45 protein-coding genes, 4 tRNA genes and 1 pseudogene (1 of these 50 running past the window's edge) are annotated in these 56507 nt (G+C 66.5%); 24 read left to right on the top strand and 26 right to left on the bottom strand.

Going from position 1 to position 56507, the window contains the following annotated elements; translation table 11 throughout:
* Positions 1-672: the 5' portion of a bifunctional methylenetetrahydrofolate dehydrogenase/methenyltetrahydrofolate cyclohydrolase FolD gene (gene folD, locus E5198_RS05165; RefSeq protein WP_136488943.1), read on the bottom strand. 183 nt of this gene lie to the left of the window's left edge; only the first 672 of its 855 coding nucleotides appear in the window; its start codon is at positions 670-672; its stop codon lies beyond the left edge, outside the window.
* A gap of 285 nt (positions 673-957) precedes the next feature.
* On the opposite strand from folD, the gene E5198_RS05160 reads away from it, so the two are divergent.
* From E5198_RS05160 to E5198_RS05115, 10 genes are all read left to right on the top strand, one after another.
* A tRNA-Arg gene (locus E5198_RS05160) sits at positions 958-1034 on the top strand.
* 30 nt (positions 1035-1064) lie between these two features.
* A tRNA-His gene (locus E5198_RS05155) sits at positions 1065-1140 on the top strand.
* Positions 1141-1191: 51 nt separating this feature from the next.
* A tRNA-Leu gene (locus E5198_RS05150) sits at positions 1192-1276 on the top strand.
* A 208-nt stretch (positions 1277-1484) separates the two neighbouring features.
* A complete protein-coding gene (tig, locus tag E5198_RS05145; RefSeq protein WP_168772477.1) occupies positions 1485-2795 on the top strand; it encodes a trigger factor in 1311 nt (436 codons plus the stop codon).
* Positions 2796-2883: 88 nt separating this feature from the next.
* Positions 2884-3522, top strand: a complete 639-nt coding sequence (clpP, locus tag E5198_RS05140; RefSeq protein ID WP_136488941.1) for an ATP-dependent Clp endopeptidase proteolytic subunit ClpP — start codon at positions 2884-2886, stop codon at positions 3520-3522.
* 108 nt (positions 3523-3630) lie between these two features.
* The gene (clpX, locus tag E5198_RS05135) at positions 3631-4911 is read left to right on the top strand and encodes an ATP-dependent Clp protease ATP-binding subunit ClpX (protein ID WP_136488940.1); all 1281 of its coding nucleotides are present in this window, start codon (positions 3631-3633) and stop codon (positions 4909-4911) included.
* Positions 4912-5051: 140 nt separating this feature from the next.
* Entirely contained in the window at positions 5052-7448 is a 2397-nt protein-coding gene (gene lon, locus E5198_RS05130; protein WP_136488939.1) for an endopeptidase La, read from the top strand.
* A 144-nt stretch (positions 7449-7592) separates the two neighbouring features.
* Positions 7593-7865, top strand: a complete 273-nt coding sequence (gene hupB, locus E5198_RS05125; RefSeq protein WP_090215941.1) for a nucleoid-associated protein HU-beta — start codon at positions 7593-7595, stop codon at positions 7863-7865.
* Positions 7866-7915: 50 nt separating this feature from the next.
* Positions 7916-7992 (top strand) — tRNA-Asp (locus E5198_RS05120).
* 105 nt (positions 7993-8097) lie between these two features.
* Positions 8098-9972: a SurA N-terminal domain-containing protein gene (locus tag E5198_RS05115; protein ID WP_136488938.1), complete on the top strand. Its 1875-nt coding sequence runs from the start codon at positions 8098-8100 to the stop codon at positions 9970-9972.
* Positions 9973-10193: 221 nt separating this feature from the next.
* Here E5198_RS05115 and fabI read toward each other — a convergent pair whose 3' ends face one another.
* From fabI to gloB, 8 genes are all read right to left on the bottom strand, one after another.
* A complete protein-coding gene (gene fabI, locus E5198_RS05110) occupies positions 10194-10988 on the bottom strand; it encodes an enoyl-ACP reductase FabI (RefSeq protein WP_136488937.1) in 795 nt (264 codons plus the stop codon).
* 20 nt (positions 10989-11008) lie between these two features.
* The gene (locus E5198_RS05105; protein ID WP_136488936.1) at positions 11009-12613 is read right to left on the bottom strand and encodes an ABC transporter ATP-binding protein; all 1605 of its coding nucleotides are present in this window, start codon (positions 12611-12613) and stop codon (positions 11009-11011) included.
* 4 nt (positions 12614-12617) lie between these two features.
* The gene (locus E5198_RS05100; RefSeq protein ID WP_136488935.1) at positions 12618-13637 is read right to left on the bottom strand and encodes an ABC transporter permease; all 1020 of its coding nucleotides are present in this window, start codon (positions 13635-13637) and stop codon (positions 12618-12620) included.
* 3 nt (positions 13638-13640) lie between these two features.
* On the bottom strand, positions 13641-14726 hold the full coding sequence (locus tag E5198_RS05095) for a microcin C ABC transporter permease YejB (RefSeq protein ID WP_136488934.1): 1086 nt from the start codon (positions 14724-14726) through the stop codon (positions 13641-13643).
* A 6-nt stretch (positions 14727-14732) separates the two neighbouring features.
* The gene (locus E5198_RS05090; protein WP_136488933.1) at positions 14733-16565 is read right to left on the bottom strand and encodes an extracellular solute-binding protein; all 1833 of its coding nucleotides are present in this window, start codon (positions 16563-16565) and stop codon (positions 14733-14735) included.
* Positions 16562-18391 (bottom strand): extracellular solute-binding protein, encoded by a 1830-nt coding sequence (locus E5198_RS05085; protein WP_136488932.1) that lies wholly within the window; start codon positions 18389-18391, stop codon positions 16562-16564. The genes E5198_RS05090 and E5198_RS05085 overlap by 4 nt, the downstream gene beginning before the upstream one ends.
* Before the next feature lie 105 nt (positions 18392-18496).
* Entirely contained in the window at positions 18497-20083 is a 1587-nt protein-coding gene (locus E5198_RS05080; protein WP_136488931.1) for a LysM peptidoglycan-binding domain-containing protein, read from the bottom strand.
* 85 nt (positions 20084-20168) lie between these two features.
* Positions 20169-20951 carry a hydroxyacylglutathione hydrolase gene (gene gloB, locus E5198_RS05075; RefSeq protein ID WP_136488930.1) on the bottom strand — a complete coding sequence of 261 codons (783 nt, stop codon included), beginning with the start codon at positions 20949-20951 and terminating at the stop codon, positions 20169-20171.
* 77 nt (positions 20952-21028) lie between these two features.
* Here gloB and E5198_RS05070 point away from each other — a divergent pair, with 77 nt between their 5' ends.
* The 6 genes from E5198_RS05070 to nudC all read left to right on the top strand — a co-directional run bounded on the left by E5198_RS05070 (position 21029) and on the right by nudC (position 28183).
* The gene (locus tag E5198_RS05070; protein WP_136488929.1) at positions 21029-21799 is read left to right on the top strand and encodes a class I SAM-dependent methyltransferase; all 771 of its coding nucleotides are present in this window, start codon (positions 21029-21031) and stop codon (positions 21797-21799) included.
* Positions 21792-22247 carry a ribonuclease HI gene (rnhA, locus tag E5198_RS05065; RefSeq protein ID WP_136488928.1) on the top strand — a complete coding sequence of 152 codons (456 nt, stop codon included), beginning with the start codon at positions 21792-21794 and terminating at the stop codon, positions 22245-22247. The genes E5198_RS05070 and rnhA overlap by 8 nt, the downstream gene beginning before the upstream one ends.
* 42 nt (positions 22248-22289) lie before the next feature.
* Positions 22290-23048: a DNA polymerase III subunit epsilon gene (dnaQ, locus tag E5198_RS05060; RefSeq protein ID WP_136488927.1), complete on the top strand. Its 759-nt coding sequence runs from the start codon at positions 22290-22292 to the stop codon at positions 23046-23048.
* 80 nt (positions 23049-23128) lie between these two features.
* Positions 23129-25387, top strand: a complete 2259-nt coding sequence (locus tag E5198_RS05055; protein WP_136488926.1) for an Orn/Lys/Arg decarboxylase N-terminal domain-containing protein — start codon at positions 23129-23131, stop codon at positions 25385-25387.
* 268 nt (positions 25388-25655) lie between these two features.
* Entirely contained in the window at positions 25656-27344 is a 1689-nt protein-coding gene (locus E5198_RS05050; protein ID WP_136488925.1) for a ferrous iron transporter B, read from the top strand.
* Positions 27344-28183, top strand: a complete 840-nt coding sequence (gene nudC, locus E5198_RS05045) for an NAD(+) diphosphatase (protein WP_136488924.1) — start codon at positions 27344-27346, stop codon at positions 28181-28183. Before E5198_RS05050 ends, nudC begins: the two co-directional genes overlap by 1 nt.
* Here nudC and E5198_RS05040 read toward each other — a convergent pair.
* On the bottom strand, positions 28151-28927 hold the full coding sequence (locus E5198_RS05040) for a TSUP family transporter (RefSeq protein WP_136488923.1): 777 nt from the start codon (positions 28925-28927) through the stop codon (positions 28151-28153). The genes nudC and E5198_RS05040 overlap by 33 nt on opposite strands.
* Positions 28928-29029: 102 nt before the next feature.
* Between E5198_RS05040 and E5198_RS05035 the strand changes: the two genes are divergently transcribed.
* Positions 29030-29680 (top strand): hypothetical protein, encoded by a 651-nt coding sequence (locus E5198_RS05035; RefSeq protein WP_136488922.1) that lies wholly within the window; start codon positions 29030-29032, stop codon positions 29678-29680.
* A gap of 86 nt (positions 29681-29766) precedes the next feature.
* Here the strand turns inward: E5198_RS05035 and E5198_RS05030 are convergent, their stop codons facing one another.
* The 12 genes and pseudogenes from E5198_RS05030 to cspD form a co-directional block, all read right to left on the bottom strand.
* Positions 29767-31359, bottom strand: coding sequence for an isocitrate lyase (locus tag E5198_RS05030; protein WP_136488921.1), 1593 nt, complete (start codon positions 31357-31359; stop codon positions 29767-29769).
* A 427-nt stretch (positions 31360-31786) separates the two neighbouring features.
* Entirely contained in the window at positions 31787-32599 is an 813-nt protein-coding gene (locus E5198_RS05025; RefSeq protein ID WP_136488920.1) for a secretin N-terminal domain-containing protein, read from the bottom strand.
* A complete protein-coding gene (locus tag E5198_RS05020; RefSeq protein WP_136488919.1) occupies positions 32596-33228 on the bottom strand; it encodes a histone acetyltransferase HPA2 in 633 nt (210 codons plus the stop codon). The genes E5198_RS05025 and E5198_RS05020 overlap by 4 nt, the downstream gene beginning before the upstream one ends.
* A gap of 11 nt (positions 33229-33239) precedes the next feature.
* Complete coding sequence (locus E5198_RS05015; RefSeq protein ID WP_136488918.1) at positions 33240-33665, bottom strand: GNAT family N-acetyltransferase; 426 nt, start codon at positions 33663-33665, stop codon at positions 33240-33242.
* Complete coding sequence (locus tag E5198_RS05010) at positions 33658-34827, bottom strand: cupin domain-containing protein (RefSeq protein ID WP_136488917.1); 1170 nt, start codon at positions 34825-34827, stop codon at positions 33658-33660. The genes E5198_RS05015 and E5198_RS05010 overlap by 8 nt, the downstream gene beginning before the upstream one ends.
* Positions 34828-34918: 91 nt before the next feature.
* The gene (purB, locus tag E5198_RS05005; protein WP_136488916.1) at positions 34919-36289 is read right to left on the bottom strand and encodes an adenylosuccinate lyase; all 1371 of its coding nucleotides are present in this window, start codon (positions 36287-36289) and stop codon (positions 34919-34921) included.
* 72 nt (positions 36290-36361) lie between these two features.
* Positions 36362-37240: a DMT family transporter gene (locus E5198_RS05000; RefSeq protein ID WP_236574700.1), complete on the bottom strand. Its 879-nt coding sequence runs from the start codon at positions 37238-37240 to the stop codon at positions 36362-36364.
* 3 nt (positions 37241-37243) lie between these two features.
* A complete protein-coding gene (gene hflD / locus E5198_RS04995; RefSeq protein ID WP_136488915.1) occupies positions 37244-37864 on the bottom strand; it encodes a high frequency lysogenization protein HflD in 621 nt (206 codons plus the stop codon).
* Positions 37861-38982 carry a tRNA 2-thiouridine(34) synthase MnmA gene (gene mnmA, locus E5198_RS04990; RefSeq protein WP_136488955.1) on the bottom strand — a complete coding sequence of 374 codons (1122 nt, stop codon included), beginning with the start codon at positions 38980-38982 and terminating at the stop codon, positions 37861-37863. Before mnmA ends, hflD begins: the two co-directional genes overlap by 4 nt.
* An 81-nt stretch (positions 38983-39063) precedes the next feature.
* Positions 39064-39531, bottom strand: coding sequence for an NUDIX hydrolase (locus E5198_RS04985; RefSeq protein ID WP_136488914.1), 468 nt, complete (start codon positions 39529-39531; stop codon positions 39064-39066).
* Positions 39532-39647: 116 nt separating this feature from the next.
* Positions 39648-41873, bottom strand: a complete 2226-nt coding sequence (locus tag E5198_RS04980; RefSeq protein ID WP_136488913.1) for an NADP-dependent isocitrate dehydrogenase — start codon at positions 41871-41873, stop codon at positions 39648-39650.
* A gap of 240 nt (positions 41874-42113) precedes the next feature.
* Positions 42114-42492 (bottom strand): annotated as a pseudogene (gene cspD, locus E5198_RS22315) (cold shock domain-containing protein CspD).
* A gap of 226 nt (positions 42493-42718) precedes the next feature.
* On the opposite strand from cspD, the gene clpS reads away from it, so the two are divergent.
* Both clpS and clpA read left to right on the top strand, forming a co-directional pair.
* A complete protein-coding gene (clpS, locus tag E5198_RS04970) occupies positions 42719-43081 on the top strand; it encodes an ATP-dependent Clp protease adapter ClpS (RefSeq protein ID WP_136488911.1) in 363 nt (120 codons plus the stop codon).
* 42 nt (positions 43082-43123) lie between these two features.
* On the top strand, positions 43124-45394 hold the full coding sequence (gene clpA, locus E5198_RS04965) for an ATP-dependent Clp protease ATP-binding subunit ClpA (RefSeq protein WP_136488910.1): 2271 nt from the start codon (positions 43124-43126) through the stop codon (positions 45392-45394).
* Positions 45395-45467: 73 nt separating this feature from the next.
* On the opposite strand, the gene infA is transcribed toward clpA, so the two are convergent.
* The 4 genes from infA to trxB form a co-directional block, all read right to left on the bottom strand.
* Positions 45468-45686: a translation initiation factor IF-1 gene (infA, locus tag E5198_RS04960; RefSeq protein ID WP_016492441.1), complete on the bottom strand. Its 219-nt coding sequence runs from the start codon at positions 45684-45686 to the stop codon at positions 45468-45470.
* Between the two features lie 100 nt (positions 45687-45786).
* A complete protein-coding gene (locus E5198_RS04955) occupies positions 45787-46539 on the bottom strand; it encodes an arginyltransferase (RefSeq protein WP_256658991.1) in 753 nt (250 codons plus the stop codon).
* A 7-nt stretch (positions 46540-46546) separates the two neighbouring features.
* Positions 46547-47239 carry a leucyl/phenylalanyl-tRNA--protein transferase gene (gene aat, locus E5198_RS04950; protein WP_136488908.1) on the bottom strand — a complete coding sequence of 231 codons (693 nt, stop codon included), beginning with the start codon at positions 47237-47239 and terminating at the stop codon, positions 46547-46549.
* A gap of 31 nt (positions 47240-47270) precedes the next feature.
* A complete protein-coding gene (gene trxB, locus E5198_RS04945) occupies positions 47271-48218 on the bottom strand; it encodes a thioredoxin-disulfide reductase (protein ID WP_136488907.1) in 948 nt (315 codons plus the stop codon).
* Between the two features lie 257 nt (positions 48219-48475).
* Between trxB and E5198_RS04940 the strand changes: the two genes are divergently transcribed.
* The 5 genes from E5198_RS04940 (at position 48476) to cysG (ending at position 56159) form a co-directional block, all read left to right on the top strand.
* Positions 48476-51091: a DNA translocase FtsK gene (locus E5198_RS04940; RefSeq protein ID WP_136488906.1), complete on the top strand. Its 2616-nt coding sequence runs from the start codon at positions 48476-48478 to the stop codon at positions 51089-51091.
* 10 nt (positions 51092-51101) lie between these two features.
* A complete protein-coding gene (gene lolA, locus E5198_RS04935; protein ID WP_136488905.1) occupies positions 51102-51734 on the top strand; it encodes an outer membrane lipoprotein chaperone LolA in 633 nt (210 codons plus the stop codon).
* Between the two features lie 9 nt (positions 51735-51743).
* Entirely contained in the window at positions 51744-53069 is a 1326-nt protein-coding gene (locus tag E5198_RS04930) for a replication-associated recombination protein A (protein WP_136488904.1), read from the top strand.
* 293 nt (positions 53070-53362) lie between these two features.
* The gene (gene serS / locus E5198_RS04925) at positions 53363-54643 is read left to right on the top strand and encodes a serine--tRNA ligase (protein ID WP_136488903.1); all 1281 of its coding nucleotides are present in this window, start codon (positions 53363-53365) and stop codon (positions 54641-54643) included.
* Positions 54644-54767: 124 nt separating this feature from the next.
* A complete protein-coding gene (cysG, locus tag E5198_RS04920; RefSeq protein WP_136488902.1) occupies positions 54768-56159 on the top strand; it encodes a siroheme synthase CysG in 1392 nt (463 codons plus the stop codon).
* Positions 56160-56507: the final 348 nt, after the last annotated feature.

Here is a 56507-nt window from a genome sequence, read left to right as displayed (position 1 = left end):
TCCTTCCTTGATCCATTCGCCCTTGACCAGGCCCGGCTTGCCGACAGCGACCACCACGATGTCCGCCTGGCGCACGTGGCTGGCGAGGTCGCGAGTGAAGCGGTGGGTCACGGTAGTGGTGCAGCCGGCCAGCAGCAGCTCGAGAGCCATCGGGCGGCCGACGATGTTGGAGGCGCCGACGACCACTGCGTGCTGGCCGTGCAGGTCGACGCCGGTGCTCTTCAGCAGGGTCATGATGCCTTTCGGCGTGCACGGCTGCAGCACGGGCATGCGCTGGGCCAGGCGGCCGATGTTGAACGGATGGAAGCCGTCGACGTCCTTGTCCGGGTGGATGCGTTCGAGCAGCTGGGACGCATCGAGATGGCGCGGCAGCGGCAGCTGGACCAGGATGCCATCGACCGCCGGGTCTGCGTTCAGCGTGTCGATCAGCTGCAGCAGATCCTCCTGCGAGGTGCTGGCATCCAGATCATAGGCGCGGGAGATGAAGCCTACTTCCTCGCAGTCCTTGCGCTTGTGGGCGACGTACACCTGGGAGGCCGGGTCGCTGCCGACCAGGATGACGGCCAGTCCCGGGATGCGCAGGTCTTGCTGGCGGCGCTCGGCTACGCGCTGGGCGATCTGTTGGCGGAGGCGGGCGGCGATGGCTTTGCCGTCGATCAGTTGTGCGGTCATGACGCTGGGAGAACCGTGAGAGTCAGTGAAGAAGGTGGAGTATTCTCGCACGCGGCGGCGGTCGGGCAAAGGCAGCTGGTGTGCCAAACCCGTCGGGTGGAGCTATGTGTTTGAAAATTTTCAAAAAAACCGTTGACGACAGGTGGCGGTCTCTATAACATGTGCCTCGCTTAACAAGCACAGCCCCTCAGCAAAACAAAGCTGGTGGCTGGTCCGGTGGTCAGACACCTCGAGGAGAATCGCAGGATTTTCTTCGGATCCGGCTAGAGGGTTGCCGCCACAAACGCGCCCGTAGCTCAGCTGGATAGAGCATCCGCCTTCTAAGCGGATGGTCGCAGGTTCGAGTCCTGCCGGGCGCGCCAGTCGGTGCTTGATGTAAGTGATGCAATATGGTGGGCGTAGCTCAGTTGGTAGAGCACAGGATTGTGGCTCCTGGTGTCGTGGGTTCGATTCCCATCGTCCACCCCATATTCCGAATCGCCAGGCCTAGCCTGGCGTTTTCGTTTCTGCTCCCGTCGCGCGGACGTGGTGAAATTGGTAGACACGCTGGATTTAGGTTCCAGTGCCGCAAGGTGTGCGAGTTCGAGTCTCGCCGTCCGCACCATCTCTCGTCAGGATGTCTGCTCTTTCGATGGTTCCGTTCCGTGGCTGGCAGTCCTTCTGCAGCGCGGTCGGCATTCCTCCACCTGACGCTTTTGCCCTGTGCCTTTTCTGTCGGCCACCGGGTGACTTCTGCGAAATCACCTAATAGAATGCATGCCCTATTTATGGGGCCGGTAGGGCCGGCTTTGTCTGTGCAACGAGGATTATCCATGCAAGTTTCTGTTGAAGCCACCTCCGCTCTCGAGCGTCGCATGACCGTTGGTGTGCCTGCCGAGCGCATCGAGACCGAAGTCAACAAGCGTCTGCAGCAGACCGCCCGTCGCGCCAAGATTCCTGGCTTCCGTCCCGGCAAGGTGCCGATGAGCATCATCCGCCAGCGCTACGAGGACTCCGCCCGCCAGGAAGCGCTGGGCGACCTGATCCAGGCCACCTTCTATGAGGCCGTGGTGCAGGAGAAGCTGAATCCGGCAGGTGCGCCGTCCGTCGAGCCCAAGGTCTTCGAAAAAGGCCAGGCGCTGGAGTACGTCGCCACCTTCGAAGTGTTCCCCGAGTTCCAGGCCGCCGGCTTCGAGTCCATCGCCGTCGAGCGTCTGCAGGCGGAAGTGGGCGATGCCGATGTCGACAACATGCTCGAGATCCTGCGCAAGCAGAACACCCGCTTCGAGGCGGTCGAGCGCGAAGCGCAGAATGGCGACCAGCTGAACATCGATTTCGTCGGCAAGGTCGACGGCGAAGTGTTCGCCGGCGGCAGCGCCAAGGGCACCCTGCTGGTGCTGGGCTCCGGTCGCATGATTCCGGGCTTCGAGGATGGCCTGGTCGGCGCCAAGGCCGGTGAAGAGCGCGTGCTGAACGTGACCTTCCCCGAGGACTACCAGAACCTCGACCTGGCCGGCAAGGCCGCCGAGTTCTCCGTGACCGTCAACGCGGTCGCCGAGCCGAAGCTGCCTGAGCTGAACGAGGAGTTCTTCGCCCTGTTCGGCGTCAAGGAAGGTGGCGTCGACGGCTTCCGTGCCGAGGTGCGCAAGAACATGGAGCGCGAACTGCGTCAGGCCATCAAGTCCAAGGTCAAGAACCAGGTGATGGAGGGGCTGCTGGCCGTCAATCCGGTCGAGGTGCCGAAGGCGCTGATCGGCAACGAAGTGAACCGTCTGCGTGTGCAGGCCGTCCAGCAGTTCGGTGGCAGCATCGATCCGCAGCAGCTGCCGGCAGAGCTCTTCGAGGAGCAGGCCAAGCGTCGTGTCGCTCTGGGGCTGATCGTCGCCGAGGTGGTCAAGCAGTTCGAGATCAAGCCGGACGAGGCTCGTGTCCGTGAGCTGATCGAGGAAATGGCGTCCGCCTATCAGGAGCCGGAGCAGGTGGTGGCCTGGTACTACAAGAACGCCCAGCAGCTGGACGAGGTCCGCTCGGTTGTTCTGGAAGAACAAGTCGTGGATACTGTCCTGCAAAAGGCCAATGTCACTGACAAGCAGGTCTCCTACGAGGAAGCGGTCAAGCCGGCGGAAGCTCCGAAGGCCGAATAAAGACCTCTGCAATTGTTAGAGTCCTACATAAGCCAGCCTCGCGCTGGCTTATGTGTCTATGGACATATCTGATAGGGAGTGACCGGGAATGTTCCGCAATTCATTTGATACGCAGCTCGACGTGCAGGCCGCTGGCGGCCTGGTGCCCATGGTGATCGAGCAGTCGGCCCGTGGCGAGCGCGCCTACGACATCTACTCGCGCCTCCTGAAGGAGCGAGTGATCTTCCTGGTCGGTCCGGTCGAGGACTACATGGCCAACCTGGTGGTGGCCCAACTGCTGTTCCTCGAGGCGGAGAACCCGGACAAGGACATCCACCTGTACATCAACTCGCCGGGCGGCTCGGTGACCGCCGGCATGTCGATCTACGACACCATGCAGTTCATCAAGCCGGACGTGTCGACCATCTGCATCGGTCAGGCCTGCAGCATGGGCGCACTGCTGCTGGCCGGCGGTGCCGCCGGCAAGCGCTACTGCCTGCCGCATTCGCGGATGATGATCCACCAGCCGCTGGGCGGCTTCCAGGGCCAGGCCTCGGACATCGAGATCCATGCCCGCGAGATTCTCACCATCCGCGAGCGTCTCAACCGCATCCTGGCGGCGCATACCGGCCAGCCGATCGACGTGATCGCCCGCGATACCGATCGCGACAACTTCATGAGCGGCGAGGAAGCGGTCAACTACCGCCTGATCGACCAGGTGCTGAGCAAGCGCCAGCTGCCCGTCTGATTCCCGCCACCTGTCTCCGGCCGGGGTGTTACCGGCCATGTCGCGGGCTTGAAAAAGCCCGCGATTGTCTTCATCTTGTGTTCATGCCTACCGGATTGGATTGATCGAATGACTGACACCCGCAACGGCGAGGACACCGGCAAACTGCTTTACTGTTCCTTCTGCGGCAAGAGCCAGCACGAAGTACGCAAGCTCATTGCCGGTCCCTCGGTCTTCATCTGCGACGAGTGCGTCGACCTGTGCAACGACATCATCCGCGAGGAGGTGCAGGAAGCCCAGGCCGAGAGCAACGCCAACAAGTTGCCGGCGCCCAAGGAAATCAGCACCATCCTCGACCAGTACGTGATCGGTCAGGAGCGCGCCAAGAAGGTGCTGGCGGTTGCGGTGTACAACCACTACAAGCGTCTCAGCCAGCGCGAGAAGAAGGACGACGTCGAGCTGGGCAAGAGCAACATCCTGCTGATCGGTCCCACCGGCTCGGGCAAGACCCTGCTCGCCGAGACCCTGGCCCGGCTGCTCAACGTGCCCTTCACCATCGCCGATGCCACCACCCTGACCGAGGCTGGCTACGTCGGCGAGGACGTGGAAAATATCATCCAGAAGCTGCTGCAGAAGTGCGACTACGATGTGGAGAAGGCCCAGATGGGCATCGTCTACATCGACGAGATCGACAAGATCTCGCGCAAGTCGGACAACCCGTCGATCACCCGCGACGTGTCGGGCGAGGGCGTGCAGCAGGCGCTGCTCAAGCTGATCGAGGGCACCGTGGCCTCGGTGCCGCCGCAGGGCGGCCGCAAGCACCCGCAGCAGGAGTTCCTGCAGGTCGACACCCGCAACATCCTGTTCATCTGCGGTGGCGCCTTCGCCGGCCTGGAGAAGGTCATCCAGAATCGCTCGACCAAGGGCGGCATCGGCTTCAATGCCGAGGTGCGCAGCAAGGAGGCCGGCAAGAAGGTCGGCGAGTCCCTGCGCGAGGTGGAGCCTGACGATCTGGTCAAGTTCGGCCTGATCCCCGAGTTCGTCGGTCGCCTGCCGGTGATCGCCACCCTCGAGGAACTCGACGAGGCGGCGCTGATGCAGATCCTCACCGAGCCGAAGAATGCGCTGACCAAGCAGTACGCGCGGCTGTTCGAGATGGAAGGCGTCGAACTGGAGTTCCGCAGCGACGCCCTGCATGCGGTGGCGCGCAAGGCACTGGAGCGCAAGACCGGCGCCCGTGGCCTGCGTTCGATCCTCGAGGGTATCCTGCTCGACACCATGTACGAGATTCCCTCGGCCAAGGACGTCAGCAAGGTGGTCATCGATGAGAGCGTCATCGAGGGCAGCTCCAAGCCGTTGCTGATCTATCAGAGCAGCGAGCAACCCGCCAAGGCTGCGCCCGAGGCGTAAGCTACTCCAGAGGGGCCTGCGGGCCCCTTTGTTGTTTCTGTGCGCCGCCAAAGCTTGTTTTTTCCCGCCTGCCCCCCCATCTTGAAGCCATGTCCAACGCCCGTGAGTCTCTGCAGTCGGGCCTAGCAAGAGTTGAAAGCATGAACACGATCATCGAGTTGCCCCTTTTGCCGTTGCGCGATGTGGTGGTCTATCCGCACATGGTCATCCCGCTTTTCGTCGGTCGCGAAAAGTCCATCGAGGCGCTCGAGGCGGCCATGAGCGCCGACAAGCAGATCCTGCTGCTGGCGCAGAAGAATCCGGCGGACGACGATCCGGCCCCGGAAGCCCTGTATCGCATGGGCACCCTGGCCAGCGTGCTGCAACTGCTCAAGTTGCCCGACGGTACGGTCAAGGTGCTGGTCGAAGGTGGCCAGCGCGGAGCGGTCGAGCGCTTCATCGATGCCGGCAGCCACGCCCGCGCCGAGGTGAGCCTGGTCGAGGAGGGCAGCGTGCCGGCACGCGAGGCGGAAGTGTTCTGCCGCAGTCTGCTGAGCCAGTTCGAGCAGTACGTGCAGCTGGGCAAGAAGGTGCCGGCCGAAGTGCTCGGCTCGCTGACCGGCATCGACGATCCGGCGCGTCTGGTCGACACCATGGCCGCGCACATGGCGCTGCGCATCGAGCAGAAGCAGGAGATCCTCGAGCTCACCGACCTGACGGCCCGCATCGAGCACGTGCTCGGTCTGCTGGATGCCGAGATCGACCTGCTGCAGGTGGAGAAGCGCATCCGCGGCCGGGTCAAGAAGCAGATGGAACGCAGCCAGCGCGAGTACTACCTCAACGAGCAGATGAAGGCGATCCAGAAGGAGCTCGGCGAGGGCGAGGAGGGCCACAGCGAGGTCGACGAGCTGAAGAAGCGCATCGACAACGCCGGCATGACCAAGGAAGCGCTGCAGAAGGCCAATGCCGAGCTGAACAAGCTCAAGCAGATGTCGCCGATGTCGGCCGAGGCCACCGTGGTGCGCTCCTACATCGAGTGGCTGACCAACGTGCCGTGGCAGGCCGAGAGCAAGGTGCGCCTCGATCTCAAGCGCGCCGAGGAGATCCTCGATGCCGACCACTACGGCCTGGAGGAGGTCAAGGAGCGCATCCTCGAGTTCCTCGCCGTGCAGAAGCGGGTGAAGAAACTGAAGGGGCCGGTGCTCTGCCTGGTCGGCCCGCCGGGGGTGGGCAAGACTTCGCTGGCCGAGTCGATCGCCCGCGCGACCAACCGCAAGTACGTGCGCATGGCCCTCGGCGGCGTGCGTGACGAGGCCGAGATCCGCGGCCACCGCCGCACCTACATCGGCTCGATGCCGGGCCGGCTGATCCAGAAGATGACCAAGGTCGGCGTGCGCAATCCGCTGTTCCTGCTCGACGAGATCGACAAGCTGGGCAGCGACATGCGCGGCGATCCGGCCTCGGCGCTGCTCGAGGTGCTCGATCCTGAGCAGAACCACAACTTCAACGACCATTACCTGGAGGTCGACTACGACCTTTCCAACGTGATGTTCCTGTGCACCGCCAACTCGATGAACATCCCGGCGCCGCTGCTCGACCGCATGGAGGTGATCCGCCTGCCGGGCTACACCGAGGCGGAGAAGATCAACATCGCCACCAAGTACCTGGTACCCAAGCAGGCCGCCGCCAACGGCCTGAAGAAGAGCGAGCTGAGCGTCGAGGAGGACGCCCTGCGCGACATCATCCGCTTCTATACCCGCGAGGCCGGGGTGCGCAACCTGGAGCGCGAGATCGCCAAGGTCTGCCGCAAGGTGGTCAAGGAGCATGCCCGCGAGAAGAGCGTCCGCGTCACCGTGACTCCCGATGACCTGGAGCACTACCTGGGTGTCAAGAAGTTCCGTTTCGGCAAGGCCGAGCTGCAGGATCAGGTCGGCCAGGTGACCGGTCTGGCCTGGACCCAGGTGGGCGGCGAACTGCTGACCATCGAGGCGGCCGTGGTCCCCGGCAAGGGTCAGCTGATCAAGACCGGCTCGCTGGGCGACGTGATGGGCGAGTCGATCACTGCCGCGCTGACCGTGGTGCGCAGCCGCGCCAAGAGCCTGGGTATCGCCCCGGACTTCCACGAGAAGCGCGACATCCACATCCACGTGCCGGAAGGCGCCACGCCCAAGGACGGTCCGAGTGCCGGCATCGGCATGTGTACTGCGCTGGTGTCCGCCGTGACCGGCATCCCGGTGCGCGCCGACGTGGCCATGACCGGGGAGATCACCCTGCGCGGCCAGGTGCTGGCCATCGGCGGTCTCAAGGAGAAACTGCTGGCGGCTCATCGCGGTGGCATTACTACCGTGATCATTCCTGAAGAGAACGTGCGCGATCTGAAGGAGATTCCGGAGAACATCAAGGCTGACCTGCAGATCAAGCCGGTCAAATGGATTGACGAAGTCCTGCAGATTGCGCTGCAATACAAGCCTGAGCCCTTGTCTGACGCGGCTCCCGAGCGGGTAGGGGCGGATGACAAGCGTGAAGCTGAAGCCAAGGAGCGAATCAGCACCCACTAGTCATTGGGCTTCCTTGACACTCTTTTCGGGCGCTTGATATAAAGCGCCTCCTCGCATGTCGGCAAGCTTAACGGCACACCTGATAATTGCTGCAACCAGTCAAGATACGAACTACGAACTCAACAGGAATCAAGGGGACTTAGAGTGAACAAGTCGGAACTGATCGATGCCATTGCCGCATCTGCTGATATCCCGAAAGCTGTTGCCGGTCGCGCGCTGGATGCCGTGATCGACTCCATCACCGGTGCCCTGAAGGAAGGTGACTCCGTCGTGCTGGTAGGCTTCGGCACCTTCGCCGTCAAGGAGCGCGCCGCGCGTACCGGCCGCAACCCGCAGACCGGCAAGCCGATCGAGATCGAAGCGGCCAAGATCCCCGGCTTCAAGGCTGGCAAGGCCCTCAAGGATGCGGTGAACTGAGCGTCTTCCGGGTTTGAGTTTTTCCGGACCGCATTGGCTGGTCCGGCTGCGGAGCGGTAGTTCAGTCGGTTAGAATACCGGCCTGTCACGCCGGGGGTCGCGGGTTCGAGTCCCGTCCGCTCCGCCATCTATCGAGAAGGCGCATCCTCGGATGCGCCTTTCTTTTATTTCTCCGCCATAGACCCACGCCGGAGCCTGCCAGGGCGGGGGCCGGCCGCGTTTGGGGGGCTGCATGCTTCAGAATATCAGGGACAATTCGCAGGGCTGGATCGCCAAGACCATCATCGGCGTGATCATCGTGCTCATGGCGCTGACCGGCTTCGACGCGATCATGAACGCCACCAGCAACAAGCAGGATGCCGCCGAGGTCAACGGCGAGAGCGTCAGCCTCAACGAGCTGAATCGGGCGATGGACATGCAGCGCCGGCAGCTGGCCCAGCAGCTGGGCGAGCAGTTCGATGCCTCCCTGCTCGACGAGAAGCTCCTGCGCGAGGGCGCGCTGAAGGCGCTGATCGACCGCACCCTGCTGCTGCAGGGGGTCCGCGATGCCGGCTTCGGCTTCTCCCAGCAGGCGCTCGATCAGTTGATCCTGCTCACCCCCGAGTTCCAGGTGGACGGCAAGTTCAGTCCCGATCGCTTCGATCAGGTGATTCGCCAGATGGGCTACGACCGCCTGCAGTTCCGTCAGCTGCTGGAGGAGGAGATGCTCATCGGCCAGCTGCGCGCCGGCCTCGCCGGCAGCGGCTTCGTCACCGACCAGGAGGTGCGCGCCTTCGCCGCCCTCGAGCGGCAGACTCGCGACTTCGCCACGCTGGCGATCAAGGCGCACCCTGAGCAGGTCGAGGTATCCGCCGACGAGGTCAAGGCCTACTACGACGAGCATGCCAGCGAGTTCATGACTCCCGAGCAGGTGCAGGTCGAGTATGTCGAGCTGAAGAAGGACGCCTTCTTCGATCAGGTCGAGGTGGCCGATGCCGATGTCCAGGCTGCCTACGAGAAGGAAATCGCCAATCTCGGCGAGCAGCGCAAGGCCTCGCACATCCTGCTGGAAGCCGGCGGCCAGATGAGCGACGAGCAGGCCAAGGCCAAGCTCGAGGAGCTCAAGGCCCGCATCGACAAGGGCGAGGACTTCGCTGCCCTGGCCAAGGAGTTCTCTCAGGATCCGGGTTCGGCCGGCAACGGCGGCGATCTGGGCTTTGCCGGCAAGGGGGTCTACGACAAGGCCTTCGAGGATGCCCTGTTCTCCCTCCAGAAGGGCCAGGTATCGGTGCCGGTGAAGAGCGAGTTCGGCTGGCACCTGATCCGTCTGGATGACGTGCAGGCCGCCGAGGTGCCGAGCCTGGACAGCCTGCGTCCGCAACTGGTGCGCGAACTCAAGGCGCAGCAGGTCGAGCAGCGTTTCGTCGAGGTCAGCAAGCAGCTGGAGGACGCCGCGTTCGAGGCGGCCGACCTGGCCCAGCCGGCCCAGGAGCTGGGTCTCGAGGTCAAGCAGGCGGCGCCGTTCGGCCGCGAGGGTGGCGAGGGTATCGCTGCCAATCGCCAGGTGGTGCAGGCCGCCTTCAGCCCCGAGGTGCTTACCGAGGGCGCCAACAGCAGTGCTCTCGAGCTGGATCCGGATACCGTGGTGGTCCTGCGCGTCAAGGAGCACCGCAAGTCCGAGCAGCAGCCGCTGGAGCAACTGGCCGACAAGCTGGGTGAGAGGATCCGCAGCGAGCGGGCGGCCGCCGCGGCGCAGACTCGCGGCGAAGCGCTGCTGGCCGAGCTGCGCGCCGGCAAGACGCCGGTGGTGCAGGCCGAGTCCGGCGAGGCCTGGCAGGTGAGCGAGGCGGCCACCCGCAGCCAGGAGGGCGTCGATCCGCAGGTGCTGCAGGCGCTGTTCCGCCTGCCGCGCCCGCAGGCGGCCGACAAGCCGAGCTTCGCCGGTCTGTCGCTGGCCAACGGCGACTATCTGGTGCTGCGCCTCAACGGGGTGAGCGCCGCCGAGGCCGAGCTGTCGGCCGAGGAGCTGGCCATGTATCGCCGCTTCCTCGCCTCGCGCAGTGGCCAGCAGGACTTCCTGGCCTTCCAGCGCCAGCTGCAGACCGAGGCGAAGATCGAGCGTTTCTGATCGGTCACGCGTCCAGGTGATACCCGCAACGCCTCCGCAAGGGGGCGTTGTACATTCCGGGATGGAGAAAGCGCACGTGCCAGGCGCTCGCTGCGCTCGGTGGCATGCTGCTGGGAGCTGGGAGCTGGGAGCTGGGAGCTGGGAGCTGGGAGCTGGGAGCTGGCCGGACGGCCGCACCGCGGGGAAACCGGCCCGCGCGGTGGCGGGCCGGGGCGGGGCGCTTACTCTTCCAGCGCACCCATGGCGGTGGTGTTGAAGCCGCCGTCGACGTACATGATCTCGCCGCTGATGCCCGAGGCCAGGTCGGAGCACAGGAAGGCCGCGGCGTTGCCGACCTCCTCGATGGTCACGTTGCGGCGCAGCGGGGTCTGGCGCTCGTTGGCGGCCAGCATCTTGCGGAAGCTGGCGATGCCGCTGGCGGCCAGGGTGCGGATGGGACCTGCGGAGATGCAGTTGACGCGGGTGCCTTCCGGGCCGAGGCTGCCGGCCAGGTAGCGCACGCCGGCCTCCAGCGAGGCCTTGGCCATGCCCATCACGTTGTAGTTGGGCATGGTGCGCTCGGCGCCCAGGTAGGACAGGGTCAGCAGGCTGCCGTTGCGGCCCTTCATCAGCTCGCGGCCGGCCTTGGCCAGGGCAACGAAGCTGTAGGCGCTGATGTCGTGGGCGATCTTGAAGCCTTCGCGGGTGGTGACTTCGGTGAAGTCGCCGTTGAGCTGGTCGCCCGGGGCGAAGCCGACCGAGTGGACGATGCAGTCCAGGCCGTCCCACTTCTTGCCCAGCTCCTCGAACACGCGGGCGATGTCGTCGTCGTTGGCGACGTCACAGGGGAAGCACATCTCGGCGCTGGAGCCCCAGCCGGCGGCGAATTCCTCGACGCGGCCCTTGAGCTTGTCGTTCTGGTAGGTGAAGGCCAGTTCAGCGCCTTCGCGGTGCATCGCGGCGGCGATGCCGGAGGCGATGGACAGCTTGCTGGCGACGCCGACGATCAGCACGCGCTTGCCGGTCATGAAACCCATTGTGTACTTCCTCTTGCTGGTTAATCGGCAGCGCCCGGCGCCATGAAGGCGGCTTCGAGCAGCTGCTGTGTGTAGGGGTGCTGCGGCGCATGGAAGATCGCGCCGGCTTCACCCTGTTCGACCACCTTGCCGTGCCGCACCACCATCAGCTGGTGGCTGAGGGCCCGGACCACCGCCAGGTCATGGCTGATGAACAGGTAGGTCAGATTGTACTTGTGCTGCAGGCTGCGCAGCAGCTCCACCACCTGGCGCTGCACCGTGCGGTCGAGCGCCGAGGTCGGCTCGTCGAGCAGGATCAGCTGCGGCTTGAGCACCAGCGCCCGGGCGATGGCGATGCGCTGGCGCTGTCCGCCGGAAAACTCGTGAGGGTAGCGGTGCCGGCTGGCCGGATCCAGGCCGACTTCGACGAGTGCGTCGATGATAGCCTGCTCGCGCTCGGCCGGCGTGCCGATGCCGTGGATCTCCAGGCCCTCGCCGATGATCTGGCCCACCGACATGCGCGGGCTCAGGCTGCCGAACGGGTCCTGGAACACCACCTGCATCTGCCGGCGCAGCGGACGCACCTGCTGCTGGTCGAGCCCGTCGAGGTTCTGCCCGGCGAAGCGGATCGCGCCGCGGCTGCCGATCAGGCGCAGGATCGCCAGGCCGAGGGTCGACTTGCCCGAGCCGCTCTCGCCGACGATGCCGAGGGTCTGTCCCTGCGGCAGGCTGAAGTTGACGCCGTCGACCGCCTTGACGTGGTCGACCGTGCGGCGCAGCATGCCCTTCCTGATCGGGAACCACACGCGCAGGTCGTCGACCACCAGCAGCGGCTTGCCGGGCGGGTTGTCCGCCGGGCCGCCGCTGGGATCGGCACTGAGCAGCTCCCGGGTGTAGGGGTGCTGCGGCGCGGCGAACAGCTGCGCGCACTCGGCCTGTTCGACGATGCGCCCGCGCTGCATGACGCAGACGCGCTGGGCGATGCGCCGCACCAGGTTGAGGTCGTGGGTGATCAGCAGCAGGGCCATGCCCAGGCGCGCCTGCAGCTCCTTGAGCAGCTCGAGGATCTTCAGCTGCACGGTGACGTCGAGCGCGGTGGTCGGCTCGTCGGCGATGAGGATTTCCGGCTCGTTGGCCAGCGCCATGGCGATCATCACCCGCTGGCGCTGGCCGCCGGACAGCTCGTGCGGATAGGCCTTGAGGCGCTTGGCCGGCTCGGGGATGCCGACCAGCTCCAGCAGCTCCAGCACCCGTGCGCGCGCTTCCTGTCCGGTCAGCCCCTTGTGCAGGGCGAGCACCTCGGCGATCTGCTTCTCCACGGTGTGCAGCGGATTGAGCGAGGTCATCGGCTCCTGGAACACCATGGCGATGCGGTTGCCGCGGATCGCGCGCAGGCGCCGCTCCGGCAGGGTGAGCAGGTCCTCGCCGCCGTAGTGGATGCTGCCGCCCGGGTGGCTGCTGCTGCGTGGCAGCAGGCGCAGGATGGAGTGGGCGGTCACCGACTTGCCGGAGCCGCTCTCGCCGACCAGCGCCAGGGTCTCGCCGCGGCGGATCTCGAAGCTGACGCCGTGCACCACGGTCTGCGGCGCGCCGCCGTGGCTGAAGGCGACCTGCAGGTCGCGGATCTCGATCAGGGATTCGTTCATCGCCTCACTTCCTCGGGTCGAAGGCATCGCGCGCGGCCTCGCCGATGAACACCAGCAGGGTCAGCATCAGCGCCAGCACGGCGAAGGCGCTGATCCCCAGCCACGGCGCCTGCAGGTTGGACTTGCCCTGGGCGACCAGCTCGCCCAGCGACGGCGCGCCGGGCGGCAGGCCGAAGCCGAGGAAGTCCAGCGCGGTCAGGGTGCCGATGGCGCCGGTGAGGATGAACGGCATGAAGGTCATGGTCGAGACCATGGCGTTGGGCAGGATGTGGCGGTACATGATGGCGCCGTTGCCCATGCCCAGGGCGCGGGCGGCGCGCACGTACTCGAGGTTGCGCCCGCGCAGGAACTCGGCGCGCACCACGTCGACCAGGCTCATCCAGGAGAACAGCAGCATGATGCCCAGCAGCCACCAGAAGTTCGGTTCGACGAAGCTGGCGAGGATGATCAGCAGGTAGAGCACCGGCAGGCCCGACCAGATCTCCAGGAAGCGCTGGCCGATCAGGTCGACCCAGCCGCCGTAGAAGCCCTGCAGCGCGCCGGCGGCGACGCCGATCACCGAACTGGCCAGGGTCAGGATCAGGGCGAACAGCACCGAGATGCGGAAGCCGTAGATCACCCGCGCCAGCACGTCGCGGCCCTGGTCGTCGGTGCCCAGCCAGTTTTCGGTCGAGGGCGGCGCGGGCGCCGGCACCTTGAGCTCGAAGTTGATGCTGTCGTAGCTGTAGGGGATCGGCGGCCAGAGCATCCAGCCGTCCTTCGACTCGATCAGCTCGCGCATGTACGGGCTCTTGTAGTCGGCCTCCAGTGGGAACTCGCCGCCGAAGGCGGTTTCCGGGTAGCGCTTGAGCACCGGCGCGTACCACTGGCCGTCGTAGCTGACCAGCAGCGGCTTGTCGTTGGCGATCAGCTCGGCGCCGAGGCTGAGGATGAACAGACCGAGGAACAGCCACAGGCTGTACCAGCCGCGCCGGTGCGCCTTGAACAGCGCGAAGCGGCGCTGGTTGATGGGCGAGAGGGCCATGGCTCAGCCCTCCCGGCTTTCGAAGTCGATGCGCGGATCGACCAGGGTGTAGGTCAGGTCGCCGATCAGTTTCACGATCAGTCCCAGCAGGGTGAAGATGAACAGGGTGCCGAACACCACCGGATAGTCGCGGTTGATCGCCGACTCGAAGCTCAGCAGGCCGAGGCCGTCGAGGGAGAAGATCACCTCGATCAGCAGGGAGCCGGTGAAGAAGATGCCGATGAACGCCGAGGGGAAGCCGGCGATGATGATCAGCATGGCGTTGCGGAACACGTGGCCGTAGAGCACACGGCGCTCGGAGAGGCCCTTGGCGCGCGCGGTGATCACGTACTGCTTGCCGATCTCGTCGAGGAAGCTGTTCTTGGTCAGCAGGGTCAGAGTGGCGAAGTTGCCGATCACCAGCGCGGTCACTGGCAGCGCCAGGTGCCAGAAGTAGTCGGCGATCTTGCCCCACAGGCTCAGCTCGTCGAAGTTGTTCGAGGTCAGGCCGCGCAGCGGGAACCAGTCGAAGTAGCTGCCGCCGGCGAACAGCACGATCAGGAGGATGGCGAACAGGAAGGCGGGGATGGCATAGCCGACGATGATCGCCGTGCTGGTCCACACGTCGAAGTGGCTGCCGTGGCGCATGGCCTTGGCGATCCCCAGCGGGATCGACACCAGGTACATGATCAGCGTGCTCCACAGCCCCAGCGAGATCGACACCGGCATCTTCTCGGCGATCAGCTCGATCACCGTGGCGTCGCGGAAGAAGCTCTGGCCGAAGTCGAAGTGCAGGTAGTTCTGGATCATGATCCAGAAACGCTCGCTGGCCGGCTTGTCGAAGCCGTACATGCGCTCGATTTCCGCGATCAGTTCGGGGTCCAGGCCCTGGGCGCCGCGGTAGGTATTGCCGGCCGCCGCCACCTCGGCGCCGCCGCCGGCGATGCGCCCGGTGGCGCCGCCGGCGGCGGCGTCGAAGCCTTCCAGCTTGGCGATCATCTGCTCCACCGGGCCGCCGGGGGCGGCCTGGATGATGATGAAGTTGATCAGCAGGATGCCGAACAGGGTCGGCACGATCAGCAGCAGGCGGCGCAGGATATAGGCCAGCATCCGGCGTTACTCCTTCTGGCCGCTGGCGGCGAGCGGCGCCTGGCCGTCGGGTCTGGCCCACCAGGTGTACAGGCCGATGTCGTACAGCGGCGCCACCGCAGGGTGCCCGAGGCGGTTCCAGCGCGCCACCCGCCAGGTCTTGATGTGCCAGTTGGGGATCACGTAGTGGCCCCACAGCAGCACGCGGTCCAGTGCCCGGGTGTGGTCGATCAGCGCCTGGCGGCTGTCGGCCTTGATCAGGCCCTCGACCAGGGCGTCGATGGCCGGATCCTTGAGGCCGATCAGGTTGCGGCTGCCGGGGTTGTCGGCGCTGCTGGAATGCCAGTATTCGCGCTGCTCGTTGCCCGGCGAACTGGACTGGCTGAAGCCGCCGACGATCAGGTCGAAGTCGCGCGAGCGCAGACGGTTGATGTACTGGGAGACGTCGGCGCGGCGGATCTGCAGCTCGATGCCGAGGCTGGCCAGGTTGCGCTTGAACGGCAGCAGCACGCGCTCGAACTCGACCTGGGCGAGGAGGAACTCGATGGTCACCGGCTTGCCCGTGGCATCGAGCATGCGGTCGTTCTCCAGCCGCCAGCCGGCCTGTTGCAGCAGCTCGAAGGCGCGCCGGCGCTGTTCGCGGATCACTCCGCTGCCGTCGCTCTGCGGCGGCTGGTACTCGGCTTCGAACACCTGCGCCGGCAGGCGTTCGCGCCACGGCTCGAGCAGTCTCAGCTCGGCCGGCGAGGGCGTGCCGCGGGAGGCCAGCTCGGAGTTCTCGAAGTAGCTGCGTGTGCGGGTGTAGGCGCCGTAGAACAGCTGGCGGTTGGTCCACTCGAAGTCGAACAGCAGGCCGAGGGCCTCGCGCACGCGCACGTCCTGGAACAGCGGGCGGCGCAGATTGAAGATGAAGCCCTGCATGCCGGCCGGGTTGTGGTTGGCGATCTCCTCCTTGATCAGTCGGCCGTCGTGGATCGCCGGCGAGTCGTAGGCGGTGGCCCAGTTCTTCGCGCTGGTCTCCACCCAGAAGTCGAACTGGCCGGCCTTGAGCGCCTCCAGCGCCACGGTGTTGTCGCGGTAGTAGTCGATCACCAGGCTGTCGAAGTTGTACTGGCCGCGGTTGACCGGCAGGTCCTTGCCCCACCAGTCCCTGACCCGCTCGTAGCGGATGCTGCGCCCGGCCTGCACCTCGGCGACCTTGTAGGGGCCGCTGCCCAGCGGCGGCTCGAGGCTGGTGCGATTGAATTCACGGCCCTCCCAGGCGTGCCTGGGCAGCACCGGCAGCTGGCCGACGATCAGCGGCAGTTCGCGGTTGCCGCCGTGGCGGAAGTCGAAGCGCACCGTGCGTCCATCCTCGGCGACCGCCTTCTCCACGTCGGCGTAGTAGGCCTTGTACTGCGGCGAGCCATCCTTCATCAGGGTGTCGAAGGTGAACACCACGTCTGCGGCGGTCACCGGCGTGCCGTCGTGGAAGCGCGCCTCGCGGCGCAGGGTGAAGCGCACCCAGCGGTTGTCCGGCGCCTTCTCGATGCTCTCGGCGAGCAGGCCGTACTCGGTGAACGGCTCGTCCAGGCTGCGCTTGGTCAGGGTGTCGTAGACCAGGCCGATCTCGTCGGCGGCCACGCCCTTGTTGATGAACGGGTTGAGGCTGTCGAAGCCGCCGAAGCCGGCCTGGCGCAGGGTGCCGCCCTTGGGCGCCTCCGGATTGACGTAGGCGAAGTGGTGGAAGTCGGCCGGGTACTTGGGGGCTTCGTCGTAGAGGGTGGCGGCATGCCGGGCGGCGGCCCCCGCGTGGCCGGCGAGGCCGAGCAGCAGGAGGCCGGCAGCGAGCAGGCGGGTGCAGCGCGGGAGGGCGGTCATCTGCGGTTCTCCGGGGTCTTGAGCCACCAGGCGCGCAGCCCCAGGGTATAGGGGGGCGTGGTGACATGGTCGAAGCGGTTGCGCCAGGCCAGGCGATGATGGTCGCTGTACCAGTTGGGAATGCTGTAGTGCTGCGACAGCAGTACCCGGTCGATGGCGCGGGTGGCGGCCACCTGCTGGTTGCGCGTCTGCGCGGCGAGCAGCTTGTCGAGCAGGGCATCGATCACCGGATGATTGACTCCGGCATAGTTGCGGCCACCGCGCACGCCGACCTGACTGGAATGGAAATACTGCCACTGCTCCAGGCCGGGGCTCAGGGTCTGCGGCAGGGTCATCAGGATCATGTCGTAGTCGTAGCCGTCGATGCGCTGCTTGTACTGGGCACGGTCGACGGTGCGCAGGCTGGCCTGCACGCCGATACGCGCGAGGTTGTCGCGATACGGCTGGAGGATGCGCTCCAGCCCCGGGTTGACCAGCAGGATCTCGAAACGCAGCGGCTGGCCACGGCCATTGACCAGGCCGCCGGCGGAGAGTTTCCAGCCGGCCCGGGCGAGCAGGTCGAGGGCGTGGCGCAGGGTCTCGCGCGGGATGCCGTGGCCGTCGGTCTGCGGCATCCGTGGCGGCGCGGTGAACAGCTCCGCCGGCAGCTGCTTGCGGTACGGGGACAGCAGCAGCCACTCCTCGCCTTGGGGCAGGCCGTCGGCGGCGAACTCGCTGTTGGGGTAGTAGCTGGTGGCGCGGCTGTAGGCGTTGTTGAACAGCGTGCGGTTGCTCCATTCGAAGTCGAACAGCAGGGCCATGGCCTCGCGCACCCGCACGTCGGCGAAATGGGCTCGGCGGCTGTTCATGAACAGCGCCTGGGTCTGGGTCGGGATACGGTGGGGAATCTCCGCCTTGACGATCTCGCCGCGTGTCACCGCCGGTATGTCGTAGCCGTTGGCCCAGTTCTTCGCCTGGTTCTCGATGTAGAAGTCGAATTCGCCGGCCTTGAACGCCTCGAAGGCCACATGGTTGTCGCGGTAGAACTCCACCTCGACTCGGTCGAAGTTGTACTTGCCGCGGTTGACCGGCAGGTCCTTGCCCCACCAGTCCTTGACCCGCTCGAACACCAGGCGCCGCCCCGGCACCACCTGGGCGATGCGGTAGGGGCCGCTGCCCAGCGGCGGCTCGTAGGTGGTGGCCTTGAAGTCGCGATCACGCCAGTAGTGTTCGGGCAGCACCGGCAGCTCGCCCAGGCGCAGGATCAGCAACGGGTTGCCGCTGCGCTTGAGCACGAAGCGGATGCGCTGGTTGCCGAGGATGTCGACCCGCCGCACTTCCTGCAGCGCGGTGCGGTACTGCGGGTGGCCGTCGCGGCTCAGCAGGCGGTAGGAAAACGCCACGTCGGCGGCGGTGATCGGGTGGCCGTCGTGAAAGCGCGCCTCGGGGCGCAGGTTGAACACCACCCAGCTGCGGTCCTTGCTGTATTCGACCGAGACGGCGATCAGCCCGTAGCTGGAGGTCGGCTCGTCGCCCGAGGGGTCGTAGATGCCGGTGCCGACCATCAGCGGCGCGTTCAGCTCGTTGATGCCGTATTGCAGGAAGTTGGCCGTGCCGACCGGGCTGCTGCCCTTGAGGGTATAGGGGTTGAGGGTGTCGAAGGTGCCGGCGGCCATCAGCCGTACGCTGCCACCCTTGGGCGCCTGCGGGTTGACCCAGTCGAAATGGCTGAAGTTGGCCGGGTACTTGAGGGAGCCGAACTGGGCATAGCCGTGCCGTTCGATGACGGCAGCGCCAGCGGGCAGGCAGGCGGCCAGACCGAGCAGCAGGGCGAGGAGACGACTCATCGGGCGAGGGTCCGGTCCGTGGCAATCTTGGAGGTTGGGAAAGCTACAGTAACAGCTTGTATCGGCTGGAAAAAGGGTGGCTCCGGGAGGCCTCGCCGCGGATTTTCAGCGTCGCGGCAGGTAGAGGGTGAGGGTCTGCCCCGGTTTCAGCGTGCGGCCCAGGGAGGGGTTCCACTCCTTGAGATGCCGGGTGTGCACCGAGAAGCGCTCGGCGATGGCGGCGAGGGAGTCGCCGCGGCGTACCTTGTAGTAGGTGACCGAGTGGCGCGTGTTGCCGCTGGAGGTCTGGCCGGTGGTGTCGGTCAGGTGCAGGGTGAGGACCTGGCCGGCCTTGAGGTTGCGGCCCTTGAGCCGGTTCCAGCGCTGCAGGTCGGCGGCGGTCACCTTGTGCTGCCGGGCGATGCTCCACAGGCTATCGCCGCGGCGCACCCGGTAGCTGCGGGGCGCCGCGGTCTTGGTCGGCGCCTCGGCGACCGGCTGCGGGCTGCGCTCGAACAGGGGGGCCGTCGGCGGGCTGTCGGCGGTCTGCGGGATCAGCAGGGTCTGGCCGACGCGCACGCGATTGGCGGACAGGCGGTTGATGTCGCGCAGGGTGGTGACCGTGACGTGGTGGCGGTTGGCGATGTCGTGCAGGCTGTCGCCGCTGCGCACCTGGTAGCGCTGCCATTGCACCAGGCTCTCCGGCCGCAGGCGGGCGAGGCTCTCGCTGAGACCCTCGGCCTTGTCCACCGGCACCAGCAGGTGGCGCGGGCCGTCGAGGGTGATGCCGTGCTTGAATGCCGGATTGAGCTGGTACAGCTCGTCCTTGTCGACATCGGCCATCGCGGCCACCTTCGACAGGTCGAGCTGGTGGCGGATGGCGACTTTCTCGAAGTAGGGCTCGTTGGCGATCGGCGCGAGGCTGACGCCGTAGGCGGCCGGGCTCTGGATGATCTGCGACACGGCCAGCAGCTTGGGCACGTAGTCCTGGGTTTCCCTGGGCAGTGGCAGGTTCCAGTAGTCGGTCGGCAGGCCCTGGCGCTGGTTGCGCTCGATGGCGCGGCTGACCGTGCCCTCGCCGGCGTTGTAGGACGCCAGGGCGAGCAGCCAGTCGCCGTTGAACATGTCGTGCAGGCGCTTGAGGTAGCTGATCGCCGCATTGGTGGAGGCGAGGATGTCGCGGCGGCCGTCGTACCAGTTGGTCTGGCGCAGGTTGAAGTGGCGGCCGGTGGAGGGGATGAACTGCCAGAGGCCGGCGGCGTGGGCCGGCGAGTAGGCCTGCGGATTGTAGGAACTCTCGATCATCGGCAGCAGCGCCAGCTCCAGCGGCATGCCGTTCTCTTCGAGGCGCTCGACGATGTAGTGGATGTAGGGGCCGCTGCGTTCGGCGATCTGCTGGATCGAGCCTGGCCGGCTGGCGAGACCGAAGCGCTGGCGCTCGACGCGCGGGTTGGTGCCGATCTGGTCCTGCAGCTTGTAGCCGGCGCGGATGCGTTCCCAGATGTCCTCGTGACGGGGCTTCTCGGGCTGCTGCAGCGCCTTGCTCCATTCGATCGACTTGCCGACCTGGACGGCACGCTCGGTGTCGCTGCCGGCATCGCTGCCACCACGGCTCTGGCAGCCGGCGATGACCAGCAGCAGGGCGACCAGCAGGAGGCGGATGGCGCGGGGCTGCAGGTAGGCGGCGAGGCCCGGAGGCGTTGGTGGCGGCATCGGCTGGTGACTTTCCCGGGTAAAAAGTCGGGCGATTCTAGGAACCGCCCTTTGCGGTGGTCAAGTTTGCACCAGCGCCCGAATGTTACCGGAAGTTGTCCTTCCAGGCGCGCAATGCCGCAAACGCCGTCTCCGCCGTCGTCGGCGCGCTGCCGGCGTGTTCCGCGCAGCTTTTGCGCACGGCCGGCTCGTTCGCCCGCAGGAAGGGGTTGGTGGCTAGCTCCAGGCTCAGGGTGGACGGCAGGGTCGGCAGGTTCCGCTCGCGCAGGGCGGCGGCCTCGCGCTGGCGCTGCTGCAGGGCCTGGTTGTCCGGCTCGACGGCCAGGGCGAAGCGCAGGTTGGCCAGGGTGTACTCGTGGGTGCAATAGACGCGGGTCGGGCCCGGCAGGCTGGCCAGACGTTGCAGCGAGGCGTGCATCTGCGCGGCGGTACCCTCGAACAGGCGGCCACAGCCGGCGGCGAACAGGGTGTCGCCGCAGAGCAGCACGGGCTGGCCGACGCCCTCGGTGAACAGGGCGACATGGCCGGCGGTATGCCCCGGGACATGCAGCACCTGCCACTCCAGACCGAGGACGTTGATCCTCTGGCCGTCCTCGAGGGCGACATCGCGGCCGGGAATGGCCTCGAGAGCCGGGCCGAGCACCCGCGCGCCGGTGCGGGCCTTGAGCTCGAGGACGCCGCCGGTATGGTCCTGATGGTGGTGGGTGACCAGGATGTCGGTGAGCAGCCAGTCCGGATGGGCGGCCAGCCAGGCCAGCACCGGTGCGCTGTCGCCGGGGTCGACCGCGGCGCAGCGCTGCCGGGCCGGGTCCTGTAACAGCCAGATATAGTTGTCGCTGAAGGCGGGCAGGGCGGTGATCTGTATCATGGGCAGGCGAGCCGTTATGCTGAGTCGATCCGGCATCTTAGGTCGCCAGTCGTCTCTGGCGCCAGACGGGAGGATTCATGAACGAGCAGCTCCCTCGCCCGGGCCACACCGCCTGGCTGGCCCTGCAGCGCGATGCCCATGCCTGGTTCTCCGGTCCGCTGGGCGGCCTGCTGCTGTCCCGCCAGCAGCGGTTGCTGGCCGAGCAGCTCGATGCGCTGTTCGGCAGCTTCCTGCTGCACTACGGCTTCGCCGGCGCCGGTCTGCCGCCGCTGCAGCAGCTCAGCCACAGCGTCCGCCTCGGGGCGCCGTTGCCCGGCGTGGAGATCGCCTGCGAGGAGGATGCCTGGCCGGTGCTCGAGCATGCCGCCGACGTGGTGCTGCTGCAGCATGCCCTGGATTTCGCCGTGTCGCCGCACCAGCTGCTGCGCGAGGCGGCCCGCTGCGTGCGCCCCGGCGGCCACCTGCTGGTGGTCGGCATCCATCCCCGGAGCCTGTGGGGCCTGCGCCATTTTCTGGCCGGCGACGTGCTGGCGCAGGCGCGCTGCATCTCGCCGGCGCGCCTGGCCGACTGGCTGCGCCTGCTCGGCTTCGCGCTGGAGAAACGCCGCTTCGGATGCTATTGTCCGCCGCTTTCCTCGCAGCGCTGGCAGGCGCGTCTGCTCGGCATCGAGCCCTGGGCGCAGGACCTGCAACTGCCCGGTGGCGGCTTCTATCTGCTCACGGCGCGCAAGCTGGTCGCCGGCCTGCGGCCGCTGCCGCAGCCGCGCCGGGCCACGGTCAGCCCGCTGCGACCGGTTCCCGTGGCCAAGGTCGGCCGTCATCCAGGCAGCAAGCACAACCATGAGTGACAGTGTCGAGATCTATACCGATGGCGCCTGCAAGGGCAACCCCGGCCCGGGCGGCTGGGGGGCCCTGCTGGTCTACAAGGGCGTCGAGCGCGAGCTGTGGGGGGGCGAGGCGCAGACCACCAACAACCGCATGGAGCTGACCGCGGCCATCCGCGCCCTGGCCACGCTCAACCGGTCGTGCCGGGTGGAGCTGACCACCGACTCCGAGTACGTGATGAAGGGCATCAGGGAGTGGCTGCCCAACTGGAAGAAGCGCGGCTGGAAGACCGCGGCACGTCAGCCGGTGAAGAACGCCGACCTCTGGCAGGCGCTGGACGAGCAGGTCGGCCGCCATGAGGTGCATTGGCACTGGGTGCGCGGCCACAACGGCCATCCCGGCAACGAGCGGGCCGACCAGTTGGCCAATCGCGGCGTCGCCGAGGTCAACGGCTCGCGCCAGGCCGTGTGACGGCGTCTTGTCCCTCGATTCACCTGCAGGCAGATATTTCCCATGCGCTACGTAGTCCTCGATACCGAAACCACCGGCCTCGAGCCCCGCGAAGGGCACCGCATCATCGAGATCGGCTGCGTCGAGCTGATCGGCCGGCGCCTGACCGGGCGTCATTTCCACGTCTACATCAACCCCGAGCGCGAGGTCGACGAGGGCGCCATCGCGGTGCACGGCATCACCAACGAGTTCCTCGCCGACAAGCCGCGCTTTCGCGAGGTGGTCGACGAGTTCTTCGAGTTCATCAAGGGCGCCGAGCTGATCATCCACAACGCGGCGTTCGACATCGGCTTCATCAATCACGAGTTTGCCCGCCTGAGCGACCGCCCCGGGCTGGGCGAGGTGCTCGACCACTGCACGGTGCTCGACACCCTGCTGATGGCCCGCGAGCGGCATCCGGGGCAGCGCAACAATCTCGATGCCCTGTGCAAGCGCTATGGCGTCGACAACTCCGGGCGCGATCTGCACGGCGCGCTGCTCGATGCCGAGATCCTCGCCGACGTCTACCTGGCGATGACCGGCGGCCAGACCAGCCTGTCGCTGGCCGGGCAGAACAGCGAGGGCGAGGGCGGCAACGGACCGCAGGTGTCGGAGATCCGCCGCCTGCCTGCCGACCGGCCGCGCGTCCGGGTGATCCGCGCCAGCGCCGCGGAACTCGAGCAGCACGCCGCCCGCCTGGCGGCGGTGGCCAAGTCCAGCGGCGGCCCGGCGCTGTGGCAGCAGCTCGAGCCGGCCGAAGGCGAGGCGCCGATCCTGCACTGACGAGGGTTTCGCCGCGGCGCCGGGGCGGCTAACCTCAAGGCATCGGCAGGCGGAGCCTGCGCGTCCGGGGAAGCTGGCGCATGTACAAGGACCTGAAGTTTCCGGTACTCATCGTCCATCGCGACATCAAGGCCGACAGCGTGGCCGGCGAGCGGGTGCGCGGCATCGCCGGCGAGCTGGAGCAGGACGGTTTCAGTGTCCTCGCCACCGCCAGCGCCCGCGAGGGACGCATAGTCGCCTCCTCGCAGCACGGCCTGGCCTGCATCCTGGTCGCCGCCGAGGGGGCGGGCGACAACCCGCGACTGCTGCAGGACGTGGTCGAGCTGGTCCGTGCCGCGCGTCTGCGCGCCCCGCAGTTGCCGATCTTCGCCCTCGGCGAGCAGGTCACCATCGAGAACGCGCCGCCCGAGGCGATGGCCGAGCTCAACCAGCTGCGCGGCATCCTCTACCTGTTCGAGGACACCGTGTCCTTCCACGCCCGCCAGGTGGCGCGGGCGGCGCGCAGCTACCTCGACGGCCTGCTGCCGCCGTTCTTCCGCGCCTTGGTGCAGCACACCGCCGAGTCCCACTATTCCTGGCACACCCCGGGGCACGGCGGTGGCGTGGCCTATCGCAAGAGTCCGGTGGGCCAGGCCTTCCACCAGTTCTTCGGCGAGAACACCCTGCGCTCCGACCTGTCGGTGTCGGTGCCCGAGCTGGGTTCGCTGCTCGACCATACCGGCCCGCTGGCCGAGGCCGAACGCCGCGCGGCGCGCAACTTCGGCGCCGACCACACCTTCTTCGTGATCAACGGCACCTCGACGGCGAACAAGATCGTCTGGCAGGCGATGGTCGGCCGCGACGACCTGGTGCTGGTCGATCGCAACTGCCACAAGTCGGCGGTCCACGCGCTGATCATGACCGGCGCCATCCCCCTGTACCTCAATCCGGCACGCAACGAGCTGGGAATCATCGGGCCGATCCCGCTGGCCGAGTTCAGCCGCGAGGCGATCGCCGCCAAGATCGCCGCCTGTCCGCTGGCCCGGGGCCGCGAGGCGAAGGTCCGCCTCGCCGTGGTGACCAACTCGACCTACGACGGCCTGTGCTACAACGCCGAGCTGATCAAGCGCACGCTGGCCGGCAGCGTCGAGGTGCTGCACTTCGACGAGGCGTGGTACGCCTACGCCGCGTTCCACGAGTTCTATGCCGGGCGCTACGCCATGGGTACCTCGCGCGGGGCTGGTGACGAGCCGCTGCTGTTCGGCACCCACTCCACGCACAAGCTGCTGGCAGCCTTCAGCCAGGCCTCGATGATCCATGTGCAGGACGGCGGCCAGCGCCGTCTGGATGTGGCGCGCTTCAACGAGGCGTTCATGATGCACACCTCGACTTCGCCGCAGTACGGCATCCTCGCCTCGCTGGACGTGGCCTCGGCGATGATGGAGGGGCCTGCCGGGCGCTCGCTGATCCAGGAGACCTTCGACGAGGCGCTGGCCTTCCGCCACGCCATGGCCAACCTGCGCGGCAGCCTGCCGTCCGGCGACTGGTGGTTCGACATCTGGCAGCCGGAGGGGGTGGATGCCGCGGCACAGGTGCAGACCGGCGACTGGCTGCTGGCGCCGCAGGCGTCCTGGCACGGGTTCGGCGACCTGGCCGAGGACTACGTGCTGCTCGATCCGGTCAAGGTCACCCTGGTGATGCCCGGCCTGCGCGCCGACGGCAGCCTGCAGGGGCGGGGCATCCCGGCGGCGGTGGTCGGCAAGTTCCTCTGGGAGCGCGGTGTGGTGGTGGAGAAGACCGGTCTCTACTCGCTGCTGGTGCTGTTCTCGCTGAGCATCACCAAGGGCAAGTGGAGCACGCTGGTCACCGAGCTGCTCGAGTTCAAGCGCCTGTACGACGCCAATGCGCCGCTGGTCGAGGCGCTGCCCTCGATTGCCCGCGTCGATCCGCTGCGCTACCAGGGGCTCGGTCTGCGCGATCTGTGCGAGCAGTTGCATGCCTGCTATCGAGACAACCGCGTGCCGCGGGCGCTCAGCCGCATGTACACGCATCTGCCGGAGCTGGCCCTGAAGCCGGCCGCAGCCTGGGATCATCTGGTACGCGGCGAGGTCGAGGCGGTGCCGCTGGAGGCGCTGGAGGGGCGCATCGCCGCGGTGATGCTGGTGCCCTATCCGCCGGGGATCCCGCTGATCATGCCGGGGGAGCGCTTCACCGCCGCCTGCCGGCCGATCATCGACTACCTGCAGTTCTCCCGCCGCTTCGAGCAGGCCTTTCCGGGCTTCGAGTCCGAGGTCCACGGGCTGCAGCACACGCAGGTCGACGGTCAGCGCCGCAATACCGTGGACTGCATCCGCGTCTGAGCGAGGGCAACCCGAGGCTGCCGTGATCTGGATCACTATGGTCGGATTCGCCTTTGTCGCCAGGCTTGTTATAGTGCCAGCATCTAAAAAGTGGGTGGCCAGGGGGTCGCCCCGACGTCGAGTTTCTGCCCGGAGGCGCGCCCATGTCGCGATGGCTTGAGGCGAAAGCACTCACCAGCAGTCAGGATGATCACCGCTTGCACGTTGCCAGGTCACAGGAAGTGGCCAGGCAGCCCGATTCGTACCGCGTGGGAGGCGGAAGCAGCGCATGGTAACCGGAGCCACGTCCCTTGGTCTGGTGCGCAACGAACTGTTCGCCACCATCGAGCAGGCCGAGCAGAGCCTCGAGCAGTTCATCGCCGATCGACTCAACGTCAGCCTGCTGCAGCAGGCAGTCGAGTACCTGCAGCAGATCCGCGGCATCCTCAAGCTGATCGAGCTGGCCGGCGCCGAGCTGCTGGCCCAGGAGGCCCTGCTGCTGGCCACCGACATCCCGGTCGGTGCCGGCCAGGAGCGCGACGGTCAGTTGGCCGCGCTGGGCAAGGCGCTGTTCGTGCTGCGCCGCTACCTGGAGGGCATCGACAACCACCGCCAGGAAATCCCCGAGCTGCTGCTGCCGATCATCAACGAGGTGCGGCTGTCCACCGGCCAGCCGGCTTTGCCGGAATGCTACTTCTTCAGCGTCCGTCTCGATCAGCCGCGGCCGCCGCGCCGCAACATCGAGATCCAGCCGGGGGTGGCCAACCGCGACGGCGGCCGCCTGCGCCAGATGTATCAGCTGGGCCTGATGAACGTGCTGCGCGAGCAGAACCTGGCCGCCGCGCTCAAACTGATGTCGCGCGCTCTCGGGCGCCTCGACGACCTGCTCGGCGGGCGCGAGCGCTCGCGCCTGTGCTGGATCGGTGCCGCGGCACTGGAAGCCATGGCCGATGGGCGGATGCGCCCGACCCGCTCGCGCAAGCAGCTGCTGTCGCGCCTCGACCGCGACCTGCGCCAGTTGCTGGGCAACCAGCAGTTCGAGGCGCCGCGCAGCCTGCTCAAGGAGCTGCTGTACATGGTGGCGCTGGCCGGTACCCAGGGCGAGCGCGCCAGCGAGATGCGCCGGGTGTTCGGCCTGGCGCCGTTGCCGTTCACCGACCACCTGCTGGAAGAGGAATCAAGGCGCCTGTCCGGGCCCGGTGAAGAGGTCATGCGCTCGCTGTCGCTGGCGATCCGCGAGGAGCTGGCCGGGGTCAAGGACGCACTCGATCTGATCGAGCGCGGTGCCGCGCAGCAGGAAGCCAGGGTCGGTCTGCATGCGCAGGTCGGCAAGCTGGCCAAGACCCTCGGCATGGTCGGTCTGAGTTCGGCGGCCAATGCCCTGCAGGCGCAGGTGGAGATGGTCGGCAGCTGGTGCTCGCGCAGCGACACGCCGCCGGCGGCCGAACTGTTGCGCCTGGCCGATGCCCTGCTGTACATGGAAAGCATGGTAGCCACCCTCGAGCAGAGCGAGCAGCGCAAGCGTCAGGCCAGCACGGTGCAGATCGCCGGTGCGACGCAGGGCGACTCCTACGCTTCGCACCAGCTGGTCGAGGCGCGCATCGTGGTCATCGACGAGGCTCAGGCGGGCCTGGCGCTGGCCAAGCGCGCCATCACCGCCTACCTCGAATCCAGCGGCGACAAGCTCAACCTGGCCAACGTACCGACCAGCCTGCAGGCGGTGCGCGGCGGCCTGTGGTTCCTCGGTCTGGAGCGGGCCGCCGAACTGGTCGGCGCCTGTGCCGACTACATCCAGCGGCACATGATCGAGAACGCCCAGATCCCCTCCGAGCAGATGCTGGAGACCCTGGCCGACGCCCTGACCAGTCTCGAGTTCTTCCTCGAAGGTGGCGCCAACCTGCGGCCGGAAGGCCAGCAGGACGTGCTCGACCTCGCCGCCGACAGCGTGCGCGCGCTGGGCATGCAGGTCGCTGCCTGATGTCCCGGCACTCCTGGCAGCCGGCGGTCATCGACCCCGCGCAGCCGGGAGGCTGGGCGCTGGCGCACTGCCGCCAGCAGTTTCTCTGCGACGCCAGGGGCGTCCTCTTCCCTCGCGATTGGCTGAAGGCGCAAGGCTTCGGCATCCTCGCCGAGCACGGTATCGGCCGCCTCGACGGCGAGGCGGTGTTCGTCCTCGAGCTGGACGATCAGGCGCTTCAGTCGCCCGCCGGCGGTTTCTGGAAGGGGCTGCGCCAGTTCATGCTCGAGGGCGACTTCGCCACCTTCCGCATGCTCGGCTATGCCGCCCAGGTCGGTACCTGGGCCCGCCAGCACCGCTTCTGCGGCAGTTGCGGTGCGCCGCTGCAGGCGCTGGCCGGCGAACGGGCGATGGCCTGTCCGCACTGCCAGCTGCAGCAGTATCCACGCCTGTCACCGAGCATCATCGTGCTGGTCAGTCGCGGCGACGAGCTGCTGCTGGCCCGCTCGCCGCGTTTCGTCAGCGGCGTCTACAGCACCCTGGCGGGCTTCGTCGAGCCGGGCGAGTCGATCGAGGCCTGCGTGCACCGCGAGGTGCGCGAGGAGGTGGCGGTGGAGGTCGGCAACCTGCGCTACATCGCCAGCCAGAACTGGCCGTTTCCCCATTCGCTGATGCTCGGTTTCCATGCCGACTACGCCGGCGGCGAGATCGTGCCGCAGCCGGAGGAGATCGAGGATGCACGCTGGTTCCGCGTCGATGCCCTGCCGCCGCTGCCGGCCCGTGGCTCCATCGCCCGTTATCTGATCGACCTGCACCTGGCGCGCCGCTCAGGCGACGCCGAACCAGTGCTGCCAGGCTAGGCGCGCGGTCAGCGCCAGTACCACCGAGATGAACACCGGACGGATCAGTTTCGAGCCGCCGCGGATGGCCGTGCGCGCGCCGAGGAAGGCGCCCAGCATCAGCGCCAGGCCCATGCCGATGCCCAGAGCCCACGCGACCTGGCCGGCGGCGATGAATACCGCCAGGGCCATGGCGTTGCTGACGAAGTTCATGCTGCGCGCCACGCCGCTGGCGCGCAGCAGGTCGAGCGGGTAGAGCAGCAGACTGCTCACCGTCCAGAAGGCGCCGGTGCCGGGCCCGGCGATGCCATCGTAGAAGCCCAGGGTCAGGCCCTGCGGCCACTGTCGGCGCTGTGGCGGTGGGGCGCTGCTGGTGTCCGGTCGTGGCGTCGGATTGAACAGCAGATACAGGCCGCAGGCGAATACCACGACCGGCAGCATCCGATTCAGCCAGTCGGCCGGCAGCAGATGGGCACCCCAGGCGCCGAGCAGCGCGCCGATGGCGGTGGCGAGCAGGCCCCGCCACCATTGGCGTGGGCTGAACAGCCGGCGGCGGTGGAAAGTCCAGGCGGCCGTGGCCGAGCCGAAGGTGGCGCACAGCTTGTTGGTACCCAGCACCAGGTGAGGGGGCAGGCCGGTGGTGAGCAGGGCCGGAATGGTCAGCAGACCGCCGCCGCCGGCGATGGCATCGATGAAGCCCGCGGTGAAGGCCACGCCGATCAGCAGTAGCAGGGACAGGGGTTCCAGGGCGAGTTCGAAGGCCATGCAAAGCTTGATCTGTTGACGATTGTGCGGAGCTCGCGCTGGCCGCTGGAAAGGTGGCGTACGCATAATGCCGCAATTGTCTGGCGAGAGGGAGTGACGAGCATGCAATACAACGGACTGGCCTGGGCTGTGGCTCTGGCGGCGCTGCTGGTACTGGTGCTGGGGGGGCGCATGCTGCTGCGGCGTGGCTGGTTCCTTGGCTGGCTGCGAGGCACCTGCGGATTGGGGCTGCTGGCGCTGGCTGGCGTGGCCGGGGTGGTGGCCTGGGACCTGCGCAGCTATGCGGCGCTGCCGCCGGCGGGCGAGCCGCTGGCGACGATCAGCATCGAGGCTCGGGGCAGCCAGCGCTACCTGGTGTCCCTGCAGGAGGGAGGCACCCGGCGGGATCTGCTCGTCAATGGCGAGCTCTGGCAGCTGGACGCACGACTGTTCGACTGGAAGGGCCTGGCGACCCTTATCGGGCTGCGCTCGGGGTATCGCCTCGAACTGCTGGCGGCCCGTTATCGGCAGGCCGATCCGCAGGGGGGCGCGGAGCCCAGCCGCATCATGCTGGCGCGGAGTCCGTATGGCGTCGATCTGTGGCGCTGGCTGCGCGAGAGTGGCTGGGATCTGCCGCTGCTCGATGCGCGTGGCGCGCGGGTGACTTTCCTGCCGCTGGCCGATGGCGCGATCTACAGCATTCGCCTGGGCAGTACGGGGATGCTGGCCGAACCGCAGAACCAGGCAGGGCGCGAAGCGCTGACGCACCGATGAGCCGGTGCCTCTCGCGAAATGAAAAACCCCGGTCTTGCGACCGGGGTTTTCGAGGGCTCGACCCGAGGGTCGAATGAGCCGGTTCCTTAGAACTGGTTCATGGTGTTGTCTTTACCACCGGCCTTCAGGGCAGCTTCACCAGCGAAGTATTCCTTGTGGTTGTCACCGATGTCGGAGCCAGCCATGTTCTGGTGCTTGACGCAGGCGATACCCTGACGGATTTCCTGACGCTGCACGCCCTTCACGTAGGCCAGCATGCCTTCTTCGGCGAAGTAGCCCTTGGCCAGGTTGTCGGTGGACAGGGCCGCGGTGTGGTAGGTCGGCAGGGTGATCAGGTGGTGGAAGATGCCGGCCTGAGCGGAACCGTCGCGCTGGAAGGTGCGGATCATCTCGTCGGCGACCTGGGCCAGTTCGGTCTCGTCGTACTCGGCGCTCATCAGCTGGGCGCGGTCGTAGGCGGAGACGTCCTTGCCTGCGGCAACCATGGCGTCGAACGCCTGCTGACGGAAGTTCAGGGTCCAGTTGAACGACGGGCTGTTGTTGTACACCAGCTTGGCGTTCGGGATGACTTCGCGGATGCGGTCAACCATGCCCTTGATCTGGCCAACGTGCGGCTTCTCGGTCTCGATCCACAGCAGGTCGGCACCGTTCTGCAGCGAGGTGATGCAGTCCAGGACGCAGCGATCTTCGCCGGTGCCCTTGCGGAACTGGAACAGGTTGCTCGGCAGGCGCTTCGGACGCAGCAGCTTGCCTTCGCGCTTGATCACGACGTCGCCGTTGCCCAGCTCGGCTTCGGAGATCTCTTCGCAATCCAGGAAGGAGTTGTACAGGTCGCCCAGGTCGCCCGGCTCTTTGGTCACGGCGATCTGCTTGGTCAGGCCGGCACCCAGGGAGTCGGTACGGGCAACGATCACGCCGTCGTCAACGCCCAGCTCGAGGAAGGCGTAGCGAACAGCAGCGATCTTGGCGAGGAAGTCGACGTGCGGAACGGTAACCTTGCCGTCCTGGTGGCCGCACTGCTTCTCGTCGGAAACCTGGTTCTCGATCTGGATGCAGCAGGCACCCGCCTCGATCATCTTCTTGGCCAGCAGGTAGGTGGCTTCCGGGTTGCCGAAGCCGGCATCGATGTCGGCGATGATCGGGACAACGTGGGTTTCGTAGTTGTCGATCTGGTTCTGGATCTCGGCAGCCTTGGCGTTATCGCCGGCTTCGCGGGCAGCGTCCAGGGCGGTGAACAGCAGGTCCAGCTCACGGGAGTCGGCCTGGCGCAGGAAGGTGTACAGCTCTTCGATCAGCGAGGAAACGGCAGTCTTCTCGTGCATCGACTGGTCCGGCAGCGGGCCGAAGTCGGAGCGCAGGGCGGCAACCATCCAGCCGGACAGGTACAGGTAGCGCTTGTTGGTGGTCTTCAGGTGCTTCTTGATGGAGATCAGCTTCTGCTGACCGATGAAGCCGTGCCAGCAACCCAGCGACTGGGTGTAGACGGAAGAGTCGGCGTCGTACTCGGCCATGTCCTTGCGCATGATGGCGGCGGTGTACTTGGCGATATCCAGACCGGTCTTGAAGCGGTTCTGGGCGCGCATGCGAGCGACGGACTCAGGGTCGATGGCGCTCCAGCTGCTGCCGAACTTCTCTTTCAGGGCGGCTACGGCCTTGATGTCGTTTTGATAAGCGGACATGGTCAATCCTTCAAGTTTGTGTGTTTCGTTGAGCACCGACATTCCCATTCAACACCTGAGGTGTTGACGGTAGTGTTGCAAGAGCTCACCGCAGAGCGTCGAGGGAGAGACCGGTTCGGCAGGAGGCCGGAGGAGGGGATGTAGTGACGACCGGTGGGGTGACTACAACAGCCGGATGGGCCGTGTCCGTCATGCCGGTTGAAACCTTGCTTCCCCGTCCCTCAGGACAACTTCGTTCCAGTCGCAACCTTGTCGCACCGCCGGGTGGGGGGTACTGACACGAACCGACTCCAGGGGTGGTCTGGAGTGCGATCCGGGGGCCGTTTCGGACCTCTGGTCAGCGGGAGCGAGGCCATCATGCTAGGAGAGAGACGGGGCGTCAATGGATTTTGTAGTTTTTTTTTGGAGCTACTACAAAAGTTCTAGATCACTCGAGAAGGTCGACCTTGAGCCGTAGCACCCGGTTATCCCGGACGCTGCCGGCCTGCCGGGAGAGCAGGCCGGAGCGCTGCTCGCCGGCGCTTTCGCGGATGCCGCCCAGCTCGATCCACTCGCCCAGGCGGCCGCTGACGCGGGTGGCGGTGGTCTGGGTGTCGAGGGTGCCGTCAGGGCCGGCCAGGCGATCCTGGCGGCTGCGGATGTCGAGCTGGACCCGGTCGCCCTGCACGTGGGCGACCACCTCGAAACCGCGGTTGATGTCGCGATACTCGGTGTATTCGCGCGGGTAGCCATGGGCGTCGCGTCCGTAGCTGGTCAGCGGCACGCTCTCGCCGATCTGGATCAGTGCGGGATAGCCTGCGGTCGCCTGCACCTGCTGCACTGAGCCGCTGCCGCCGGCACTGCTGCGCCGGATGATGCGCACCTCGTCGCGGCCGTGGTGTTCGCCGCGGCCGCCGATGATCTCGACATTGCCGGCGCTGATGCTGCCGTCGACCCGGTAGCCATCCTGGCGGGCGCTGCTGTCCTGCTGGCTGTCGACGGTGATCAGCAGGCGCTGCGGCGGCGTGTCGAGCTGCTGCAGCAGCTCCTGCAGTTCGGCGATCTTGTCCGGCTCGGCATTGACCACCAACTGGTTGCCGTAGGCGCTGACACGGCCTGCACCATCCAGCAGCGACTGCGCGATCGGCAGCAGTTCCTCGGCCGAGCGGTAGTGCAGCGGCAGGATTTCGGTGCGCGGGGTCGCCCCGGCGCTCAGGCTGCAGGCCAGGGCAAGCAGCGTCAGCCAGGAGCGGGGTGTCACAGCAGGAAGCTCCTCAGGTTCGGATCGCCGCCGGCACTCTCCCAGGCCTGGTCGAACTGGCGCTGCAGCTGGCGCACCCGGCCGCGGGCCTGGTAGTGGACCTGTGCGGCGGGCAGCAGCGGTGCACTGCGCAGCAGCAGGCCGCAGTCGTCGACCAGCAGGTAGGCGGGGTCGTCGGCAGGCTGGTCGGGGCCGAGCCTGCGGATCTGGCAGTTGCTCGGCAACTGGCGGGCCAGGCGCAGCAGGGCATGGCCTTGGCGTACCGCCAGGGCGCTGTCGCGCAGCAGGATGCGCAGGCAGTTGCGCGGATGGGCGCGCAGCAGGCGGCTGCAGGCCTCGGCGATGGCGCGCTGGTCATACAGCCAGGGCTCCAGGTCCGGCGTGTACAGGCACAGCGAGCGGCGGGCCTGCTGGATCAGCGCCAGGGCGTGGCTGCGCAGCTGTGCCGGGCTGTCGGTGCGTTCGACAGCCTCATGCTGGCCGAGGGCGAAGGGGGCGGGCTCCAGCCGGCTGGCCGGCGCGCCGCCCTCGGCGGGCGGGTTGTGGATGGCAAAACGCCCCGGAGAGCGGAAATCGAGGGCGGGCAGTGGAGTGCCGTGGTCGTTGTCGCGTTCCGGGGCGTTGCTCATCGGGTGGCCTCTCAGGCGCTGTCGCGCACCATGTCGACGTGGGGGATGCCGGCCTCGAGGAATTCCTCGCTGGCTACCCGGAAGCCTAGCCGTTCGTAGAAGCGCACGGCATGGGCCTGGGCGGTGAGCATCTGGCGGCGCAGGCCGCGGCGCTCGGCCTCGGCGATGGCCGCCTGCATCAGCATCTCGCCGATGTGCAGGCCGCGCCAGTCCTTGATCACCGAGACGCGGCCGATCTGGCCGTCCGGCAGCAGGCGCGCGGTGCCGACGGCGAAGTCGCCCTCGAAGGCGAGGAAATGCACGGCGTCGACGTCCTCGGCGTCCCACTCCAGCTCCGGCGGCACTTCCTGTTCGACCACGAACACCGCCTCGCGGATGCGGCGCAGGTCGGCGTTGTCGGCATGCCAGTCGGCGATCCGTACGGTGAGCTTATTCATCGGCGGCAAACTCCAGACTTCCCTGTTTGACCAGTTCGTAGATCAGCGTCAGCGCCTCGTCGCTCTCCAGCCAGGGCTCGAGATTCTCCAGGTGCAGGGCGTCGGCGCTGCATACCAGCTTGAGCAGTTCGCGCAGCGAGGCGTCGAGGCGGCGGCTGTTGCCGCTGGCGAACAGCACCAGATAGTCGTCGATCTCGCTCCAGGCCAGGCGCGCGCTGGGGTTGCGCACCAGCACGGCGCCGTCGCCGAGGGCGGCGAAGAACTCGTCCTCGGGGAGCTCCTCGCCGGCCACCAGCTCCGGGTAGCGCGGCTCGGTCATGAACTGGCCGAACCAGGTCAGCAGCAGCTTCTCGTCGCTCATGTGGCGGTCGATCAGTCCGCGCAGGCGCTCGAGGGCGTCGCGCTGGATCTGGTTGGGGTCGCCTGCAGGCTGGCAGCCGGCGTCGCTGTAGCGCTCCTCGTCGGGCAGGAACTGGCCGAGGAAGTCGGTGAAGTGGGTCAGCACCTCGCTGGCGCTGGGCGCGCGGAAGCCCACCGAGTAGGTCATGCACTCGTCCTCGGCGATGCCGTAGTGAGCCAGGCGCGGCGGCAGGTAGAGCATGTCGCCGGGCTCCAGTACCCATTCGTCGCTCTGCTCGAAGCCGGCCAGGATGCGCAGGTCCGGATGCTCGAGCAGCGGACTGTCGCTGTCGCACAGCTGGCCGAGCTTCCAGCGGCGGTGGCCGTGGGCCTGCAGGAGGAACACGTCGTAGTTGTCGAAATGCGGGCCGACGCCGCCGCCGGGGGCGGCGTAGCTGATCATCAGGTCGTCGATGCGCCAGCTGGGCAGGAACAGGAACTGCTCCATCAGCTCGCGCATTTCCGGCACGAACTGGTCGACCGCCTGCACCAGCAGGGTCCAGTCACGCTCCGGAAGATTCTGGTAGGTCTCTTCGCTGAACGGGCCGCGACGCAGCTCCCAGGGGCTGGCGCCGTGCTCGAGGACGATGCGCGACTCGACTTCCTCCTCCAGCGACAGGCCGGCCAGTTCGTCGGGGCTGATCGGGCTCTGGTAGCCGGGGATGGCCTGGCGCACCAGCAGCGGCTTCTGCTGCCAGTAGTCGCGGAGGAATTCGCGGGGCGTCAGGCCGCCCAGCAGTTGCAGCGGGGTATCGGGTGCCATATCCAACTCTTCAAATATGAAAACGCCCGACCGCAAGACTGGAGGTGGCTGCCAGTCTGGACGGTCGGGCGAGAGGCCGTTCAGGCTGGGATCAGATGCGTTTGGTCTGGGCCACCGCGTTGCCGATGTAGCTGGCCGGGGTCATGGCGCGCAGCTCGGCCTTGGCCTGCTCGGGGATCGCCAGGGTGTCGATGAACTCGCGCAGCGCCTCGGGGCTGATGCCCTTGCCGCGGGTCAGTTCCTTGAGCTTCTCGTAGGCGTTCTCGACGGCGTAGCGGCGCATCACGGTCTGCACCGGCTCGGCCAGCACTTCCCAGCAGTTGTCCAGGTCTTCGGCCAGGCGGGCGGCGTTCAGTTCCAGCTTGCCGATGCCCTTGAGGCTGGCCTCGTAGGCGATCAGGCTGTGCGCCAGGCCGACGCCGAGGTTGCGCAGCACGGTGGAGTCGGTCAGGTCGCGCTGCCAGCGGGAGATCGGCAGCTTGCTGGCCAGGTGCTGCAGCAGGGCGTTGGCGATGCCGAGGTTGCCCTCGGAGTTCTCGAAGTCGATCGGGTTGACCTTGTGCGGCATGGTCGAGGAGCCGATCTCGCCGGCCACGGTCTTCTGCTTGAAGTAGCCGAGGGAGATGTAGCCCCAGATGTCGCGATCGAAGTCGATCAGGATGGTGTTGAAGCGGGCGATGGCGTCGAACAGCTCGGCGATGTAGTCGTGCGGCTCGATCTGGGTGGTGTAGGGGTTCCAGCTCAGGCCGAGGTCGTCCTCGATGAACTCGCGGGCGTTGGCTTCCCAGTCGACGTCCGGGTAGGCGGACAGGTGGGCGTTGTAGTTGCCCACGGCGCCGTTGATCTTGCCGAGCAGCGGCACGGCGGCGACCTGGGCGATCTGGCGCTCCAGGCGGTAGACCACGTTGGCCAGCTCCTTGCCCATGGTGGTCGGCGAGGCCGGCTGGCCGTGGGTGCGCGACAGCATCGGCACGTCGGCGAACTGCACGGCCAGGGCGCGGATGGCGTCGGCCAGCTGGCGCATCAGCGGCAGCAGCACGCTGTCGCGGCCTTCGCGCAGCATCAGGGCGTGGGACAGGTTGTTGATGTCCTCGCTGGTGCAGGCGAAGTGGATGAACTCGCTCACCGCGGCCAGCTCCGGCAGCCTGGCGGCCTGCTCCTTGAGCAGGTATTCCACGGCCTTGACGTCGTGGTTGGTGGTGCGCTCGATTTCCTTGATGCGCTGGGCGTGCTCGAGCTGGAAGTTTTCCGCCAGCTCGTCGAGCAGGGCGTTGGCTTCGGCGGAGAACGGCGCGACCTCCGGGATGCCGGCGTGGGCGGCCAGGCGCTGCAGCCAGCGCACTTCCACCTGCACGCGGCAGCGGATCAGGCCGAATTCGCTGAAGATCGGACGCAGGGCGGCGGTTTTGCCGGCGTAGCGGCCATCAACGGGGGACACCGCAGTGAGCGAGGAGAGCTGCATGGGGACGTTCTCGACAGTCTGGCAACAGAAAGGGGCAGGATTATACACGGAAAGACGCCGCTCGGCCCGCGCTCAGCGCGAACGGCGCAGCAGCGGGATCAGGCTGGCGGCGAAGATCAGCCCGGCGCCGAGCAGCGAGGCGCCGGCGGGCACCTCGTCCCAGCGCAGCCAGGCGATGATCCCGGCGAAGACGATGGCCAGGTAGGCGACCGGGCCGATCAGGCCGGGCGGGGCGTAGCTGTAGGCCTGCGACATGGTCAGCTGGCCGAAGCTGGCCACCACGCCGGCGGCCAGCAGCAGGAGCAGCTGGTGGCGGTCGAGCGGTTGCCAGGCCCACAGCAGCGGCACGGCGGAAACCAGCGCGCTGAACAGGGCGAAGTAGAAGACGATGCGGAACGCCGGCTCGGTGTTGCTCATCTCGCGGATCGAGACGAAGGCGCAGGCGGCCATCACGCTGGCGAGGATGCCGATCAGCGCGATGCCGGAGACCACAGCGCCGCTGGGCTTGGCCACCAGCAGCACGCCGGCGAAGCCGATCGCGGTGGCCAGCAGCATGCGCCTGGTCAGCGGCTCCTTCAGCCACCACCAGGCGATCAGCGGGGTGAACACCGGCGCGGCGTAGCTGAACAGCATGGCGTCGGTCAGCGGCAGGTGGGCGAGAGCGTAGAAGTAGCAGTACATCGCCGCCAGGCCGCACAGGGTGCGCTTGAGGTGCGCCCACGGCCGTGCGGTGCGCAGCGGGCCGAGGCCGCGGGTCAGCGCCAGCGGCAGGAAGAACAGCACGCCGACGGCGTTGCGGAAGAACACCACCATCGCGTTGTTGACGCCCTCGACGGTGGCCTCGCGGATGAACACGCCCATCAGGGTGAAGAACAGCGCCGACAGCGCCAGCAGGGCGGCACCCCGGGCCGGTCGGTGCAGGCGGGCCGGGGTGGCGGAGGGCTGGCCCACGGTTCAGCCGCGCAGCAGCGGGTAGAGCTCGTTCAGCAGCTTGCGCCGGCTGAACAGCAGCTGCCAGCGGTGGCCGCCGAGCTGGCGCCAGAGCATGGCGCTGCGGATGCCGGCGAGCAGCAGGGCGCGGATCTTCTCGGCGTTGCGGCTGTTCTGCAGGTGCTGCATCTCGCCATGCACCTGGATGCGCTGGCGGAAGGTGCTCAGCGTGTCCTGGTACAGCGCGGCGCAGGCGGCCACCACGTTGTCATGGGCGATGCCGAACAGCTGCGCCTGGCTGTCGATCTGCTGCAGGCGGCTGCCGATCACCTGCAGCATGTCGCTGCGCTTGTCCAGCTGGCGCTGCAGGGCCAGCAGGGCCAGGGCATAGCGCAGGCAGTCGCGCGGCAGGTTCTGCGGGTTGCGCTCGAGGGCGCCGGCCAGGGCGCGCAGGCCCTCGCGCAGGTTGAAGTGGTCGCCACCGTACACCTCGAGGGTGTCCTTGGGGTTGCGCACCAGCAGGCTGCCGAGCATGCAGGTCAGCGGCCCCTCCTGGACCTGGCCGGTCTTGGCCAGGCGCTCGACCAGTGCGGCGGCGGTGAACACCCCGGCGAGGGCGATCAGGCGTTCCTGTTCGCGGGTCATGGGCGCTGGATCTCCGCATCCCAGGGCGTGGCGGTCTCGATCACGCCGCCGCCGAGGCAGACCTCGCCGGCGTAGAACACCACCGACTGGCCGGGAGTGACCGCCCGCTGCGGCTCGTCGAAGGTGGCGACATAGCCGCCTTGCGCGGTGCGCGCCAGGGTGCACGCCTGGTCCTGCTGGCGGTAGCGCACCTTGGCGGTGAGGCGCAGCGGCTGGCTCAGGTCGACCGGGTTGACCCAGTAGATCTGCGAGGCATTGAGGCTGCGTGACATCAGCCACGGGTGGTGGTGACCCTGGCCAACGACCAGCACGTTGCGCGCCAGGTCCTTGGCCAGCACGTACCAGGCGTCGTCGCCGGCATCCTTCATGCCGCCGATGCCCAGGCCCTGGCGCTGGCCGATGGTGTGGTACATCAGGCCGTGATGGCGACCGATCACCTTGCCGTCGACGGTCTGGATGTCGCCCGGCTGGGCCGGCAGGTACTGCTTGAGGAAGTCGCGGAAGCGCCGCTCGCCGATGAAGCAGATGCCGGTGGAGTCCTTCTTCTTGGCGGTGGCCAGGCCGTACTGCTCGGCGATGGCGCGTACCGCCGGCTTCTCCAGTTCGCCCACCGGGAACAGGGTCTTGCCGATCTGCTCGCCGCCGACGGCGTGCAGGAAGTAGCTCTGGTCCTTGTTGGGGTCGAGGCCTTTGAGCAGCTCGCTGCGTCCGTCGATGTCGCGGCGGCGCACGTAGTGGCCGGTGGCGATCAGGTCGGCGCCGAGCATCAGGGCGTAGTCGAGGAACGCCTTGAACTTGATTTCCCGGTTGCACAGGATGTCCGGGTTGGGCGTGCGGCCGGCCTTGTATTCGGCAAGGAAGTGCTCGAACACGTTGTCCCAGTACTCGGCGGCGAAGTTGGCGGTGTGCAGCTTGATGCCGAGCCGGTCGCACACGGCCTGGGCGTCGGCCAGGTCCTCCCTGGCGGTGCAGTACTCGGTGCCGTCGTCCTCCTCCCAGTTCTTCATGAACAGGCCTTCGACCTGATAGCCCTGCTGCTGCAGGAGCAGGGCCGAGACGGAGGAGTCCACGCCGCCGGACATGCCGACGATCACGCGGGTATGGGCTGGGTCACGCATAGTCATCCGGGAAACCGTTGCTGGAGTGCAAAGGGGCGATTCTAGCAGGTCTGTCGGCGCGCGCGGACCGACCGCGCGGAGCTACTTCCCGGCGGTGAGGAAGGCCGGCTCGCGGATCAGTTCCAGCGGGTAGCAGCCGCCGGTCAGATAGTCGTCGATGCAGCGCGGCACCAGGGCGCTGCGCCATTGCTCGCTGCGCTCCTCCAGCTCCTCGCGGGTCAGCCAGCGCGGGCCGATGATGCCGTGATCCAGTGGCAGCTCCGGGCGATGGCGCAGCGGGCGGGCGGCGAAGCACACGCGCTGGTAGGTCACGCCGTTGGCCGGGGCAGTGTACAGGTAGATGCCGGTGACGCCGGTCAGTTCGACCTCCCAGCCGGTTTCCTCGAGGGTCTCGCGCAGCGCGGCCTCGAGCAGGGTTTCGTCGGCTTCCAGGTGGCCGGCGGGCTGGTTGAGCACCACGCGACCCTCGGCGCGCTCCTCGACCAGCAGGAAGCGGCCCTGGTCCTCGACCACGGTGGCCACGGTGACGTGGGGGATGAAGCGTTTCATGCGGGGCTCCGTTCCTCGATGGCGGCCGTACGGGCCGCGGAAACAGGAACCCCGGCGCGCGGCCGGGGTTCCTGTCAGGCTGCGGGCGACCGGAGTCGCCCGTCACGCTGCTGCGCTCAGACCAGCGCGGCGATGGCCGCGTTGAGGGTCGCGCTCGGGCGCATGGCCTGGCTGGTCAGCTGCGGGTCGGCGTGGTAGTAGCCGCCGATGTCGACCGACTTGCCCTGCACCTCGTTCAGTTCGGCAACGATCTTTTCCTCGTTGTCGCTCAGCACCTTGGCCAGGTTGGCAAACTGGGCCTGCAGCTCCAGGTCCTCGCTCTGCGCGGCCAGGGCCTGGGCCCAGTACAGCGCCAGGTAGAAGTGGCTGCCGCGGTTGTCGAGCTGGCCGACCTTGCGCGACGGCGACTTGTTGCTGTCGAGGAACTGGCCGTTGGCCTGGTCCAGGGTCTTGGCCAGCACGGCGGCCTTGGCGTTGCCGTAGGCGTTGCCCAGGTGCTCCAGCGAGGCGGCCAGGGCGAGGAACTCGCCCAGCGAGTCCCAGCGCAGGTGGTTCTCTTCCATGAACTGCTGGACGTGCTTGGGTGCCGAACCGCCGGCGCCGGTCTCGAACAGGCCGCCACCGGCCATCAGCGGAACGATGGACAGCATCTTGGCGGAGGTGCCCAGTTCCATGATCGGGAACAGGTCGGTCAGGTAGTCGCGCAGCACGTTGCCGGTGACGGAGATGGTGTCCTTGCCGGCACGGATGCGCTCCAGCGACAGCTTCATCGCCTCGACCGGGGCCATGATGTGGATTTCCAGGCCGCTGGTGTCGTGGTCCTTCAGGTACTTCTGCACCTTCTCGATGACCAGGGCGTCGTGGGCGCGGTTGGCGTCGAGCCAGAACACCGCCGGGGTGTTGCTCAGGCGGGCGCGGTTGACGGCCAGCTTGACCCAGTCCTGGATCGGGGCGTCCTTGACCTGGCACATGCGCCAGATGTCGCCGGCCTCGACGGCCTGCTCCATCAGCACGTTGCCGGCCTCGTCGGTCACGCGCACCACGCCGTCGGCGGTGATTTCGAAGGTCTTGTCGTGGGAGCCGTATTCCTCGGCCTGCTGGGCCATCAGGCCGACGTTCGGCACGCTGCCCATGGTGACCGGATCGAAGGCGCCGTTCTTCTTGCAGTCCTCGATGACCACCTGGTACATGGTGGCGTAGCAGCGGTCCGGGATCAGCGCCTTGGTGTCGTGCAGCTGGCCATCCGGGCCCCACATCTTGCCGGAGTCGCGGATCATCGCCGGCATGGAGGCGTCGACGATGATGTCGCTCGGCACGTGCAGGTTGGTGATGCCCTTGTCGGAGTTGACCATGGCCATGGCCGGGCGCTGGGCGTACTCGGCCTCGATGTCGGCCTTGATTTCCGCCTGCTTGGCTTCCGGCAGCGACTGGATGCGTGCATACAGGTCGCCGATGCCGTTGTTCGGGTTGAAGCCGGCTTCGGCCAGCACGTCGGCGTGCTTGGTCAGGGTGTTCTTGTAGAACTCGGCGACGATGTGGCCGAACATGATCGGGTCGGAGACCTTCATCATGGTGGCCTTCAGGTGGGCGGAGAACAGCACGCCCTGGGCCTTGGCGTCCTCGATCTGCTCGGCGATGAAGGCGCGCAGGGCCTTCTTGCTCATCACGGAGCTGTCGATGATCTCGCCGGCCAGCACCTTGGTGGAGGCCTTCAGCACGCTGACGCTGCCGTCGGCGGCGACATGCTCGATCTTCACCGAGCCGGCATTGTCGATCAGGGCGCCCTTCTCGCTGCCGTAGAAGTCACCTTGGCCCATGAAGGCCACGTGCGACTTGGAGTCGGCGCTCCAGGCACCCATCTTGTGCGGGTGCTTGCGGGCGTAGTTCTTGACCGATAGCGGGGCGCGGCGGTCGGAGTTGCCTTCGCGCAGGACCGGGTTCACGGCGCTGCCCTTGATCTTGTCGTAGCGGACCTTGACGTCCTTCTCGGTGTCGTTGGCCGGCTCGTCCGGGTATTCCGGCAGCTTGAAGCCCTGCTGCTGCAGTTCCTTGATGGCGGCCTTCAGCTGCGGGATGGAGGCGCTGATGTTCGGCAGCTTGATGATGTTGGCTTCGGGGGTCTTGGCCAGCTCGCCCAGTTCGGCGAGGTGGTCACCGATACGCTGCTCGTCGCTCAGGTATTCGGGGAAGGTGGCGAGGATGCGACCTGCGAGGGAGATGTCCCGCGTTTCGACCGCGATGCCGGCGGATGCGGTGTAGGCCTGGATGATCGGAAGCAGGGAGTAGGTAGCCAGCGCCGGTGCTTCGTCGGTAAAGGTGTAGATGATCTTCGGAGTGGACATCTTTTTAATCTAACCCTCAGTTTTGCTGTGGTTGCATAAAGTCTTGATGCGCTCAAGAAGATGTTTCTTGAGGCAATTTTGAGCGCATCGGCTTTTGGCCTTGGGCGGCTGTTCTTGACTATTATTATGCGATGAGGATCGACGCAAGCTGGACTAAAGGCAAAGAGCCCGCTCCAGCCCGGCGCGGTTCCCTGTGCCATCGCAGTCGCGCGCGCAGCATAGCACGATATGCCTACCTCTTCATGGTCTTGATGCGCTCCACCCCAGGGGCTCCGGGGGCGGGCTGCCCTGCAGCGGCGTCGCCGGAGATGCCGGAGCGGGAAAGGTCGAGCCCGGCGGGTCGGCCTTTCCAGGGGCAGTCTCGGGATGTGCGGGCGACGTGTCAGTCGCTGCCGCGTGAGGGGCGAGGCGGGGTGCCGAGGGGTTGGATGTTGACGGCATGCAGCCCCTTGGGGCCCTGCAGTATCTCGAAGCTGACCGGCTGGCCGGCCTTGAGGGTCTTGTATCCATCACCCTGGATGGCGGAGTAGTGCGCAAACAGGTCCTCGTCCCGCCCGTCGGCCAGGATGAAGCCGTAGCCCTTGGCGTTGTTGAACCACTTGACCTTGCCGCTCAGCATGCTGACTTCCCTCTGCAAAGGACTCCATTGCTGGAGTATCATCCATTGAGGCCCGCGCTGCGGAACTCCGGTTCCTGATCGCGATGCCCATGTACCCGTCATGGGTATGCCTTTGTGTTTGTAACACCGATTTACCGATAGTCAAGGCAGGGCACCTTTCGGTTGCAAAGCGCTTCATGCTTGCCCCTGCGATCCCATCCATACCATCAGCGTTGTCCATCCGAGCATGCATGCAAGCCGCCAGATTCGACTAACATTCAATCATGACTCGCCCGGGCCGTCGGCGGACGATGAGGCGGGGATCGCGGTCCAGGAGGCCAAGCCGGCGCTCAAGCCGCCGGCAATGTACAAGGTGATCCTGCTCAACGACGATTACACGCCGATGGACTTCGTGGTCGAGGTGCTGGAGAGTTTCTTCGGCATGGATCGCGAGAAGGCGACCCGGATCATGCTGGCGGTGCACACCGAAGGCCGGGCGGTGTGCGGGATCTACACCCGAGACATCGCCGAAACCAAGGCGATGCAGGTCAACCAGTACGCGCGGGAGGCTCAGCACCCGCTGCTCTGCGAGATCGAGAAAGACGACTGATTGATTGTAGGCCCTTGGGCACGAGGTGAAGTGAGGTGAAGTATGTTGAACCGCGAACTTGAAGTCACCCTCAATCTCGCCTTCAAGGATGCTCGGGCCAAGCGTCATGAGTTCATGACAGTCGAGCACCTCTTGCTGGCCCTACTCGACAATGGTGCCGCGGCCACCGTCCTGCGTGCCTGCGGTGCCAACCTGGACCGGCTGCGCCACGATCTGCGCGAATTCATCGATTCGACCACGCCGCTGATCCCTGCCCACGAGGAGGAGCGCGAAACCCAGCCCACCCTCGGCTTCCAGCGCGTCCTGCAGCGGGCGGTGTTCCATGTGCAGAGCTCCGGCAAGCGCGAGGTGACCGGGGCCAACGTGCTGGTGGCGATCTTCAGCGAGCAGGAGAGTCAGGCGGTATTCCTGCTCAAGCAGCAGAATGTCGCCCGCATCGACGTGGTCAACTACATCGCCCACGGCATCTCCAAGGTGCCGGGCGAGAGCGAAAGCCACGAACAGGAGCAGGAGTCGCAGGAGGAGGAGGGCGGGGAGAGTCCGGTGTCCGGCAACCCGCTGGATGCCTACGCCAGCAACCTCAACGAGCTGGCGCGCCAGGGGCGCATCGATCCGCTGGTCGGACGCGAGCTCGAGGTGGAGCGGGTGGCCCAGATCCTCGCCCGGCGGCGCAAGAACAATCCGTTGCTGGTCGGCGAGGCCGGCGTGGGCAAGACGGCGATCGCCGAGGGCCTGGCCAAGCGCATCGTCGACGGCCTGGTGCCCGACCTGCTGGCCAACAGCGTGGTCTACTCGCTGGACCTCGGTGCCCTGCTGGCCGGCACCAAGTACCGCGGCGACTTCGAGAAGCGCTTCAAGGCCCTGCTCAACGAGCTGCGGCGGCGCCCGCATGCCATCCTGTTCATCGACGAGATCCATACCATCATCGGCGCCGGTGCGGCCTCCGGCGGCGTGATGGATGCCTCCAACCTGCTCAAGCCGCTGCTGTCGTCGGGCGAGATGCGCTGCATCGGCTCCACCACCTTCCAGGAGTTCCGCGGCATCTTCGAGAAGGATCGCGCGCTGGCGCGGCGCTTCCAGAAGGTGGATGTGCTCGAGCCTTCGGTGGAGGATACCGTCGGCATCCTCAAGGGGTTGAAGAGCCGTTTCGAGCAGCACCACAAGATCAGCTATACCGACGAGGCGCTGCGTGCCGCCGCCGAGCTCGCGGCGCGCTACATCAACGACCGGCACATGCCGGACAAGGCCATCGACGTGATCGACGAGGCAGGGGCCTACCAGCGCCTGCAGCCGGAAGCGCGGCGTGCCGCCTGCATCGATGTGGCGCAGGTCGAGGACGTGGTGGCGAAGATCGCGCGGATTCCGCCCAAGCACGTCACTACCTCGGACAAGGAGCTGCTGCGCAACCTCGAGCGCGACCTAAAGCTGACGGTGTTCGGCCAGGACGCGGCGATCGAGGCGCTGTCCACTGCCATCAAGCTGTCGCGGGCGGGTCTCAAGGCGCCGGACAAGCCGGTCGGCTCCTTCCTTTTCGCCGGTCCGACCGGTGTGGGCAAGACCGAGGTGGCGCGTCAGCTGGCCAAGGCGATGGGGGTCGAGCTGGTGCGTTTCGACATGTCCGAGTACATGGAGCGGCACACCGTGTCGCGCCTGATCGGTGCGCCGCCCGGCTATGTCGGCTTTGATCAGGGCGGTCTGCTCACCGAGGCGATCACCAAGACGCCGCACTGCGTTCTGCTGCTCGACGAGATCGAGAAGGCGCATCCGGAGGTGTTCAACCTGCTGTTGCAGGTGATGGATCACGGTACCCTGACCGACAACAACGGGCGCAAGGCCGACTTCCGCAACGTGATCCTGATCATGACCACCAACGCCGGGGCGGAAACCGCGGCGCGGGCATCGATCGGCTTCACCCAGCAGGACCACTCCAGCGATGCGCTGGAGGTGATCAGGAAGAGCTTCACGCCGGAGTTCCGCAACCGCCTGGACGCCATCATCCAGTTCGGTCGGCTGGATCATTCGATCATCAAGAGCGTGGTCGACAAGTTCCTCACCGAGCTGCAGGCGCAGCTGGAGGACAAGCGCGTGCTGCTGGACGTCAGCGAGGCCGCGCGCGGTTGGCTGGCCGAACGTGGCTACGATGCGCAGATGGGTGCGCGGCCGATGGCGCGTCTGATCCAGGAAAAGGTCAAGCGTCCGCTGGCGGAGCAGATCCTGTTCGGTGAGCTGGCCGATCACGGGGGCACCGTGCACATCGATGTGCGTGACGGCGAGCTGGTATTCGAGTACGAGAACCTGGCGTTACCGGCCTGACGGAGGCCAGTGCCTGCCCGAAAACGACAACGCCCGGCTATGCCGGGCGTTGTCGTTCGCGAGCCTGTGTCGATCAGCGGGCGCGGTAGGTGATGCGGCCCTTGCTCAGGTCGTAGGGCGTCAGTTCGACGCGCACCTTGTCGCCGGTCAGGATACGGATGTAGTTCTTGCGCATCTTGCCGGAGATGTGCGCGGTGACGACGTGCCCGTTTTCCAACTCCACGCGGAACATGGTGTTGGGCAGGGTGTCGATGACAGTGCCTTCCATTTCGAAGCTGTCTTCTTTCGACATGCAGTAAAGCCCTCAAGTACTTTAGGATGGCCCGGTTGACGTGGTCGGGCAAAAACGGCGGGCATTGTGCCCGAAAACCCCCTCTTGCGCCAAGGGGCACTCAGGTGAGCACCACCCAGCGCTGGTTTACGTACAGCTCCAGGGGGCGGTATTCGCTCTTGTAGCTCATCTTGCGGCAGTTGCGGATCCAGTAGCCCAGATAGACGGCCGGAAGGCCGCGCCTGCCGGCTTCGGCGATCTGCCAGAGGATCGCCAGGCGTCCCAGGCTGCGTCTTTCCTCATCGGGGTCGAAGAAGGTATAGACCGCCGACAGTCCGTTGGGTAGCACGTCGGTGACTGCGACCGCCAGAAGGCGCTCGCCCTGGCGGAACTCGAAGAACACGCAGAATGGCAGATCGCGCGCCAGGAAGCTGGTGAATTGCTCGCGGCTGGGTGGATACATGTCGCCGTCGGCGTGGCGCTGCTCGATGTAGCGAGCATACAGGGCATAGTGCTCCTCGCTGAGCCGTGGGCGCACGGCGCGGACCTGCAGGTCGAGGTTGCGCCTGAGGATGCGCTTCTGCTGGCGGTTGGGGCGGAAGTCGGCGGTCGGGATGCGCGCCGGAATGCAGGCCTGGCAGTGCTGGCAGTGGGGGCGATACAGGTGTTCACCGCTGCGCCGGAATCCCATCTCGGACAGTTGGGCGTACATCTGGGCATCGACGGCCTGGCGCGGATCGAGAAACAGGGTGGTCGCTTTCTGGTCCGGCAGGTAGCTGCAGTCATGCGCCTGGGTGGCGTAGAACTTCAGCTCGGCAAATTCGGTCATGGCACGATCCTCGCTGGGGCGAGCGGTGCGAGAAGTCCATAGCAAGTGTATGTCAAGCCGAGCGCTCCGCCCAGGGTGTCGGCCCTGCCTGGTCCAGGTGGCGCTTCAGGCAGGTGGCGAACTCGTGGCGCGGAATGGGGCGGGCACCGAAGCTGGCCAGGTGGCGGGTGTACATCTGGCAGTCGATCAGGGCGAAGCCGCAGTCTCGCAGGCGTTCGACCAGGGTGACGAAGCCGATCTTCGAGGCGTCGGTCGTCCGGCTGAACATGGACTCGCCGAAGAACAGTCGGCCGATGCTCAGGCCGTAGAGACCGCCGACCAGTCGGTCGTCCTGCCAGACTTCCACCGAGTGGGCGAGGCCGCGACGATGCAGCTCCAGGTAGGCGGCCTGCATGGCCGGGGTGATCCAGGTGCCGTCGGCATAGGTGCGCGGTTCGGCGCAGGCGCGGATCACGGCGGGGAAGTCGCGGTCGAAGCTGACGGCAAAGCGCCCCTGTCGCAGGGTCTTGCGCAGGCTGCGCGAGACGTGCAGTTCTGCGGGGAGCAGCACCATGCGCGGATCGGGCGACCACCAGAGGATCGGTTGCCCGTCCTGGAACCAGGGGAAGCAGCCGTGCCGGTAGGCGCTGATCAGTCGCTCGGGACTGAGGTCGCCGCCAAGCGCGAGCAGGCCGTCGGGCTCGCGCAGGGCGTGCTCGAGTGGCGGAAAGTCTAGGCTCTGGCGTGACAGGGAGGCGAGAGGCATGGGGGAGGCGGGCCCGCAGGCCCGCTGCGCCTTACTGGTCGAGATAGCGTTCGGCGTCGAGGGCTGCCATGCAGCCGGCGCCGGCCGAGGTGATGGCCTGGCGGTAGACGTGGTCGGCAACGTCGCCGGCGGCGAACACACCCTCGATGCTGGTGGCGGTGGCGTTGCCTTCGCTGCCGCCCTTGACCTTGAGGTAACCGTCGCGCATCTCCAGCTGATCGGCGAACAGCTCGGTGTTGGGCTTGTGGCCGATGGCGATGAATACGCCGGTGAGCGGCAGTTCGCTGCTGGCGCCGCTGTTCACGTCGCTGATGCGTACCCCGGTCACGCCGCTGGCATCGCCGAGGACCTCGTCGAGGGTGTGGTTCCAATGCAGGCGAATGTTGCCGTTGGCGGCCTTCTCGAGCAGCTTGTCCTGCAGGATCTTCTCGGCGCGCAGCTTGTCGCGGCGGTGGATCAGGTGGACTTCGCGGGCGATGTTGGAGAGGTAGAGGGCCTCCTCGACCGCGGTGTTGCCGCCGCCGATCACGCAGACCACCTGGTTGCGATAGAAGAAGCCGTCGCAGGTGGCGCAGGCGGATACGCCGCGGCCCATGAAGGCTTCCTCGGAGGGCAGGCCGAGGTATTGCGCCGAGGCGCCGGTGGCGATGATCAGGGCGTCGCAGGTATAGGTTCCACTGTCGCCCTTGAGGACGAAGGGGCGCTGCTGCAACTCGGCGGTGTGGATGTGGTCGTAGACGATGTCGGTAGCGAAGCGCTCGGCGTGCTCGCGCATGCGCTCCATCAGTGCCGGGCCGGTCAGCCCCTCGACATCGCCGGGCCAGTTGTCGACTTCGGTGGTGGTGGTCAGCTGGCCGCCGGCCTGCAGGCCGGTGATCAGCGTCGGCTTGAGGTTGGCGCGGGCAGCGTACACCGCAGCGGTGTAGCCGGCCGGGCCGGAGCCGAGGATGACCAGCCGCGAATGTTTCGATTCACTCATAAAACACCCTATAAGTCTTTGTCACGAAAGAGAATGCGTGCTCCAATTGAGCTTAAGTGCCGCTACTGTCCAGCATGCTACACCGGGTGGGCTGGGGCGGCAAAATCTGCTGTTCCCGGCGATGAGCCGGCAGGTCGGCCCTGGCGCCAGGGCGGCTTGGCTGCCTGCATGGCATCCGCCGGGTAAAGTCTTACAATAGGCAGTGTGCTGGCTGTCTACCGTTTCGAGCGCCGGGCGCGTGCAGGAATCCCTACGTTTTGAAGAGCTCCGCGAATACCGTCAAAGCCAACCCATGGCGTCAACAGTTGCACTACCGCCTCAAGGAGGGTGCGCTGATCGCGCTGGGCGCCCTGTGCATCTATTTCTGGATGGCACTGCTGACCTATTCCCCAATGGATCCCGGGGTCGATGTCTCCACCAGCGTTGGTCAGGTGCAGAACGCCGCTGGGCGGGTGGGCGCCTGGCTCGCCAGCTTCTTCCTGTTCGTCCTCGGCTACGCGGCCTACCTGCTGCCCCTGTTGATGGTGATCAAGGTCATCGACCTGTTCCGTAGCCGCCACCAACCCTTTCACTGGAACGGCTGGCTGTTCTCCTGGCGGATCATCGGTCTGTTCTTCCTGCTGCTGTCCACTTCTGCGCTGGCGACGATCCAGTTCCAGTCGCTGGGAGTGAATCCGCAGGCGCCGGCCGGGGGCATCCTGGGGCAGAGCCTGGGCGAGTGGGGTGAGGATGCACTCAACGTCCAGGGCAGTACCCTGCTGTTCATCGCCTTGTTTCTCTTCGGGCTGACCGTGTTCACCGATCTTTCCTGGTTCCGGGTCATGGACCTGACCGGCAAGATCACCCTCGATCTGCTCGAGCTGATCCAGGGGGCGGCGGGGCGCTGGTGGAGTGCCCGCCAGAGCCATCGTGAGCTGCGGCTGAAGCTGCGCGAAGTCGAGCAGGCGCCGCCGGCTCCGCCGACCTCCCGGCGTGCCCGGGCCGCGGTCGCCGCCCCGCTTGCCAGGGCAGCGGCCTCCGCCGCCGAGCCCGTGGCGCCGCTGGAACGCCCGCTGGCAGCGAGCGAGCGCATCGAGCCGGTCGTCGGCCTCTCGGCGCTCGATCTCGATGACGAGCCCGAGCTGGAGCTTGCCCCGCTGACCCTGGACGACAATGAGGGGCGGGGTCTGCCCAAGCGCCCTGCCGTTCCGGCAGAGTCCGAGATGCTGGACGAGGCGGGCTCGCTGCAACTGCCGGAGGATGTCTTCGACGTGCCCGCCCCGGTTGCGGTGCAGCAGCCGGTGCCGCCTCGCCTCGCCGAGGCCCCGAGCGCGCCTCCCCGTCGCCCGGTCGAGCCGCCCAGGCCGGTAGTCCATTATGTCGACGAGGCGGTAGCCGGTACCCTGCCGCCGCTGAGCCTGCTCGACCCTGCGCAGGCCAAGCCCAACAGTTTCTCGCCCGAGGCGCTGGAGTCGATGTCGCGCCTGCTGGAGATGAAGCTCAAGGAGTTCGGCGTCGAGGTCCAGGTCGTCGCCGCCTATCCGGGGCCCGTGATCACCCGCTTCGAGATCCAGCCGGCACCGGGCATCAAGGTCAGCCGCATCACCAATCTGGCCAAGGACCTGGCGCGCTCGCTGGCGGTGATCAGCGTGCGGGTGGTCGAGGTGATCCCTGGCAAGACCACCGTGGGCGTCGAGATTCCCAACGAGAACCGGCAGATCGTGCGCTTCTCCGAGGTGCTGTCCACGCCGGAATACGAGGGTGCCAGCTCGCCGGTGACCATCGCGCTCGGCCATGACATCGGCGGCCGACCGGTGACCGCGGACCTGGCGAAGATGCCGCACCTGCTGGTGGCCGGCACCACCGGCTCGGGCAAGTCGGTGGGGGTCAACGCCATGCTGCTGTCGATCCTCTACAAGTCGACACCCGAGCAGGTGCGCCTGATCATGATCGACCCGAAGATGCTCGAACTGTCGATCTACGAGGGCATCCCGCATCTGCTCTGCCCGGTAGTCACCGACATGAAGGAGGCGGCCAACGCCCTGCGCTGGAGCGTGGCGGAGATGGATCGGCGCTACCGGCTGATGGCCGCCATGGGCGTGCGCAACCTGGCCGGCTTCAACCGCAAGATCAAGGATGCCGAGGAGGCGGGCACGCCGCTGACCGATCCGCTGTTCCGCCGTGAAAGCCCCGACGACCAGCCGCCGCTGCTGCAGGCGCTGCCGACCATCGTGGTGGTGGTCGACGAGTTCGCCGACATGATGATGATCGTCGGCAAGAAGGTCGAGGAACTGATCGCACGCATCGCCCAGAAGGCGCGGGCGGCCGGTATCCACCTGATCCTCGCCACCCAGCGTCCGTCGGTGGATGTGATCACCGGCCTGATCAAGGCCAACATTCCGACGCGCATCGCCTTCCAGGTGTCGAGCAAGATCGACTCGCGCACCATCCTCGACCAGGGGGGCGCCGAGCAACTGCTTGGCCATGGTGACATGCTCTACCTGCCGCCCGGCACGGGCCTGCCGGTGCGCGTGCACGGGGCCTTCGTTTCCGACGACGAGGTGCACCGCACAGTGGACGCATGGAAGCAGCGCGGGGCGCCGGATTACATCGAGGACATCCTTGCGGGCGCCGAAGAGGGCGCCAGCGGCTCCTACGACTCGACCGGCGGCGAAGGCGGCGAGGGCAGCGAGGAGGATCCGCTGTACGACGAGGCGGTGCGCTTCGTCACCGAGAGTCGCCGCGCCTCGATTTCCGCCGTGCAGCGCAAGCTGAAGATCGGCTATAACCGCGCCGCTCGAATGATCGAGGCGATGGAGATGGCCGGTGTGGTTACCCCCATGAATACCAACGGCTCCCGCGACGTGATCGCACCGGCGCCGATCCGAGACTGAGCGAGGCTCTATGCGTCTGATTCGAGTGTTGTTGCTGGCTGCCCTGACTCTGGGGGGGGCCACCGTTCATGCCCAGGACGACGCCAGGTCCGTACAGCGCCTGACCGAACTGCTCGGCCAGGCGCAGACCCTGACCGGGCGCTTCTCCCAGCTGACTCTGGACGGCTCCGGTACCCAGCTGCAGGAGGCCAGTGGCGAGATGAGTCTCAAGCGTCCTGGCCTGCTGCGGTGGCATACCGATGCACCCATGGAGCAGTTGCTGGTGTCCAATGGGGAGAAAGTCTGGCTGTACGATCCGGACCTGCAGCAGGTGACCATCCAGGCTCTCGACCAGCGCATGACCCATACCCCGGCGCTGCTGCTGTCCGGTGATGTATCGAAGATTCGCGAGAACTTCACCATCAGCCACAAGGAGGGTGGCAGTGTGGTCGACTTCATCCTCAAGCCCAAGGCCAAGGACACCCTGTTCGATACCCTGCGCCTGTCGTTCCGCAATGGCGTGATCAACGACATGCAACTGATCGACAGCATCGGTCAGCGCACCAACATCCTGTTCCTCGGCGTGAAATTGAACCAGCCTCTGGCGGACAGCCAGTTCACCTTCAAGGTGCCCGAGGGCGCCGACGTGATCGAGGAGCAGTAGGGTTCCGTCATGGACCTGTTCGATCGTCCCCCGGTTGCCCAGCCGCTGGCCGCGCGCATGCGCCCGACCAGTCTGGACGAGTATGTCGGCCAGGAGCATGTGCTGGGGCGCGGCAAGCCGCTGCGCGAGGCGCTGGAGCAGGGCGCGCTGCACTCGATGATCTTCTGGGGGCCACCCGGAGTGGGCAAGACCACTCTGGCGCGCCTGCTGGCGCAGGTCGGCGATGCCCATTTCGAGACCATTTCCGCCGTGCTGGCCGGAGTCAGGGAAATCCGCCAGGCAGTGGAGGTGGCGAAGCAGCAGGCTGCGCAGTATGGGCGGCGCAGCATCCTGTTCGTCGATGAGGTGCACCGCTTCAACAAGGCGCAGCAGGATGCCTTCCTGCCCTTCGTGGAGGATGGCACGCTGATCTTCATCGGCGCGACCACCGAGAACCCATCGTTCGAGCTGAACAGCGCGCTGCTGTCGCGGGCTCGTGTCTATGTGCTGAAGAGTCTCGACGAGGCGGCTCTGCGCCAGATGCTCGCTCGGGCACTGAGCGAGGAAAGAGGGCTCGGAGCTCGCCACCTGCGCGTCAGCGAGGAAGCCGTCGGCCTGCTGCTGGCGGCTGCCGACGGCGATGGCCGGCGCCTGCTCAACCTGCTGGAGAATGCTGCTGATCTGGTCGAGGATGGCGAGGAGATCGGTGTCGGGCTGCTGGAGAGCCTGCTCGGTGACAGCCGTCGCCGCTTCGACAAGGGTGGCGAAGCCTTCTACGACCAGATCAGTGCCCTGCACAAGTCGGTGCGCGGATCGAGCCCGGATGCCGCGCTCTACTGGTTTGCGCGCATGCTCGACGGTGGCTGTGATCCCCTGTATCTGGCGCGCCGGGTGGTGCGTATGGCCAGCGAGGACATCGGCAACGCCGATCCGCGAGCGCTGAGCCTGTGCCTGGCCGCCTGGGACGTGCAGGAGCGCCTGGGCAGCCCCGAGGGCGAGCTTGCCGTTGCCCAGGCCATCGTCTATCTCGCCTGCGCGCCGAAGAGCAATGCGGTGTACATGGGACTCAAGGCGGCCAAGCGGGATGTCGCTGCGCATGGCTCGCTGGAGGTACCGCTGCACCTGCGCAACGCACCGACCAAGCTGATGAAGAACCTCGGCTACGGCGACGAGTACCGCTACGCCCATGACGAGCCGGAGGCGTACGCTGCTGGCGAAGACTACTTCCCCGAGGCGCTGGAGCCGGAGCCCTACTATCAGCCGGTGCCGCGCGGGCTCGAGCTGAAGATCCGCGAGAAGCTGGCGCATCTGGCCGAGCTGGATCGACGCAGCCCGCGACGGCGGAGGAAGCCATGATCCTCGCGGTGCTCGCTGGCGTCGTCACCGGCAGCCTGCTGACTCAAGTCGTCTCCAGGAGTGGCGGCCCCCAGCGTTGCCACACCCTTGCTGGGCCGCTCGGGCGTTGAGTGGTGCTGGGAGCGGCTGCCGACAAAAGTGCGGCAGGCTGCCCGCTGGTGCCCGTCAGCGGGTAAACTCTCGTTCCGATCATCCGCACCTGGCTGCGATAGGCAGCGCAGCAGGGGCGATAGCAGCAGACCGCTGCACGACTACCTTCATCATTTGACTGCTTCGACTGAAGAGAACTCTCCATGCTCGACTCCAAACTGGTTCGTGGCCAGCCGCAGGAAGTGGCCCAGCGTCTGGCGACCCGCGGCTTCCAACTGGACGTGGCGCGCCTTGAGGCGCTGGAAAGCCGCCGCAAGGAAACCCAGACCCGCACCGAACAGCTGCAGGCCGAGCGCAATGCCCGCTCCAAGAGCATCGGTCAGGCCAAGCAGCGCGGAGAGGACATCGCTCCGCTGATGGCCGACGTCGAGCGCATGGGGGCTGAGCTGGGCGCAGGCAAGCAGGAGTTGGACGCGATCCAGGCCGAGCTGGATGCATTGCTGCTGACCATTCCCAACCTGCCGCACGAATCGGTGCCGGTTGGCGCTGGCGAGGATGAGAACGTCGAGGTGAGTCGCTGGGGCGTCCCGCGTGAGTTCGATTTCGAGGTCAAGGACCACGTGGCTCTCGGTGAGCAGCACGGCTGGCTCGACTTCGAAACTGCAGCCAAGCTTTCCGGCGCCCGCTTCGCGCTGATGCGTGGCCCGATCGCCCGTTTGCACCGTGCTCTGGCCCAGTTCATGCTCAACCTGCACACTGGCGAGCATGGCTACGAGGAGGCTTACACGCCCTACTTGGTGCAGGCGCCGGCGCTGCAGGGGACCGGTCAGCTTCCTAAGTTCGAGGAAGACCTGTTCAAGATCAGTCGCCCGGGGGAGGCCGACTTCTACCTGATTCCCACCGCCGAAGTGTCGCTGACCAACATCGTCTCCGGCGAGATCCTCGATGCCAAGCAGTTGCCGCTGAAGCTGGTCGCCCATACCCCCTGTTTCCGCAGCGAGGCCGGAGCTTCCGGTCGCGACACGCGTGGCATGATCCGCCAGCACCAGTTCGACAAGGTCGAGCTGGTGCATGTGGTCGAGCCGGAGAAGTCCTTCGAGGCCCTGGAAGAGTTGACCAGCCATGCCGAGAAGGTCCTGCAACTGCTCGGGCTGCCTTATCGCAAGCTGGCGCTGTGCACCGGAGACATGGGCTTCGGTGCGACCAAGACCTACGATCTGGAGGTTTGGGTGCCGAGTCAGGGCAAGTATCGCGAAATCTCCTCCTGCTCCAATTGCGGCGACTTCCAGGCCCGCCGCATGCAGGCGCGCTGGCGCAATCCGGCTACCGGCAAGCCCGAGCTGGTACACACCCTCAATGGCTCCGGCCTGGCTGTCGGTCGCACCCTGGTGGCCGTGTTGGAGAACTACCAGCAGGCCGATGGCAGCATCCGGGTGCCGGAAGTGCTCAGGTCGTACATGGGCGGGCTCGAGATGATCGGCTGAACGCCGTCGTGCTGCTGGTGGCCTCTCGAGGCTCCCGGTAGCTCTTCCCTGTGGGGCGCAATACGGGCCGGCACTCTCGATTGTCGGCCTTTCCATTTGTTCTGCACCTGTCGTGAGGCTGCCCATGGACTTCCTTCCCTTGTTTCACAATCTGCGCGGCCGCCTGGTGCTGGTGGTCGGTGGCGGAGAGGTCGCTCTACGCAAGGCGCGCCTGCTGACTGAGGCCGGCGCCCGCTTGCGGGTGGTCGCGCCTCTGGTCGAGGAGCAGCTGTGCAGCCTGGTCGAAAAGGGGGCGGGTGAGTTGCTGCTGCGTGGATATGCAAGCGCCGATCTCTCGGGCTGTGTGCTGATTGTCGCGGCCACCGATGACGACCAGCTCAATGCGCGAGTCTCGCGCGAGGCCGGGGAGCGGGGGGTGCCGGTCAATGTGGTGGACGCTCCGGCGCTGTGCAGCGTGATCTTCCCGGCCATCGTCGATCGATCGCCGCTGATGGTGGCGGTGTCCAGCGGTGGCGATGCGCCGGTGCTGACGCGACTGGTGCGCGCTCGGCTGGAAACCCTGATTCCGGCAGCCTATGGCCGTCTTGCAGGGCTGGCTCGCAAGTTTCGCGGAGCTGTGAAGCAGCGTTTTGCCGATGTGCGGCAACGTCGGGTGTTCTGGGAAGAGGTGTTCCAGGGAGTCATTGCCGAGCAGGTATTGGCCGGGCGTGATGCGGATGCCGAGCGCCTGCTGGTCGACAAGCTGGCCGGCAGTAGCGATCGCGAACTGGGTGAGGTCTATCTGGTGGGGGCCGGCCCGGGAGATCCTGACCTGCTGACCTTTCGGGCATTGCGGCTGATGCAGCAGGCTGATGTCGTGCTCTACGATCGCTTGGTCGCTCCTGCGATCATCGATATGTGTCGCCGCGATGCCGAACGGATCTATGTTGGCAAGAAGCGTAGCGAACATGCGCTTCCACAGGAGCAGATCAATCGTCGACTGGTCGATCTGGCTAAACAGGGCAAGCGCGTGCTGCGGCTCAAGGGAGGGGATCCGTTCATCTTCGGCAGGGGTGGTGAGGAGATCGAGGAACTGGCGGCTGAGGGGATTCCCTTCCAGGTCGTTCCGGGAGTCACCGCCGCTGCTGGTTGCGCTGCCTATGCCGGAATTCCCCTGACTCATCGCGACTGCGCCCAATCGGTGCGCTTTGTTACCGGGCACCTGAAAGACGGCAGTTGCAACCTGCCGTGGCGCGATCTGGTGGCTCCGGGGCAGACCTTGGTCTTCTATATGGGTCTGGTGGGGCTGCCGGTTATCTGCAGGGAGCTGATCAACCACGGTCGAGCTGCCGACACCCCGGCTGCGCTGGTGCAGCAGGGCACGACCCCTCAGCAGCGAGTGTTTACGGGCACCTTGGCCGATTTGCCTCAGCTGGTTGCCGAGCACGAGGTGCATGCACCGACCTTGGTGATCGTCGGTGAGGTAGTTCTCTTGCGTGAAAAACTGGCGTGGTTCGAAGGGGTAGCTCAGCGGTAACCCGGAAAGTTGCAAAACAAGCATTGACGTCGCCGCCGATGTCTCTATAATGCGCCCCACTTCCAGCGGCAAGCTGATCGAAAAGCCTTGTAAATCAAGTGCTTGGATCGGGGTGTGGTGGAAGTGCAGGGTTGCTTTCCTGCGGCGTCGTCAGTCTCCGGGTTGAAGGCGCGTTGTTCGGAGATGTTGACAGCGGCTCTGGTTGCTGTATGATTCGTCTCCCTCGCTTCGGTGTTCGAGTTCTTCGCTGAAGCGCAAGCGGTTGATTCGAAAAGAAAATTTTCGAAAAACGCTTGACAGATTGAAAGGCTGCTGTAGAATGCGCGGCCTCGGTTGAGACGAAGCGGA

The organism is Pseudomonas sp. A-1 (assembly GCF_004801855.1).
Lineage (GTDB): Bacteria > Pseudomonadota > Gammaproteobacteria > Pseudomonadales > Pseudomonadaceae > Geopseudomonas.
The sequence above is the reverse complement of the archived record's forward strand: the minus strand, read 5'-3'. Positions and strand labels throughout refer to the sequence as shown.

What these genes read in the sequence shown, in the direction of transcription:
- tig (WP_168772477.1), top strand. Translation starts at nt 1,485, where the DNA reads ATGCAAGTTTCTGTTGAAGCCACCTCCGCTCTCGAGCGTCGCATGACC.
- clpP (WP_136488941.1), top strand. Translation starts at nt 2,884, where the DNA reads ATGTTCCGCAATTCATTTGATACGCAGCTCGACGTGCAGGCCGCTGGC.
- clpX (WP_136488940.1), top strand. Translation starts at nt 3,631, where the DNA reads ATGACTGACACCCGCAACGGCGAGGACACCGGCAAACTGCTTTACTGT.
- lon (WP_136488939.1), top strand. Translation starts at nt 5,052, where the DNA reads ATGAACACGATCATCGAGTTGCCCCTTTTGCCGTTGCGCGATGTGGTG.
- E5198_RS05115 (WP_136488938.1), top strand. Translation starts at nt 8,098, where the DNA reads ATGCTTCAGAATATCAGGGACAATTCGCAGGGCTGGATCGCCAAGACC.
- fabI (WP_136488937.1), bottom strand. Translation starts at nt 10,988, where the DNA reads ATGGGTTTCATGACCGGCAAGCGCGTGCTGATCGTCGGCGTCGCCAGC.
- E5198_RS05105 (WP_136488936.1), bottom strand. Translation starts at nt 12,613, where the DNA reads ATGAACGAATCCCTGATCGAGATCCGCGACCTGCAGGTCGCCTTCAGC.
- E5198_RS05100 (WP_136488935.1), bottom strand. Translation starts at nt 13,637, where the DNA reads ATGGCCCTCTCGCCCATCAACCAGCGCCGCTTCGCGCTGTTCAAGGCG.
- E5198_RS05095 (WP_136488934.1), bottom strand. Translation starts at nt 14,726, where the DNA reads ATGCTGGCCTATATCCTGCGCCGCCTGCTGCTGATCGTGCCGACCCTG.
- E5198_RS05090 (WP_136488933.1), bottom strand. Translation starts at nt 16,565, where the DNA reads ATGACCGCCCTCCCGCGCTGCACCCGCCTGCTCGCTGCCGGCCTCCTG.
- E5198_RS05085 (WP_136488932.1), bottom strand. Translation starts at nt 18,391, where the DNA reads ATGAGTCGTCTCCTCGCCCTGCTGCTCGGTCTGGCCGCCTGCCTGCCC.
- E5198_RS05080 (WP_136488931.1), bottom strand. Translation starts at nt 20,083, where the DNA reads ATGCCGCCACCAACGCCTCCGGGCCTCGCCGCCTACCTGCAGCCCCGC.
- gloB (WP_136488930.1), bottom strand. Translation starts at nt 20,951, where the DNA reads ATGATACAGATCACCGCCCTGCCCGCCTTCAGCGACAACTATATCTGG.
- E5198_RS05070 (WP_136488929.1), top strand. Translation starts at nt 21,029, where the DNA reads ATGAACGAGCAGCTCCCTCGCCCGGGCCACACCGCCTGGCTGGCCCTG.
- rnhA (WP_136488928.1), top strand. Translation starts at nt 21,792, where the DNA reads ATGAGTGACAGTGTCGAGATCTATACCGATGGCGCCTGCAAGGGCAAC.
- dnaQ (WP_136488927.1), top strand. Translation starts at nt 22,290, where the DNA reads ATGCGCTACGTAGTCCTCGATACCGAAACCACCGGCCTCGAGCCCCGC.
- E5198_RS05055 (WP_136488926.1), top strand. Translation starts at nt 23,129, where the DNA reads ATGTACAAGGACCTGAAGTTTCCGGTACTCATCGTCCATCGCGACATC.
- E5198_RS05050 (WP_136488925.1), top strand. Translation starts at nt 25,656, where the DNA reads ATGGTAACCGGAGCCACGTCCCTTGGTCTGGTGCGCAACGAACTGTTC.
- nudC (WP_136488924.1), top strand. Translation starts at nt 27,344, where the DNA reads ATGTCCCGGCACTCCTGGCAGCCGGCGGTCATCGACCCCGCGCAGCCG.
- E5198_RS05040 (WP_136488923.1), bottom strand. Translation starts at nt 28,927, where the DNA reads ATGGCCTTCGAACTCGCCCTGGAACCCCTGTCCCTGCTACTGCTGATC.
- E5198_RS05035 (WP_136488922.1), top strand. Translation starts at nt 29,030, where the DNA reads ATGCAATACAACGGACTGGCCTGGGCTGTGGCTCTGGCGGCGCTGCTG.
- E5198_RS05030 (WP_136488921.1), bottom strand. Translation starts at nt 31,359, where the DNA reads ATGTCCGCTTATCAAAACGACATCAAGGCCGTAGCCGCCCTGAAAGAG.
- E5198_RS05020 (WP_136488919.1), bottom strand. Translation starts at nt 33,228, where the DNA reads ATGAGCAACGCCCCGGAACGCGACAACGACCACGGCACTCCACTGCCC.
- E5198_RS05015 (WP_136488918.1), bottom strand. Translation starts at nt 33,665, where the DNA reads ATGAATAAGCTCACCGTACGGATCGCCGACTGGCATGCCGACAACGCC.
- E5198_RS05010 (WP_136488917.1), bottom strand. Translation starts at nt 34,827, where the DNA reads ATGGCACCCGATACCCCGCTGCAACTGCTGGGCGGCCTGACGCCCCGC.
- purB (WP_136488916.1), bottom strand. Translation starts at nt 36,289, where the DNA reads ATGCAGCTCTCCTCGCTCACTGCGGTGTCCCCCGTTGATGGCCGCTAC.
- hflD (WP_136488915.1), bottom strand. Translation starts at nt 37,864, where the DNA reads ATGACCCGCGAACAGGAACGCCTGATCGCCCTCGCCGGGGTGTTCACC.
- mnmA (WP_136488955.1), bottom strand. Translation starts at nt 38,982, where the DNA reads ATGCGTGACCCAGCCCATACCCGCGTGATCGTCGGCATGTCCGGCGGC.
- E5198_RS04985 (WP_136488914.1), bottom strand. Translation starts at nt 39,531, where the DNA reads ATGAAACGCTTCATCCCCCACGTCACCGTGGCCACCGTGGTCGAGGAC.
- E5198_RS04980 (WP_136488913.1), bottom strand. Translation starts at nt 41,873, where the DNA reads ATGTCCACTCCGAAGATCATCTACACCTTTACCGACGAAGCACCGGCG.
- clpS (WP_136488911.1), top strand. Translation starts at nt 42,719, where the DNA reads ATGCATGCAAGCCGCCAGATTCGACTAACATTCAATCATGACTCGCCC.
- clpA (WP_136488910.1), top strand. Translation starts at nt 43,124, where the DNA reads ATGTTGAACCGCGAACTTGAAGTCACCCTCAATCTCGCCTTCAAGGAT.
- infA (WP_016492441.1), bottom strand. Translation starts at nt 45,686, where the DNA reads ATGTCGAAAGAAGACAGCTTCGAAATGGAAGGCACTGTCATCGACACC.
- aat (WP_136488908.1), bottom strand. Translation starts at nt 47,239, where the DNA reads ATGCCTCTCGCCTCCCTGTCACGCCAGAGCCTAGACTTTCCGCCACTC.
- trxB (WP_136488907.1), bottom strand. Translation starts at nt 48,218, where the DNA reads ATGAGTGAATCGAAACATTCGCGGCTGGTCATCCTCGGCTCCGGCCCG.
- lolA (WP_136488905.1), top strand. Translation starts at nt 51,102, where the DNA reads ATGCGTCTGATTCGAGTGTTGTTGCTGGCTGCCCTGACTCTGGGGGGG.
- E5198_RS04930 (WP_136488904.1), top strand. Translation starts at nt 51,744, where the DNA reads ATGGACCTGTTCGATCGTCCCCCGGTTGCCCAGCCGCTGGCCGCGCGC.
- serS (WP_136488903.1), top strand. Translation starts at nt 53,363, where the DNA reads ATGCTCGACTCCAAACTGGTTCGTGGCCAGCCGCAGGAAGTGGCCCAG.
- cysG (WP_136488902.1), top strand. Translation starts at nt 54,768, where the DNA reads ATGGACTTCCTTCCCTTGTTTCACAATCTGCGCGGCCGCCTGGTGCTG.